This is a genomic window from Mobiluncus curtisii subsp. curtisii ATCC 35241, assembly GCF_000146285.1.
Taxonomy (GTDB): Bacteria; Actinomycetota; Actinomycetes; order Actinomycetales; family Actinomycetaceae; genus Mobiluncus; species Mobiluncus curtisii.
The window spans coordinates 1015956-1073626 of sequence record NZ_GL385912.1; the positions used below are offsets into that span (position 1 = coordinate 1015956).

49 protein-coding genes and 1 tRNA gene (2 of these 50 cut by a window edge) are annotated in these 57671 nt (G+C 59.1%); 12 read left to right on the top strand and 38 right to left on the bottom strand.

Annotated elements, in window-relative coordinates; all coding sequences use genetic code 11:
- On the top strand, positions 1–2426 hold the 3' portion of the coding sequence (locus HMPREF0574_RS04445) for an FAD-binding and (Fe-S)-binding domain-containing protein (protein WP_004007505.1). 520 nt of this gene lie to the left of the window's left edge; only the last 2426 of its 2946 coding nucleotides appear in the window; its start codon lies off the left edge, out of view; its stop codon occupies positions 2424–2426.
- 320 nt (positions 2427–2746) lie between these two features.
- Here HMPREF0574_RS04445 and HMPREF0574_RS04450 read toward each other — a convergent pair whose 3' ends face one another.
- From HMPREF0574_RS04450 to HMPREF0574_RS04465, 4 genes are all read right to left on the bottom strand, one after another.
- Positions 2747–4411, bottom strand: coding sequence for a hypothetical protein (locus tag HMPREF0574_RS04450; RefSeq protein ID WP_004007506.1), 1665 nt, complete (start codon positions 4409–4411; stop codon positions 2747–2749).
- Positions 4412–4541: 130 nt separating this feature from the next.
- A complete protein-coding gene (locus HMPREF0574_RS04455; protein ID WP_004007507.1) occupies positions 4542–6005 on the bottom strand; it encodes an AI-2E family transporter in 1464 nt (487 codons plus the stop codon).
- Positions 6006–6117: 112 nt separating this feature from the next.
- A complete protein-coding gene (locus tag HMPREF0574_RS04460; protein WP_004007508.1) occupies positions 6118–6627 on the bottom strand; it encodes a GNAT family N-acetyltransferase in 510 nt (169 codons plus the stop codon).
- Between the two features lie 124 nt (positions 6628–6751).
- Positions 6752–7648, bottom strand: coding sequence for a Bax inhibitor-1/YccA family protein (locus HMPREF0574_RS04465; protein WP_036324900.1), 897 nt, complete (start codon positions 7646–7648; stop codon positions 6752–6754).
- A gap of 215 nt (positions 7649–7863) precedes the next feature.
- On the opposite strand from HMPREF0574_RS04465, the gene HMPREF0574_RS04470 reads away from it, so the two are divergent.
- The gene (locus tag HMPREF0574_RS04470) at positions 7864–8823 is read left to right on the top strand and encodes a sensor histidine kinase (RefSeq protein ID WP_036325063.1); all 960 of its coding nucleotides are present in this window, start codon (positions 7864–7866) and stop codon (positions 8821–8823) included.
- Between the two features lie 25 nt (positions 8824–8848).
- On the top strand, positions 8849–9595 hold the full coding sequence (locus tag HMPREF0574_RS04475; RefSeq protein WP_004007511.1) for a response regulator transcription factor: 747 nt from the start codon (positions 8849–8851) through the stop codon (positions 9593–9595).
- A 23-nt stretch (positions 9596–9618) separates the two neighbouring features.
- Here HMPREF0574_RS04475 and HMPREF0574_RS04480 read toward each other — a convergent pair.
- A tRNA-Leu gene (locus HMPREF0574_RS04480) sits at positions 9619–9694 on the bottom strand.
- Positions 9695–9767: 73 nt separating this feature from the next.
- Here HMPREF0574_RS04480 and nhaA point away from each other — a divergent pair.
- Together nhaA and HMPREF0574_RS04490 are read left to right on the top strand one after the other, a co-directional pair.
- Positions 9768–11135, top strand: a complete 1368-nt coding sequence (nhaA, locus tag HMPREF0574_RS04485; RefSeq protein WP_004007512.1) for a Na+/H+ antiporter NhaA — start codon at positions 9768–9770, stop codon at positions 11133–11135.
- A 155-nt stretch (positions 11136–11290) separates the two neighbouring features.
- Entirely contained in the window at positions 11291–12511 is a 1221-nt protein-coding gene (locus HMPREF0574_RS04490) for a hypothetical protein (RefSeq protein WP_004007513.1), read from the top strand.
- Between the two features lie 270 nt (positions 12512–12781).
- Here HMPREF0574_RS04490 and HMPREF0574_RS04495 read toward each other — a convergent pair whose 3' ends face one another.
- Genes HMPREF0574_RS04495 through HMPREF0574_RS04515 form a run of 5 tightly spaced genes read right to left on the bottom strand, consistent with a single transcriptional unit; the run spans position 12782 to position 16796 of the window.
- Positions 12782–13810, bottom strand: a complete 1029-nt coding sequence (locus HMPREF0574_RS04495) for a Ppx/GppA phosphatase family protein (RefSeq protein ID WP_004007514.1) — start codon at positions 13808–13810, stop codon at positions 12782–12784.
- On the bottom strand, positions 13810–14382 hold the full coding sequence (locus HMPREF0574_RS04500; protein WP_004007515.1) for a DUF501 domain-containing protein: 573 nt from the start codon (positions 14380–14382) through the stop codon (positions 13810–13812). Before HMPREF0574_RS04500 ends, HMPREF0574_RS04495 begins: the two co-directional genes overlap by 1 nt.
- Positions 14383–14414: 32 nt before the next feature.
- A complete protein-coding gene (locus HMPREF0574_RS04505; RefSeq protein WP_004007516.1) occupies positions 14415–15074 on the bottom strand; it encodes an FtsB family cell division protein in 660 nt (219 codons plus the stop codon).
- Between the two features lie 33 nt (positions 15075–15107).
- Positions 15108–15854, bottom strand: a complete 747-nt coding sequence (locus HMPREF0574_RS04510; protein ID WP_004007517.1) for a YggS family pyridoxal phosphate-dependent enzyme — start codon at positions 15852–15854, stop codon at positions 15108–15110.
- 9 nt (positions 15855–15863) lie between these two features.
- Positions 15864–16796: an EamA family transporter gene (locus tag HMPREF0574_RS04515; protein ID WP_004007518.1), complete on the bottom strand. Its 933-nt coding sequence runs from the start codon at positions 16794–16796 to the stop codon at positions 15864–15866.
- A 255-nt stretch (positions 16797–17051) separates the two neighbouring features.
- On the opposite strand from HMPREF0574_RS04515, the gene HMPREF0574_RS04520 reads away from it, so the two are divergent.
- The 4 genes from HMPREF0574_RS04520 to HMPREF0574_RS04535 are packed head-to-tail and all read left to right on the top strand — an operon-like array spanning position 17052 to position 23141.
- A complete protein-coding gene (locus HMPREF0574_RS04520; protein WP_236585810.1) occupies positions 17052–19787 on the top strand; it encodes an ABC transporter ATP-binding protein in 2736 nt (911 codons plus the stop codon).
- Between the two features lie 5 nt (positions 19788–19792).
- Positions 19793–22366, top strand: coding sequence for an ABC transporter permease (locus HMPREF0574_RS04525; protein WP_004007520.1), 2574 nt, complete (start codon positions 19793–19795; stop codon positions 22364–22366).
- Positions 22367–22425: 59 nt separating this feature from the next.
- Positions 22426–22845 carry a phage holin family protein gene (locus tag HMPREF0574_RS04530; RefSeq protein WP_004007521.1) on the top strand — a complete coding sequence of 140 codons (420 nt, stop codon included), beginning with the start codon at positions 22426–22428 and terminating at the stop codon, positions 22843–22845.
- A complete protein-coding gene (locus tag HMPREF0574_RS04535; protein ID WP_004007522.1) occupies positions 22842–23141 on the top strand; it encodes a DUF3618 domain-containing protein in 300 nt (99 codons plus the stop codon). Before HMPREF0574_RS04530 ends, HMPREF0574_RS04535 begins: the two co-directional genes overlap by 4 nt.
- 103 nt (positions 23142–23244) lie before the next feature.
- On the opposite strand, the gene purM is transcribed toward HMPREF0574_RS04535, so the two are convergent.
- The 9 genes from purM to HMPREF0574_RS04580 all read right to left on the bottom strand — a co-directional run bounded on the left by purM (position 23245) and on the right by HMPREF0574_RS04580 (position 33226).
- Positions 23245–24531 carry a phosphoribosylformylglycinamidine cyclo-ligase gene (gene purM / locus HMPREF0574_RS04540; protein WP_004007523.1) on the bottom strand — a complete coding sequence of 429 codons (1287 nt, stop codon included), beginning with the start codon at positions 24529–24531 and terminating at the stop codon, positions 23245–23247.
- 5 nt (positions 24532–24536) lie between these two features.
- Positions 24537–26195 carry an amidophosphoribosyltransferase gene (gene purF, locus HMPREF0574_RS04545; protein WP_004007524.1) on the bottom strand — a complete coding sequence of 553 codons (1659 nt, stop codon included), beginning with the start codon at positions 26193–26195 and terminating at the stop codon, positions 24537–24539.
- The gene (locus HMPREF0574_RS04550; RefSeq protein ID WP_004007525.1) at positions 26192–26413 is read right to left on the bottom strand and encodes a DUF3073 domain-containing protein; all 222 of its coding nucleotides are present in this window, start codon (positions 26411–26413) and stop codon (positions 26192–26194) included. The genes purF and HMPREF0574_RS04550 overlap by 4 nt, the downstream gene beginning before the upstream one ends.
- A gap of 100 nt (positions 26414–26513) precedes the next feature.
- Complete coding sequence (locus HMPREF0574_RS04555; RefSeq protein ID WP_004007526.1) at positions 26514–28169, bottom strand: ABC transporter substrate-binding protein; 1656 nt, start codon at positions 28167–28169, stop codon at positions 26514–26516.
- 519 nt (positions 28170–28688) lie between these two features.
- Entirely contained in the window at positions 28689–29642 is a 954-nt protein-coding gene (locus HMPREF0574_RS04560) for a flagellin N-terminal helical domain-containing protein (RefSeq protein ID WP_013189023.1), read from the bottom strand.
- Positions 29643–29876: 234 nt separating this feature from the next.
- A complete protein-coding gene (locus HMPREF0574_RS04565; protein ID WP_236585809.1) occupies positions 29877–31088 on the bottom strand; it encodes a flagellin N-terminal helical domain-containing protein in 1212 nt (403 codons plus the stop codon).
- Between the two features lie 243 nt (positions 31089–31331).
- The gene (locus tag HMPREF0574_RS04570; RefSeq protein ID WP_004007529.1) at positions 31332–31748 is read right to left on the bottom strand and encodes a hypothetical protein; all 417 of its coding nucleotides are present in this window, start codon (positions 31746–31748) and stop codon (positions 31332–31334) included.
- On the bottom strand, positions 31745–31930 hold the full coding sequence (locus tag HMPREF0574_RS09725; protein ID WP_036324903.1) for a hypothetical protein: 186 nt from the start codon (positions 31928–31930) through the stop codon (positions 31745–31747). Before HMPREF0574_RS09725 ends, HMPREF0574_RS04570 begins: the two co-directional genes overlap by 4 nt.
- Before the next feature lie 735 nt (positions 31931–32665).
- Positions 32666–33226, bottom strand: coding sequence for a CDGSH iron-sulfur domain-containing protein (locus tag HMPREF0574_RS04580; RefSeq protein WP_305887959.1), 561 nt, complete (start codon positions 33224–33226; stop codon positions 32666–32668).
- A 728-nt stretch (positions 33227–33954) separates the two neighbouring features.
- Between HMPREF0574_RS04580 and HMPREF0574_RS04585 the strand changes: the two genes are divergently transcribed.
- Entirely contained in the window at positions 33955–34860 is a 906-nt protein-coding gene (locus HMPREF0574_RS04585; RefSeq protein ID WP_004007533.1) for a flagellin family protein, read from the top strand.
- A gap of 48 nt (positions 34861–34908) precedes the next feature.
- Here HMPREF0574_RS04585 and HMPREF0574_RS04590 read toward each other — a convergent pair whose 3' ends face one another.
- A complete protein-coding gene (locus HMPREF0574_RS04590; protein WP_004007534.1) occupies positions 34909–35352 on the bottom strand; it encodes a sterol carrier family protein in 444 nt (147 codons plus the stop codon).
- 135 nt (positions 35353–35487) lie between these two features.
- Here HMPREF0574_RS04590 and HMPREF0574_RS04595 point away from each other — a divergent pair, with 135 nt between their 5' ends.
- Positions 35488–36273 (top strand): hypothetical protein, encoded by a 786-nt coding sequence (locus HMPREF0574_RS04595; RefSeq protein WP_004007535.1) that lies wholly within the window; start codon positions 35488–35490, stop codon positions 36271–36273.
- A 202-nt stretch (positions 36274–36475) separates the two neighbouring features.
- Here the strand turns inward: HMPREF0574_RS04595 and galK are convergent, their stop codons facing one another.
- Together galK and galT are read right to left on the bottom strand one after the other, a co-directional pair.
- Complete coding sequence (galK, locus tag HMPREF0574_RS04600; RefSeq protein WP_004007536.1) at positions 36476–37876, bottom strand: galactokinase; 1401 nt, start codon at positions 37874–37876, stop codon at positions 36476–36478.
- Between the two features lie 98 nt (positions 37877–37974).
- A complete protein-coding gene (gene galT / locus HMPREF0574_RS04605) occupies positions 37975–39234 on the bottom strand; it encodes a galactose-1-phosphate uridylyltransferase (protein WP_004007537.1) in 1260 nt (419 codons plus the stop codon).
- 202 nt (positions 39235–39436) lie between these two features.
- Between galT and HMPREF0574_RS04610 the strand changes: the two genes are divergently transcribed.
- A complete protein-coding gene (locus HMPREF0574_RS04610; protein WP_004007538.1) occupies positions 39437–41548 on the top strand; it encodes a hypothetical protein in 2112 nt (703 codons plus the stop codon).
- A 167-nt stretch (positions 41549–41715) separates the two neighbouring features.
- Here the strand turns inward: HMPREF0574_RS04610 and gdhA are convergent, their stop codons facing one another.
- The 16 genes from gdhA to HMPREF0574_RS04690 all read right to left on the bottom strand — a co-directional run.
- Positions 41716–43056 (bottom strand): NADP-specific glutamate dehydrogenase, encoded by a 1341-nt coding sequence (gdhA, locus tag HMPREF0574_RS04615; protein WP_004007539.1) that lies wholly within the window; start codon positions 43054–43056, stop codon positions 41716–41718.
- 285 nt (positions 43057–43341) lie between these two features.
- Positions 43342–43944 (bottom strand): redoxin domain-containing protein, encoded by a 603-nt coding sequence (locus tag HMPREF0574_RS04620; protein ID WP_004007541.1) that lies wholly within the window; start codon positions 43942–43944, stop codon positions 43342–43344.
- 111 nt (positions 43945–44055) lie between these two features.
- Complete coding sequence (purL, locus tag HMPREF0574_RS04625) at positions 44056–46386, bottom strand: phosphoribosylformylglycinamidine synthase subunit PurL (protein WP_004007542.1); 2331 nt, start codon at positions 46384–46386, stop codon at positions 44056–44058.
- 68 nt (positions 46387–46454) lie between these two features.
- Positions 46455–47159 carry a phosphoribosylformylglycinamidine synthase subunit PurQ gene (gene purQ, locus HMPREF0574_RS04630; protein WP_004007543.1) on the bottom strand — a complete coding sequence of 235 codons (705 nt, stop codon included), beginning with the start codon at positions 47157–47159 and terminating at the stop codon, positions 46455–46457.
- The gene (gene purS / locus HMPREF0574_RS04635) at positions 47156–47416 is read right to left on the bottom strand and encodes a phosphoribosylformylglycinamidine synthase subunit PurS (RefSeq protein WP_004007544.1); all 261 of its coding nucleotides are present in this window, start codon (positions 47414–47416) and stop codon (positions 47156–47158) included. The genes purQ and purS overlap by 4 nt, the downstream gene beginning before the upstream one ends.
- A gap of 57 nt (positions 47417–47473) precedes the next feature.
- Positions 47474–48457, bottom strand: a complete 984-nt coding sequence (locus HMPREF0574_RS04640; protein ID WP_004007545.1) for a phosphoribosylaminoimidazolesuccinocarboxamide synthase — start codon at positions 48455–48457, stop codon at positions 47474–47476.
- Positions 48458–48827: 370 nt separating this feature from the next.
- Complete coding sequence (locus HMPREF0574_RS04645) at positions 48828–49316, bottom strand: hypothetical protein (RefSeq protein WP_004007546.1); 489 nt, start codon at positions 49314–49316, stop codon at positions 48828–48830.
- Positions 49313–49672 carry a response regulator gene (locus tag HMPREF0574_RS04650; RefSeq protein ID WP_004007547.1) on the bottom strand — a complete coding sequence of 120 codons (360 nt, stop codon included), beginning with the start codon at positions 49670–49672 and terminating at the stop codon, positions 49313–49315. Before HMPREF0574_RS04650 ends, HMPREF0574_RS04645 begins: the two co-directional genes overlap by 4 nt.
- A 21-nt stretch (positions 49673–49693) precedes the next feature.
- Positions 49694–50158: a chemotaxis protein CheX gene (locus tag HMPREF0574_RS04655; protein ID WP_004007548.1), complete on the bottom strand. Its 465-nt coding sequence runs from the start codon at positions 50156–50158 to the stop codon at positions 49694–49696.
- 81 nt (positions 50159–50239) lie between these two features.
- Positions 50240–50614, bottom strand: coding sequence for a response regulator (locus HMPREF0574_RS04660; protein ID WP_004007549.1), 375 nt, complete (start codon positions 50612–50614; stop codon positions 50240–50242).
- Complete coding sequence (locus HMPREF0574_RS04665) at positions 50611–51435, bottom strand: CheR family methyltransferase (RefSeq protein WP_004007550.1); 825 nt, start codon at positions 51433–51435, stop codon at positions 50611–50613. Before HMPREF0574_RS04665 ends, HMPREF0574_RS04660 begins: the two co-directional genes overlap by 4 nt.
- On the bottom strand, positions 51432–52559 hold the full coding sequence (locus HMPREF0574_RS04670) for a protein-glutamate methylesterase/protein-glutamine glutaminase (RefSeq protein ID WP_004007551.1): 1128 nt from the start codon (positions 52557–52559) through the stop codon (positions 51432–51434). The genes HMPREF0574_RS04665 and HMPREF0574_RS04670 overlap by 4 nt, the downstream gene beginning before the upstream one ends.
- Positions 52560–52799: 240 nt before the next feature.
- Complete coding sequence (locus HMPREF0574_RS04675; protein WP_004007552.1) at positions 52800–53237, bottom strand: chemotaxis protein CheW; 438 nt, start codon at positions 53235–53237, stop codon at positions 52800–52802.
- 6 nt (positions 53238–53243) lie between these two features.
- Positions 53244–55766: a chemotaxis protein CheA gene (locus tag HMPREF0574_RS04680; RefSeq protein ID WP_004007553.1), complete on the bottom strand. Its 2523-nt coding sequence runs from the start codon at positions 55764–55766 to the stop codon at positions 53244–53246.
- Positions 55767–55951: 185 nt separating this feature from the next.
- The gene (gene csrA, locus HMPREF0574_RS09865) at positions 55952–56368 is read right to left on the bottom strand and encodes a carbon storage regulator CsrA (RefSeq protein ID WP_004007554.1); all 417 of its coding nucleotides are present in this window, start codon (positions 56366–56368) and stop codon (positions 55952–55954) included.
- A 323-nt stretch (positions 56369–56691) separates the two neighbouring features.
- Positions 56692–57671, bottom strand: the 3' portion of a protein-coding gene (locus HMPREF0574_RS04690; RefSeq protein ID WP_004007556.1) for a hypothetical protein. It continues 430 nt past the right edge of the window; only the last 980 of its 1410 coding nucleotides appear in the window; its start codon lies off the right edge, out of view — the gene reads right to left on this strand; its stop codon occupies positions 56692–56694.

A 57671-nucleotide genomic window follows, 5' to 3' on the forward strand; every position in this document is an offset into this window, starting at 1 on the left:
GTTTGCAGCGCCTAGTTGACGAAAATCTGGCGCTGATTCGCACGGAATGCGGGCGTTTTCACCGGCAAGTTTCGGGGTATTCACTGGAACACCTGCTGCCGGAAAACGGGCGCGACCTGGCAAAATTCTTGGTTGGCAGTGAGGGGACTCTGGTCAGTGTGCTGCGTGCCACGCTTCGTCTGGTGCCGGTGCCGACCGCGCCGGTGATGGTGGTGCTGGGATACCCCGACATGATTGCCGCTGCCACCGATGTGCCGCTGATTAATGACTTTTCGCCCCTCGCGGTGGAGGGCATGGATTCCCGTTTGGTTTACACTTTGGCGCAAAAGCCGGGGGTTGGTGAGCTGCCTGAGCTGCCGGAGGGTAATGCTTGGCTGTTGGTAGAGATGGGCAGCGCCACCGAGGATTTGGAGACCACCCTGGCTCGTGCCAATGACCTGGCGCAAGCTGCCAACACCCGCGCCACCCTGGTGCTGCCCCCGTCCACGCAAGCCACCAAACTTTGGCGGATTCGCGCCGATGGAGCCGGGTTGGGCGGACGCACCCCGCTGAACCCGGACGGGAGCGGCAATGATCCGGCGTGGCCTGGCTGGGAGGATGCTGCGGTTCCGCCCCAGAATTTGGCGGCGTATCTGCGAGATTTCACCGATTTGATGCGGGAGATGAACGTGGACGGGATGCTCTATGGGCATCTCGGTGACGGCTGTTTGCACGTGCGGTTGAACCTGCCGTTGGGGGCAGAGGCAGGGCAGGGGCGTTCACGGGAGTTCTTGGAACGTGCCGCTGACCTGGTAGGCAAGCATCATGGTTCGCTTTCAGGCGAGCACGGAGACGGTCGGGCTCGCTCAGAGTTGCTGCCGCGGATGTATTCCCCCGCACTGATTGATTTGTTTAAGCAGGTCAAAGCCCTGTTTGATCCGCGGGGTTTGCTGAATCCTGGCGTCTTAGTCAATCCTGATCCACTGGATCAAAATCTGCGTCTGACAGCGGCTCAGGTCATTCCGGCTCTGCCCGGTCAAGGCTTTACTTTCCCGAAAGACAAGGACTTTACCGCCGCGGTGCATCGCTGCACCGGAGTCGGCAAATGCTTGGCAATGAACCAGGTTAAGAACGCTTGGATGTGCCCCAGCTATCTGGCGACTGGTCAGGAAAAGGATGCCACCCGCGGACGCGCCAGGGTGCTCCAAGAAGTCACGAACGGCACGCTCATTAAGAATTTTCGCGACCCGAACCTGTTGCGAGCTCTCGACTTGTGCTTAGCATGTAAGGCGTGTTCCACGGCTTGCCCGACCGGGATAGACATGGCGGCGTACAAATCCGAGTCGCTGTATCGGGCGTATCGCCGGTCGTTGCGACCCCGCTCGCATTACCTGTTGGGTCGATTGCCGGGGTGGCTGCGTTTGGCGCGACGGATTCCCGGCGGAGCGGGTCTGGCAAACAGTGTTTTCGGGGTAGGGTGGATTCGCCGCCTGGTGTTTCGGCTGTTCGGGCTCGATCCAAGCCGTCAGATGGCGCATTTTGCCTCCGAGTCATTCCGGACTTGGACACGGCGTCACGGCGGATACGCTGCCGAACCGGAATTCGACACGGACGGGCTGGTGAGCCCACACACGGATTCGACACCGGAGGCTACGGAACGAGTCAATGTTGCTGCCGCATCAGCGCGCGAGGGCAGCCAACCCGCTCCCGAAGCTAAACCGTGGGTCGCCGTGTGGGCAGATTCTTTCTCGGAGGGAATCGCCCCCGATGGTGCTGAAGCGGTAGTGGAGCTGCTGGAAACGGCGGGATACCAGGTGTATGTACCGCGTCCGGCTTGCTGCGGGCTGACCTATGTGACCACCGGACAGTTGGAGAAAGCCCGACACAATATGCGGCACCTCTGTCAGATTCTGGGGCCCCTGGCAGTTAACGGGATTCCAATCGTCGGCGTGGAGCCATCCTGCACCGCGACCTTGCGCGATGACCTGGAACGTTTACTCCCCGATGATCCGCGCGCGCACGCTATTGCCCGAGCCACGCGAACTTTGGCAGAGCTGCTCAGTGACCCTGAGACTGCCCCGAACCCAGATGTCTGGCAGTTACCGGATTTGCGCGGAGTCCAGGTCGTTGCCCAGCCACATTGCCACCACTACAGCGTCCTGGGCTGGGAAACCGACCGCAAGCTGCTGGCAGCCACCGGGGCAGAGGTCGTAGAACTGGCAGGATGCTGCGGCATGGCAGGCAATTTCGGCATGGAACGCGGCCACGTCGAGGTTTCAAAGCGGATTGCCGAACACGCCTTACTGCCCGCCCTGCGTGAACACCCGAACGCGATCTTCCTAGCTGACGGCTTCAGCTGCCGTACTCAGGCGGAACAGCTGGCGAGCAGCCACGGGATTCACCTAGCGCGACTGCTGCTGGGACCCAGCGCTCGCGTCGAAGCCTAACCCCACTGCGCGACGATTCCGCACCAAATCAACCAAAGAGCACCCGGAAAACACCCGGTGAATCCAGGTATGCGCGCTCCCATAAATCCAGAGATACTCGCTGGGGTGTGAATATGAGGTGGGATTTGGGCAGTAGCTGCCATTATTGGCAGCTACTGCCCAAATCCCACCCTATAATCCACGCGCGCCCCATGAAACCAGACAAGTCGCCCGGAGAAACCCGGCATAAAACTTAAAAATGTTTCGGTGTGCCCTCTACGCACACCGAAACAAATTAATAGTATTAGCCCCCACACGGGGAATATTTCCCGGAATGAGATTTAACGATTGCGTTGAATTTCAGCGTTAATCTCAGCTTGGGCTTCAGCGAGGGTCGGTCCCTCGCTAAAGCCCAGGTGCCAGAACTCCCAGCCGTCGACATCTTGACCGAGCTCCCGTGCCGCATCGCTGGGATCATGAAATTCGCGACCTTCCAGAATAATGACCCCGCGTTCTGCCAGAATCGCGGTGACTTCTGCCGGGGTGCCATTAAAGTCAATCAGGGCGACCAGCGGGGTGTCCTCCCCGGTCACTTGGGCGATGATACCCAGCCCGGTAGCGTCGCGGTACAACAGGTCGAATTCGTCTGACTGACCCGCCCCTAGTGTCTCTGGTGTCTCCCGAGTCAGGGACGTCTCCGAGACTTGCACAGTTTCGGCGGGCGACACCGGCTGTACCGGTTCGTTCTCAGCTTGGGCTTGTGCCTCTGCTGCCAAGGTTTCTTCGCTGGCAGGCGCCCGGTGTGAATGATGTACCGGCGGTAGCTCCCCGGTATCTGTGCCGGAAATAATGTCTGCAAAGGACGGCGAGTCTGGTTCTGCAGCACTGCCGTGATGGGTGGTAAACAGCGACTCTACCGGCTCGTCATCCTCTACCGTAGCCAACGGGGACACTGCCGATGCCCGTGCTGCTTCCATAATGGAGTGGCGGGAAATTGACCCGGTTTGCAGCTCTGGCTCGTCTACCGGGGTTGGACTGTCCGCGGTCTCTGCCGCCGGTTCCGAGTCGGGCACCACGGGTTGCAAAGTCGTCTCCGCCGGCTCTGCGCTGCCAGATTCGCCTTCCGGCGCGGCGGCTTCGGGAACCGAACCGGGCGCCATCGGGGTCGCCAAATCGGTGACCACTCCGGACACCTGATCCGGACCGGACTCCGCCTCAGGTGTCACAGATTCCGCATTTTGCATATCTGCATCGGTGGCAGAGGTAATCGCTGGGATGCGGGCTCCCCGGCCTGCCAAAAGATTCGTATCGTGGCTGAACAGCGAGGATGCCACCCGCTGCACGTCGAGGAAGCGGCGCCCGTTGGACATTTCGCGCACGCTGACATGATGGACTTCCAGTCCGGAGGGGGTCAACGCGTCCAAGGCGGGGCGCACATCGGGGTCAATCTCGGTGGCGACCAAAATCAGGCGCGGTCCCGCCGCCAAGTTCGGTGGCATAGCATCGCGAAATTGCGTCCACCCAGAACGGAAAGCGCTGACCCCGCCGGGATAGGCGGCAGCTAAATCATTCCACCCCAGATTCGACACTGCCCCGAGCCGTGCCAATGCCGCAATTAAACCGCTGGAATCCAGCCGATCCACCACTTCGACCAGCACGACCTGACCGGAACCGTCCAAAGCGGTCAAACGCGGGGACTGCTGGGGAAAACTGTGCTCAGTCCGACCCGCACCCCCGGACCCTTGTGGTGTCCCCGCAGGTTCCGCAAACTCTCCGGGCATCCCGGACACCGGCGTCACGGTCATATCGTTCCAGGTCACAGGGAAAAGCGGGCGCGCAATGACTTCGAGGACTTGGCGACGGATGGAATCCAGAATCTCCCCCTGGGCTTCTGGTCCTACGGGATGGCCAAACTGGGCAGGAATCAGGTGACCTTGGTCATACTCAAACAGCGACATCGCAACCTCAATCGTCGGGACTTTAGCGAGCCAGCCTGTAAGGCTCAACTTCCCCTATCATCTCACGTTTTTACTCCTGTTACATACAGGCGTGGGAAGCATTTGAAAAAGGTCGCGATTTTCCCTGCCGTGATTCCGGTGAAGCTGGCGTTGCGTCGGGGGCGACGGGAGGTCACGATTAGGACTTTTCGGAACCAGCCGGGGTTGCCGAGTCCGTCGCGGGCCCGTCAGCAACAGCGGTGTCACCAGCCTTTTCGGTCGGGTCTTTCGCCGGGGATGCCGTCGCCGCGGTGGATTGCTGCCGGGAACGTTCCTGGGTTGCCATCACTTTCGCGGTGTCCTTTTTGGAGCCACCAATATAAGACGCCGCCACCTGGGCGTGAACCGTGCCCGGAGCCCCGCCAATTCGGTCGTGACGGGTGGATAGCTCCGGCATCGAGTCGTGTCCGGTCAGGTACAAAACCACGGTGTTAAAGAATGCAATCACCGGGACCACCAGCAGCGCTCCGATGATTCCTGCCAGGAAGGTTCCTGCCGTCACGCCCAGCAGCACTGCCAGTGGATGCAAATTAACCGCGGAGGACATCAGCATCGGATGCAGCACGTTCGATTCAATCTGTTGCACTGCCAAAATCACAATCAGCATGATGACAGCCGCCATGAAACCTTTATCTAGCAGCAAAATCAGCACGGCGATAGCCCCGGTGGTCACTGCCCCCACAATCGGGATAAAAGCGCCGATGAAAATGAGCAAAGCCAGCGGAATAGTCATCGACCCCGCCCCCAGGACCGCGGCTCCGATAGAGATAAACACGGAATCCACCAAAGCCACCACTGCCTGTGCCCGGATGTAACCATTTAGCGTGGTCCAGCCGCGAATCGCCGCCTCGTGTACCGGCTCACGAGCGGGCACCGGCAACATCCGAATCAACCAAATCCAAATCTGGCGACCGTCCTTGAGGAAAAAGAACAGGCAGAACAGCGAAATCAAGATGGTGGTGACTACGCTGGCGACCGAAGAGGTCACTGACAGCGCCGAGGACGCGATTGAGGAGGAATACTTGGTGGCAAAAGCGGTGATTTGGGCAGTCAGCTCGTGAATATATTTCTCGATTTGTTCCTGATCCAGTTTCAGGGGACCGTCGCTCAACCACGCTAACGCCTTGTCGAAACCACCCCCGGCTTTCACCAGCAGGGCGGGCGCGCCGTGCGCCAGCTGCGAAGTCGCAATCCAAATCATCGCGACAACCAGCCCGACCCCCACGAGCAGGGAAATAATCGCGGATAGGGTCTTGGGAATGTGCCACTTTTGCAGGCGGAGATGCATCGGCTCCAACAGCAACGTCAACAGCAGGGCAATGGCCAGGGGAATAAAGACGATGGATACTTTCGTGATTCCATACAGAATCAGCCCCAGTGCCGCAACGATGGCCAGGAAACGCCATGCCCAGCTGGCTGCCACCCGGATTCGCCACGACACAGCATAAGCCGAGTTCGGACCGTTTTCCACCAGCGGTGGGGCGGTCGGTTCTAGCTCGTCAAAGTTAGGAACCCGATTTTGTGTGTCTCGCCGGGCAATGACCTCACGCCACCACCCGCGTCTGTATTCAGCTCCGGCGTTCAATAACGCTTTCTTTTCCATCGCACTTCCGTTTCGATTGGTTGTTGTCAAAAGTTTCATTCTGGTCGCCCCGCCTTTTGGAGCGTCGCGACTGGGTGAGCACAGACCGAATGCCGAGTGAAAGGAATAATGCTTAGCGCACCATCCGGTTGAGCGTCAGCCCGTAGTTGACCTCGCGACCGGTCATGGCTCCGTCCGAGAGGAACCCGGCACGCCGATAAAATCGGTGCGCTCGTTTTTCCCCCGGATACCCTGCCGGTAGCCACAGTTGGGCTGGCTCTTGAGGACCGACCACGTATTCCAGCAGGCGCCGTCCCAGACCTTGCCCCTGAAATTCTGGCATCAGGTAGTGCATGGACACTTCCCGTTCCCGTGCGGGCGGGGTCACGTGCTCGTTACGAACTGTCTGTACCGTCATGGCGATACCGACCACCCGACCGTGCTCAACCGCAATAGCAATGCGGCGTCCTGCCGGATCCGAAGTCAACAGATTGTGCCACTGCCCGACCAAAGTCGGCTCATCGAAACGGGAACGGTATTTTGCGTCAATAAATTCACCGTAGTTAGCCAGCCACATGCGGGCATGAGCCACCCCCATACCGGCAGCATCCTGAACTTCTGGCGGGCGAATGTTGACAGTCATTACTCTCGATTCCGTGTGATGTTTTCTCTAAGTCTAACTTCTGAGGGGAGGCAAACGGTATCCTCCCCGCGGGTTAACACGAAACTGCGCTGAACATTCAGACCGGAAACTCCGGAACACAAACCTAGTTGTTATCGGACGCAAAGTACGCAAAAATCCGCAGGAACTCAATGTAGAGCCAAATCAAGGTCACCATGAGCCCAAAAGCGGCTGTCCAAGCGGTTTCCCGAGGCGCCCCGTTATCGACCGCAGTAACGATGTAGTCAAAGTCCGTAACCAGCGAGAACGCGGCTAATCCGATGGCGATGAGGCTGACCACAATCCACAGCGGGAAGCCACCGATGGTCGGTGCGTTGGGACCGTAGAAAGACCATGCCGGGTTGATGAGGCTGACCACCATGTTGCCCAGATAGAACACAAAAATCGAAAACATACCAACTGTGATGACCCGCATCAAGGTCGGGGAGTTCCGCACCACCTTGGTCTTAAACAGCACCAGCATCACCAGGGTGGTGACCAAGGTCGCCACGATTGCTTTCACCACTACACCGTCGTAAAGCGCGGCGAACAGGCTGGAAATGCCACCTAACATGACGCCCTCGAAAGCGGCGTAACCCAAAATCAAAGCCGGGGAGGGACGGCGCTTAAACGAGTTCACCAGCCCCAACACCAAAGCTACAAGCATCGAGACAAACGCCACGCTCATGCCCAGACCAGGATTGGTCGCGGTCAACGCCCAAGACCCGGCTCCGAAAAGCAGGAGGGTCCCGAAAGTCACCACCGTCTTAATCAAAACATCGTCCATGGTGACGGGACGGCTGGCAGAAGTCGTGCCGTATTGTTCCTGTCCCTGCGGAGTGGGGAACTGCTGGGGGCGTTCCGGCACGTAGCTCACTTGGGGAGCGTCACCGGGATAGGTCTGAGTTGCCCCTCCGCCGACCTGGTAGCCGGGCATAGTCGGGTATCCCCCCGGAGTGCGCTCGGTAAATACTTTGTTGCGGGTAAACACTGGATTACTCATGTCGCTCCTTATAGTCTCAACAGTTTTATCGTAGCGGATTTCCGGGTTTCTGCGGGGCTCAGTCCTCCTGCTGCGGGGGGATTTTCCGGGACGCCGCCCGTCGCGAAGCCAGCGAAAACCAGCTATGTCACAATAGGTTGGTGACTACCCCCCCGATTCCTCGCCAGCCCGGTGGCAATGTTGACCCCGCGCGGCGCCGAACCCTGCGCGGTTTGGTGTCAAACGCGCTGCTCATAGTCACGTTCTTAGTGCTGTTCGGAGTCGGTATTTTGGTGGTAGTCCAGGTGGGATTCCTGGAACCGCAGGAAAATCTGGCTGCCCGCGGAATGCTGGCGCTGGTCATCACCCTGCTGATGGTGGTGGCAGTGATGCTGGCACGTATCGTCCAATTGGGACGCGACCGGGTGGACGAGCTGACGTTGCGCAACCGCCAGTTGGAACTGGAACGCGAGCAATCCGAACAGATTGCGGTAGCTGACGAACGAGCCCGGATTGCGCGGGAGATGCACGATATTGTGGCTCACTCACTGACGGTGTTGATTGCGATGAGTGACGGCGCCACCGCCGCGATTGACAAAAACCCGGAACTCGCCAAAGCAGCCTTGCGCAATATGAGCGAGACGGGGCGGGCAGCACTGGCAGACACCCGCCGCCTGGTGGGAGTGCTGCGCCAACCCACCGAAGTGCCCCAGAACCTTGACCCCAACGCTCCGCAAGACGCCCCCGCATCCTCCCTGGAGGAAGTCCGTTTCACCCCGTCCCCGGACTTGGCAGAAATGGAGGGGCTCATTGCCCAGTTCCGAGCGGCTGGTCTGCCCATTACTTACCGGTATTCCGGGGATGAGGTGCCGGCTGACGGTCCGCTGCAACTGACGATTTATCGAATCGTCCAAGAGTCTTTGACTAACATTTTACGTCATGCTCCCGCCTCCACCGCGGTCGAGGTTGATTTGGAAGTGCAGGGAAACGGCATTCATATCGTCGTGTTTAACGCCACTTCCTTGGCGGGGATTAACCCCGGCGGCGGAAAAGGGCTGATTGGGATGCGCGAGCGTGCCGCGGTTTATGACGGTCATGTCGAGGCCGGTCCCACCCCCGGCGGGTGGCGGGTAGAAGCCTCCTTGCACTGGCAGGCAGAAACTCCGAAGCCTGAGGGCTGGGTCATGCCCGCGTGAACGACTTTTAGGGGACAATAGAAACGTGAGTGACAACGAGAACGAACCGGGACAGACCGCGCAATCCGCGGAATCCGCACAGTCCGCGCCTAGTGAAGCCATCAAAGTGCTGCTGGTCGATGACCAATCCCTGATCCGGATGGGATTTCGGATGGTGCTGGAAGCCGCGGACGACATCACGGTGGTAGGCGAAGCGGCAGATGGCAAAACCGCACTACAGATGGTCAAAGCGACCTCGCCTGACGTGGTGCTAATGGATGTGCGGATGCCACACATGAACGGCATCGAAGCGACTTCGGAAATCATTACTGGCAACCCAAACGTGAAAGTCCTCATCCTCACCACTTTTGACCTGGATGAATACGCTTTCGCCGCACTGCGAGCCGGAGCCAGCGGATTCCTGCTGAAAGACGCCAAACCAGAGGAACTCATCGGCGCCATCCGCAATGTCGCCCACGGGGACGCCACGATTTCTCCGCGCGTGACGAAACGAATGCTGGAAATGTTCGCTCCCCAGCTGCCCGGAGAACAGGACGAGGCGGAGGAAGCGAACCTGGTCGATAAAGCCCTGCTGGACAGCCTCACAGATCGGGAGACTGAGGTCCTCACCCTCATCGCACAAGGTCTGACCAATCAGGAAATCGCCACGCAGCTGTTTATTTCGATGACTACGGTGAAGACTCACGTGGGCAATATCCTGAACAAAATCGGTGCCCGCGACCGCGTGCAAGCGGTCATTTTTGCTTACGAAAATGGTCTGGTTTCCGCCTAAATCCGCCAGATTAGCGGGAGGAATGGTACCCCCGGTCGGATTCGAACCGACACTGAACTGATTTTAAGTCAGCTGCCTCTACCATTGGGCTACGGGGGCGGTCGCATTTTTCAGCTTGGTTAATCATCCATTCATTTGGGGATTTACTCAAATCGAACCTAGACTGTGGATTATGGACAAAGAAGTGCCAAGCAATGATAAAGAATACGAAAACCTCGACAAGGGTCTGTTCGGAGAGCCGGACTTAGCCAGTCCTTCCCCGACAGACTACGATGCCGCGGTCCAGGCTGGCGAGCAACGACTCAGCCCGCAGCAGCGGTTTGCTCGGTTTGTTTCCGATGACATCGTCGGAGGGCTGATTCTGATTATCGCTGCCGTGCTCGCCTTGGTGTTTGCCAACACCCCTTTCCGCGAGGGGTATCAGGCAGTGGCACAGTTCGTGCCCGACCCTGGTTTGGCGCAAGCCGCCGCCACTGACACCCTGTCTGTGCTGCAAAAACTGCACCTGTCCATGCCTATTGAAGAGTGGGCGCGTGACGGTATCCTGGCAATTTTCTTTTTCACCGTCGGGTTGGAGCTAAAGGAAGAGTTCACCCACGGCGCCCTGCACGATCCCCGCACCGCGGCGATGCCGATTATTGCCGCCGTTTTCGGGATGGCGGGACCCGCCCTGGTCTTCGTAGTGGTCACCGCCATCACTGGCTCTGGAGCTTGGCACGGTTGGGCGATTCCGACCGCTACAGATATTGCTTTCGCGGTCGCGATTTTGCAGATTTTTGGTCGTGGCTTGCCTAACGGGGCACGGACGTTCCTGCTGACCCTGGCGGTAGCCGACGACCTGGGCGGGATTATCGTCATCGCCGTATTCTATGGTTCTAACCTGAATCTGGTTTTCCTGCTGCCGATGGCAGCGTGTGCTGCCTGGTTTGGGCTCCTGTGCCGCAAGCGGAAAGGTCACTGGTATTTCCTGCTCCCTCTGGGGGTGCTGACCTGGTACTTCATGCTGGTTTCCGGTATTCACGCCACGATTGCCGGAGTGGTGCTGGGCATGGTGGTTCCCGCCGATAAGCGCGATTGGGAAGTCCACAATATGGTGGAACAAATCGCGATGAAGGTGAACCCGGTTTCTGCCGCGTTTGCGGTGCCGTTCTTTGCTTTCTTTGCCGCGGGGGTGGACATTGTGGACACTCCTGGCGGGGCGCTGCAAATGCTGGCAAATCCCGTAGCGATAGCGGTCATGTTGGCGTTGCCTTTCGGGAAATTGTTGGGAATCTCCGGTTCCGTCTTCGTGATGGAAAAGTTCACTCCTCTGCACTTGGAAAAAGGCGTGACCATGGGTGATATGGTTCCGATTTCGCTGGTGGCAGGGATTGGTTTCACGGTGGCGCTGCTGATTTCGCACCTGTCTTTCCGCGGCGACGATTTGTTGACCCAAGCCGGTTCTATCGGTGTGGTCATGGGCACCGCGCTGTCCATCATCTTGGGTGCGGTTGCCCTGCAGCTGCGTCTGGCTTTCCGCCGGTCACACGCCCACGAGTGAGGACAGTCCACCCCGCCCTTGTGCATCAGCCCGACCCTGCGGACTTGGGAAAGAAAATAACCCAAAAGGGTATGTCCGGCGTCGGGCGCATCTGATATTTTCGAAGTGAGGAATCGGCGTTGAGTCGTTTCCTGGAAACCTAGAAAGGCACACAAATGCGGAGTTTGCGCAAGAAAAGCTTGGTAGCGGGCATAGCGGCAATCGCGTTGGTGGCATTGAGCGGCTGCGAAATGAACGTCAAACTGAAAGTCATCGACGAGCACACCATTGAGCCTTCGGTCATCGTGGCGATGAGCGAAGCCGAAAAGGACATGCTTTCCTCCATGGGCGACGGCGGGAAAGTGACCTGCCAGGATCTCGCGGATACGGAAAATGAAGGCGAGGCCACGGTCAAAGATTTGAGTACCGGCGGGGATATGAAATGCGAGATTATTCTGCCTCAGGAACAGAGTCTCAATTCAAGCAAGAACCTGAAAAAAGACGGCGATGACCTGGTTCTGACCCTACCCAAAGAGGACGTTGACGACCTGAAATCGAAACTGAACGGTGCTGGGGATACCAGCGAGATCGGTATGGATTCAATCACCATGAACCTGATTATTCAGATGCCCCACGGTATCAAAACAGCCACCGTGGACGGGCAACCCGTTGATTTCCAGGGTGACAGTGTGACGCTGGACCTGACCGACCTCGGCAGCGAAGTTAAAGTGGTTTCCTCCCCTGACATACCTGCTGGAAACAGCGTCGATACGGCTGATTCCAAGTACGATTCGGACAGTGACCACACGGCTGCCGGGATAACCAGAACGTCGGTCCCCGGGTATTTTTTGCTGGCGATTCCCTTGTTTTCAATCCTGATTGTTGCCGGAATCGTCATTCTGATTGTGGTGCTGGTCAAAAAGAGCAAAGCTAAGGCTAATCCGGTGACTCAGTTCGGCCAGCCGATGAACTACAGGCAACCGGGACAACCCATGCAACCGGGACAGCCCCAATTTGGGCAACCCATGCAACCCATGCAACCGAGACAACCTGCTCAACCGGCAAACCCCTTTGCTCAACCAGCGCAGCCGGGACAGCCCGGTCCAACGCAACCCTTCGCACAGCCGAGCGCGGGGCAACCTGCCGTGCAGACCTCGCAACCTCAGTTCGGGCAACCCAACCCCTTTGCCCAGCCAGGGCAACCTACCCAAATGGCAAACCCCTTTGCTCAACCAGCGCAGCCAGGACAGCCGGTTCAAACCCAGTTTGAACAGCAGAATCAGCCTGACCAGACCCAGCTTGGGCAACCGCAGTCTTTCGGGTCGAATATTCCAGACCAAGCTGGTCCGTCCCCTGAACCGACCGACTCCACCCAGAATCCAAATCCGCAAAACTAGCCCCCAACATATTGCCCCAGGTTGGAGATACCTGCCGGGGTTGTGAATATAAGGTGGTATTTGGGCTGTAGCTGCCATTATTGGCAGCTACAGCCCTATTTCCACCCTATAATCCACGCCCGCCCCGACACTCACCAAAAACAGCGCTCTATTTCCCCGAAAACCTGGAGTAAAACCTATCTAGAACGGCTCGGGGCGCCAGATATGGCACCCCGACGCAAAGAGCGCGGGCGAAGTCACGACACCAAATTCAAAAACCAGCCCCGGAAATCAGGGAATCTGGGACAGGATAATCCCATCGAGGATGTCATTTTCAGAGGTCAAGACTGGGAATGCGCCACGGGGTTCACCGGTAGGCACCGTTCCCGATTCCGAGCGACCCGGGAACGAACCGGGAGCCGGATGAGCCTCCAACCAAGCCAAAATCCGCTCCCACACCAGGACTCCGCCAGCAATCTGGCGCACCCGCTGCGGATGCATGGGTCCCAGCTGGGCTTTTTCCTCGTGCGGCATCCGAATCAGGCGCTGGGCGTGTTCCCGCAGCGCCCCGGAATCCAGCACGGCACCGTTGATTTTATCCGGCTCATAACGTTCCAACCCCAATTCCAGGGCGGTCAAAGTCGTGACCGAACCGGCGACCCCGACAATTTGGCAGGCGCAATCCAACGGCACCTGGGCTGCAGCCTGGGTAATCATCCCATCGACAAACTGGGCAGCTTGGCTGATTGCATCCTCGCAGGGCACACCTCGTGCATCTTCGGCGGGACGCAAGTAACGTTCGGTGACGCGCGTGGAGCCCATATTCATCGACACCGTGGCACTGACCTGGTCAAACCGACCGGTAGCGGGGTTAATCTCTCCGAACGCGAATTCGGTGGAACCTCCCCCAATGTCTACGGTCAGTGCCGGGCTGGCAACGTCGCGATGCGCCGAGAGCGTCCCGGTGAATCCCAATGTCGCCTCGAGTTGTCCCGAAATGACCTCCGGGATAACCCCCAGCCGTGCCTGTACCCCGGCGCTAAACTCCGGAAAATTATCCGCGTCCCGCGAAGCGGAAGTCGCCACCATCCGGATTCTCTGGACGTCCTCACGGCGCACATACTCGGCATATTCCGTGACCGCTGCAAAAGTCCGTTCCAGCGCGGCTGACCCCAGGTGCCCAGTCCGGTCCACTCCTTCGCCCAAGCCCACAATCCGGTTCAACCGCACCACATCGGTCATCGTCCCGGACTGGGGGTCGACCTCACTAATGAGCAAACGAATCGAGTGAGTCCCACAATCAATTGCTGCTATACGCATTACCGATTCTCCTCCCCCACAGTTTCGTCAAATTTCCAGGCACAAGTCGTGGGCGTCCAACGATGCGGGTTGCTGGCGGGCAACTGTTCCAACCGATCCAACACCCAATCCCCGATGGGATTTACTCCCCGACCTGCCGCCAATGAGTGTCCAAGCAGGGCGTGGAAACACTTGACCCGGTTCGGCATTCCCCCGGCTGACACCCCCGCGATTTCGGCGACTTCCCCGATTCCGGCGGCTTCACCCGCCTGGGTGCGCTGGCGAATATAGAGCTCATGGGCGCGCGTATAAGCCGCCGCTATCTGCGGGTTTGTCTCCAGCAGGGCTTCTGCCTCGCGCATGACCCCGTTTGCCTCCAAGTGTGAGGCGGCTGCGACTGCTGCCGGGCAAGTCAGGTAATAAAACGTGGGGAAAGGCTCGCCACCGGGCAGGCGCGGGGCGCTCGCAATGACCGCGGGGTGACCGGCGGCGTCACCGCCGCATCGGGCGGCAACCCCTATAACTCCCCGCGGGACACGCCCCAATTGAGCTGCGATGATACGCAAATCTTGCGGGCTAGCAGGTGTAATCACAAGGGGCTCCTTTGTCAGTTTACGGTTAGCGCTCAGTTGCGGGTCGGGGCGTTCTTGGGGTTAGAGGTTTTTTCGGGGGTGGCTTTGTCAGCAGGCGTCGCGGACGGTCCGGCAGTTTTCGCGGGTTTTCCAGGGGCGGGAGCCGCCCCGGCGACTTCCAGCCCGGTGACGATTTGGCGGAACCACGGCAAATCATTCGTGTCTTTATCGGTCCAGCCGCTAGTCAGCTGCGGTTTTTCCGCACCGGGAGGATCAACTACGACATAGGTAACTTCGCCGGGTTTCACATATCCCAACCGTTCACGGGCTTGCCGGGAAATATATTCGGGGTCCCGATAGCGTTTGATTTCCGCTTCCAGCTCGGCGTTTTGGGCTTTGACTTGGGCGATTTGGGCGGCGAGCGCTCGCGCCTGTTGCTGCTGATCCATCCAGGAGCGCAGCGGGGAAAACACCACCAGGAATACTGCCAGCGCTACTGCTGCCAGGGTGAGGATACGTGCCAGACGGGTCGAGCCGGGAGCGTCCTCGACGCGGGGACGCGACGGGGCTTTTACCGCGGGCGAGGTCGGGGCGGCGTTTTGGCGTGAGTTCTTCCCAGCTCTCCGCGGGGCAGCGCCTGACTGCGCCGAGCTGCGCGGGGTCGGCTGTGCCGCATCGGAGAGTTGACGCGGTTTCAAACTGGGACGCTTCACGTGGACATTATCCCAAAAATCTGCAGGGTTCCGTCACGAGACAGGCTTTTGCGCGTAATCTCGCGGACCGAACAGGGCTGACCCGACCCGCACGCACGTGGAGCCCGCCGCAATCGCCAGCTCGAAATCCCCGCTCATGCCCATCGACAGTTCCCGGCAATCCGCCCCACCAGGCAGCCCTAGCACCGCCTCTCGCAACCCTGCCAGCTGGGAAAACATCTCGAATACACCGCGTTCTCCCACCCGGTCTATGTGCGCTGCCACCGTCATCAAGCCGATGAGGTGCAGTCGCGGCTGATCAATCACCAATCGCGCCAGTTCCAGAGTTTCCTCCGGGGCGACCCCGTGTTTCGCGTCCTCACCGGAAGTGTTGACCTCAATCATGACTTCCAGTGTGCGTCCTGCCTGGTCAAGCAGACGGTTCAGGGTTTGCGCCAGTTTCGCCGAGTCTAGGGACTGCAGCTCCGCGCCATAAGCGACGATGAGTTTGGCTTTGTTGCGTTGCAGGTTGCCAATCTGAACCCAACGGGGGCTGACCTCGTTCCTGTCAGCGCACAAGTCCAGGTTCGCCCCCAGTTCCGCGGCTTTCGTTGCTAGTTCCTGGGGTTTATTTTCCCCAAATTCACTCACTCCCGCGGCGAGAGCTTCACGCAGGTCCGCGACCGGGTGAGTTTTGCTGACCGGCAGGATGCGAATCGACTCGCTGTCGCGCCCCGCGGTCGCGGCAGCTGCGGCGACTCGTTGCGAGAGGTCGTGCAAACGTTGTGAGAATCCGCTCATAAGCCTAGTTTAGTCCGCTGACGCGACAGGGACGGGGCTGACGGAATCGGCAGGGACTACAGAATCAGCAGGGGTGGCGGGATCGGCGGGATCGCGCCGATAGGTCATCGCCACCGCTATCGACACCAAAATCAAACCCCCAACTTCTGGCCAACTCGGGATTTGCCGCAGCATAATCACCCCCACCAGCAGGGAAGTTACCGGCAGCAGCGCGGAGAGCAGCGCGAAAATAGAGGCAGACACGTCACGCAGCACGACCATTTCCAGGAAGTAGGGCACGAGGGAGGAACACAGACTCACCAGCAATGCCAGACCGAATACAGACCACGAACTAAACGCAATGTGAATGTCTGGCCACGCCAGGGGCAGCTGCAGGCACGAACCAAACGCCAGGGCTACTGACAGGGAATCAATCCCGCGCCCCAAAACCGCTACTTTGCGCCCCAAAGCCATGTATGACACCCACATCCCCCCGTTGACCAGCGCCCAAATCAAGCCCACCCGTTCGGTCGGATTGCTCATGTCCAAGCCCAGTCCACTAATCATGATCACTCCGGAAAAAGCCAGCAGGACGGAGAGCTTGCCCATCCAGCCGGAGATGCCGATAGCTGCAAAAATGACCGGTCCCAGGAATTCCACGGAAACGGTGGTGCCCAAGGGAAGCCTGGATACGGCCTCGTAAAAAGTCATGTTCATACAAACCAGCGCGGTCCCGAACAGGCAGGACCACAGGTAACCACGGGGGGTGAGCGCTCGTGCGCCCCACGGTCGACGCCATGCTAACATCAGCACGGCTGCAAACACGGTGCGCAGCCATGCCACAGTCAAGGGCTCCATCAGGGCAAACAGCGTTACCGCAAAACCAGCCCCGACATATTGGATGAAACCATCGGTAAAGAAAATCAAGGGCGCAGGAACGGGTTTTCGGGATTTTCCAGGCATTTAGACATTCTAGACCGCACTTGGAAAGCCGTAAAGATACTCTGTTCCTGCCATTTTTCATCGCCGCGTGGGATGTTTTACCAGTTCACACCATTTTGTAAAATTGTGTCCAGATCGCGAGGTCCTTTTGCCCTCCGTTGCTCGCTGAGCGGGTCGCGAGCGAGTCTACCCTTTGTAACGAGTTGCACTTCTCTCGGGCGCGGAAACCAGCACCTTGGCGGCAAATGTGAAAGAATGCAGAGAAAGGAGGCGAACTTGGCCAATCAAATCCCTGCGGCATCACCGAGGTTTTCCACCACGCTTTCTCCGGTCTCGGATTCTCTCATCAGCGTTCGCGGTCTGACTAAAATTTATGGTCATGCCGATACAGAGCGCGCCGTCACGGCTTTAGACCAGGTGGATGTGGATTTCCCCCGCGCCCAGTTCACTGCCATTATGGGTCCTTCCGGTTCCGGCAAATCCTCCTTGCTGCATATTTTGGCAGGGTTGGATTCGTTTCAATCTGGCACGGTGACGGTCGCCGGTCGTGACTTGTCGGGGCTGAATGCCGCGGAACTGACCCGGTTTCGCCGTGACACGATGGGGTTTATCTTTCAGGCGTTTAACCTGGTGCCCACGCTGACCGTCGCGGAAAATATCGAGCTGTCAGCGTTGGTGCGCCGCCAGTCTCCGGATCGGCGCCGGATGAAAGCCCTGGTCAAAGAGCTTGATTTGGAGTCTCGGCTGGATGCGTTTCCCGCCGAGCTGAGCGGGGGGCAACAGCAAAAGGTCGCTTGTGCTCGCGCTTTGCTGGTCACTCCCGAGGTCGTTTTCGCTGATGAGCCGACCGGGAACCTCGATTCGGAGTCTTCGGCACAGGTCCTTTCGTTCCTGCGGGCAGCGGCGCGCGACTGGCAACAGTCAGTCATCATGGTCACCCATGAACCCGATGCCGCTAAATATGCTGACCGGGTGCTGTTCCTGTTTGACGGTCAGATTGTTGCCCAGCTGACGAACCCGACTCGCGAGGCGATTCTCGCCGCCGAGCAAAACCTCGGCGAAGTGCGGAAAGCCCGGAAACGCGCGGGACAGCCCAGCGCACCCCAGACTTTGCGGGACGTCGATCCGGCAGCGTTAGAAAAAGACCTGACCGCCGTCATGAGTTTGCCAAAGATTGAGGACGAAACAGACTCTGAACAGCCAGAACTTCCTGCCGATACCGCCACAGGCTTGCCAAAATTGGCTCCCGTTACAGCACCAACCCCGCCGGCGGTGCCGGACTCGCCCAGCACCATCCCGGCAGCGCACACCGTCCCGACACCGGCTCCAGAACCGACTTCGGCGTCGGCGCCAGAACCGACATTCGCACCTGTGGCACCCCCCGCGAGTCGCCAACGCGACACCGCCCTCACTTTTGCCAACTTGGGCATTGCCGAGACCAATCCCAAACCGAACGAACTGGCAGATTCCCTGGCTCGGGGTGATTTCAAGTGGCCCAGCATGTCCGTAGCGCACCCTGCCGCCCAGGAGGACACCAACGATTTGCTGGGGAAACCACTGGCATCCGGGTTTGCTAATCCCGATACCACCAGGGACTCCGCATCAGGTTCCCCCGCTAATGCCAAAGAACTCAGCGACTTTGACTCCGTGATTTCCGGGGCTGCCGAGTTGGCAGCCAGCGGTTCCACCACCCCGGCTGCTGACAGTTACGAAACAGCACGTCCCGAGCGTCCGAACATCCCGGATACAGACTCAGGCTCTGGCGATACCGGGTTTAATTCGTTTGATTTTATGGACAAGCCCGCGCGTACAGCGAGCGGTGAAGCTGACGTGGAGGTGTCTGTCCGGCGGCGCCGTCCGATATTGGGCAGTTTTGGTGCGAGGCAGCCCGCACCCACACTAACGCCCGCACCAACGCCCAGCCTTCCCCCAGATGCGGTGGCTCCCACTCTGCCCACCGCACCCACTGCGCCCGCTGCTCCAGTCACCCCGCCGCTGGCACCTCCGGTCGAACCTCCGGTTACGCCACCAGTTGCACCGCCGGTCGCGCCCCTCGCGGCAAGCGACCCGAACGTGTGGGTGGACAATCCTCCCACACTTGTGCCCAGTTCGGCTTCGTCCCGGATTCTTTCCGAGGCGTTTGTCCCCGAAGCTGTCCCGGCACCCCCTGCCGAGCCTGAGCTGGAGCGCCCCGAGTTGCCTGACAGTTTCTCGGCACGATACCCCGCAACACCCCCGGCAGAAGCCCCGACCGCGGCACCATCCGCGCCGCAGCCACAGACTTTCCCGCCCCCCCGACGGGTCTCCCAGCTGGAAAGCACCCTCAGCGCCCCGGACGCGTTCGCGCGCCAACCCGAGCTGCAGCCTGAACCGCGCCCCGCACCGCAACCGACCCCGGCTCCCCAGCCAGCACCCCAGCCGGAACGCTCAAAACCCGCCGCGTCCCGCACTTATGACGGACCGCGCCGCTCGCGCCGACCTGCGGTCGACCCGCACTTGGCAGAAGCCGAAGGCAAGAACGAACTGCTCGCCATGATTGAACAGGCGGAAAAACTCTTGGCAGCTTCGGGCGCAGCCATCAACGCTGCCACCGAGACACTGCAGGAACCCGACGCCCCGCGCGACTCCCGCGCTTCGGCAGCGACTCGTGCCCCTCGTAGTGCCACGCCCTCGGCAACCCCGGCAGCTCCGGCGACACCAGCAACCCCAGCGAACTCGGCGACCCCGCACGGCGGGAACCCAAGCTTGCCCAGTCGCGGAAAGACCCCCGATCAAGAACTGCTCATCGCCCGCGCTGACGCCATGCTAGCCCAGGCAGAAGCCCGGTCGGCGGCTCTGCAGGATGATTTACGCAACCTGGGACGCACCCCCGCCCCAACAAGCCCGGCGATGCCAGGGAGCCCAGTCCCCCCGGAGGCGGCTACAACCACTGCCCCCGGCACGGACACTCCCGAGACTTTCCCTCCCGACTGGCGCCCCCAATCCTTGCGATACCCTCCTAAGGGTCGGTAGACGCCATGTGGAAACTCATTTGGCGCGAAATCACCCGCCGCGGCTCCCGCTTCGTTCCCACCGTGTTCGCCGTCGTGCTGGGCGTGACGTTCCTGACCGCCACTTTGGGGATAACTGACCTGATGACAGACGCGGCGCAGTCCTCCGCGACCGCGACGCTCGACGGGGATCTCTATGCAGTGGCGCCTCCGGTAAAGGATGCTCCTGCGGGTGACCTGAACTCGCGAGGCAGCATCAGCGATGAACTCGTGCAGATTATCGAAGACGTCGACGGGGTCGCCCATGCGGTGCCTCAGTTCGAGGGCCAGGCGGTCCTGTTAAATCAAGACAAACAGCCCGTCTCGGTAGGGCTCAGCCCGACCTTGGTGCGCGGCGCTTTCCCCTATCCGCCCGGCCCGGAAGTTGCGGCGGGACGCCTGCCGCACGGACCGAAAGAAGTCATGCTGGAACTGCACATGGCACGTCGCGCCGGACTGCAAACTGGCAAAACTGCCACCCTGATTTGGGCAGGGACGACCCATCGCCTGAAAGTCGTAGGGCTCGCCCAGTTTAAAGCCCCGCTCGGCACCACCACTTTGGCTTTCGTGGACGGCAAAGACGCAAAGACTTGGTTCTCTCCCGAGGGCAAGGTCAAGCTCATCGGCATTCACGTAGCCCCCGCCGCGGACACCAGCAATGTCAAGCAGCGGGTCCAAGACGCTGTCGGTCCCGATGCTGTCATTTTGACGGGAGCCGCGCTGCGCGCTCAACAGTCCGCGGCGATGGCGCGCACGATTGGTTTGGTGAATCTGCTGGCACAAGCGTTTGTGGCGCTGGCGCTGCTGGCGGGCGCTTTCCTGATTACAAACACTTTCGGGATTCTGGTCACTTCCCGCTATCGGATGCTCGGGATGCTGCGCACCCTGGGCTATAGTCCCCGTGCGCTGCGGATGTTGGTGGCTGGCGAAGCCCTGCTGATTGGGCTGGTCGGCTCCATTTTGGGCGCGGGAGTGGGGCTGGCGCTGGTGCTGGGAGTCCGGCAGATTCTCGTGGCACAAGGGTGGGTGTTCACCCCCGGTATGCCGTTGGGGCTGGTCCGGGCGCTGGTGATTGTGGCACTGGGAGTGCTGATTACCGTGGCGGCTGGTTTGCTTCCGGCTTGGCGCGCCGGGCGGATGACCCCGCTGGATGCTCTGTCTGCGAGCGCACCCGCCCCGGAGGGTCGGCTGCGCGGTGCCACACTTTTGGGACTGACAATCCTGGTTGTGGCGGTCGGTCTCGGCGCGGGGGCGCTGGTGGAGTCGTCTCGGTCAGGAGTGGGGATGCGCGCGATAGCGCTGGCTGTGGCAGCTTCGGTGTTGGGGCTGTTCGGGGTGCTGTGGCTGACCCCCGTCCTGTTGCGCCCGTTCCTGTGGGTGTTTGCCACGCTATTTCGTCGTTTTAACCGGCTACCGGCGCAGTTCGCCCTGCGCAACCTGCGCCGCTACCCGCGTCGCACCTCTTTGGGGGCAGCCGCCCTGGTTATCGGCATTGCTATCGCCACTACCGGGGGAATTCTGGCGGATTCTGCCCGCCAATCCCTGCAATCAGGGGTGGTCCAGGAAGTCCAATCCGACCTGGTCGTAGCTTCGCTGCAGCCCTCCACTAATGTGTCACCGGTGGTCGGAGCACTGCGGAAAGTGGACGGGGTGCGTTCCGCTGATGCCGGTATCTTTAGCGCCCCGATGCTGGTACGGCTCGACCGAGATTCCACTCGGTCCTTAGTTACTGCCGGCATCACTGCGGATGACGCCAAAAACCTCATCTCACTGCAGGTCAAAGCAGGTGACGTCGAGGGTCTGGCGAACGGTCAAGCTCTGGTGAATGCCCGTGACGCGGCTCGAGAGGGTTGGAAAGTCGGGAACGCGATTACGGTGACGGGTCCTCGCGGGATTTATTCCACCAAGGTCGCCGGGATAGTGCGTTCCACCCTGCTGGACGCGGCGATTTTCCTCGATCCGGAGTATCTGCGCCAGGCTGCTGGTCCTGAAACTCTGGCATACCGCTACATTTTTGTGAACCTGGACAGCCCGCGCGACACCCCGTCTGCGGCTGAAATCCGACAGGTTCAGGGTCGCATCCAGCAAGCTCTCAATCCGTTCTGTGTCTATCGGGTCTTTACCCCGGTGGAGCTGTCCCACGCGCTGTCCCAAACCACCACGCAAGTGCTGTGGTTGATGTATGCGCTGCTCGGGCTATCAATCATCATCGCGATTTTGGGGATTGTGAACACTTTGGCGCTGGCGATGATAGAACGCCGGCAAAGTTTTGCCCTGCTGCGAGTGCTGGGGTTGACCCCGCGGGAGGTACGGGCCTCGCTGCGGTGGGAGGCATTTTTCTTGGCGCTGCTGGGCGCGGGGCTGGGATGGATTTCCGGCGTAGTCATCGGGTTGCTGTGGCGTTGGCTGCTGCGCGACTTGGGGATGGGCGCGTGGGGTATCCCGGCGCTAGGTCAGCTTGGTTTCGTGGCGCTGGCTGTCGCGTTGGCAGTTTTGGCAGCTTCACTACCCGCTCGCAAGACTTTACGGGCCCCGGCTCTCATGGCGACTTTGGCTTCCTGAACGCAAATTTTGGGGAAATAGTAAACTAGGTTTGAAGTGATGTCGACGAGGAGGCCGGGATGGCTATAGAAGAACCAAAATTATCGCTGGGGGCACTGTTTGCGCGATTTTCCACCCAGATTTCTGACCTGTTCAGGGCTGAGGTCGCGTTGATGAAGGCTCAGGCAAAAGCCGCCGGGTCCCGGTTCGGTCTGGCGGCAGGGATGCTGGCAGGTGCGGGCATATTTGGGTTATTTATGCTGGGGTATTTGCTGAAAGCAATGTTCTTTGGGTTTACGATGTTGACCGGTTCGCTGCTGTGGGGGGCGTTGATTAACGCGGCGGTGTTGCTGGTATTGACGCTGATTTTGGTTCTGGCTGGGCTATCCGCAGCGAAACGCGCCAAGGCTACTATCCCGGAACCTCAAAAGCACGTCAAGCGGGACGTAGAGACGTTGAAGGCTGCTCTCAAGCGCCCGGATTTAGGAGCGGAAAAATGAGCGAAAACATCGCGGAGAAAAAAGAATTTACCGGTAGCCCTGAGGAAATTGAGCGTCAGATTGAAACTACCCGCTCCGAAATGGGTCAGACCGTAGACCAGTTGGTCGATCGGCTTCATCCCGCTAATCAGGTCAGGGAAGCCCAAGCGAAAGCTCAGGATTTTGCGCAGCGAGCCAAAGCCACCTTTACTGACGCCCTGGATGGCGACGCAGCATCACAAAAGAAGCTGGGCGTCGTGGCAGGTGTTGTGGCGGGCGTGCTGCTCTTGGCTAAACTGCGCCACCGCCAGAGGTAACTGCTTTTTGTCTGTAAGTGGTGGTATTTAGGCAGTAGCTGTCAATAATGGCAGCTACTGCCCATATTCCACCTTATATTCACGCCACGCCTGGTTACCGAGGCTAATACCGGTATTCACCGCGCAATGCCACGGTGCCACCAGAAACCCCTTTGGTCCCCGAAATCAGGCGCTCACCTGCGGGAATACCGTCGCTGACGGTTCCCATGACAAAGGCTTCCATACCGGCGCGCTGCGCTGCTTGCACAGTGGCGGGCACAAAATCAGGATGTACCAGCGCCACCATCCCCACGCCGAGGTTCCAGGTGTCCTCGGCACTGGTCACGTCCACTCCACCCAAATCCATCAGGTAGCGGAAAATTCCCGGCACCTGCCACGTCGAACGATCCACCACGGCGTGCAGCCCGGCAGGAATGACCCGGCACAGATTCGCAGCCAAACCACCCCCGGTCACGTGGGCGAACGCATGTACCCGGTTTCCGTCCAGTTCCCCAACGAAATCTCCGGCTTGGCGGGCAGCCAGCCAGCCAGAATTTTCCAGGTACAAACACAACCGGGAATACAACCGGGTCGGTTCCAGACAGGCGTGCCCCAGGGAATAATCAGCGCCATCAGCAAACGGCGAACCATGGGGCGCCACCACCCCGTAAGACTGGGGAATCGAGGACTCCCAAGCCACGCCCGCGTCTGCCACAATTCGGCGCACCAGGGAATACCCATTGGAATGCAGACCACTGGCGCCAAACCCCACTACCATGTCACCGGCGCAAACACGCTGGGGTCCCAACAGTCGGGGCGCGTCCACCACACCGGTGGCAGCCCCGGCGACATCGAAATCCGCCACGCCCAGCACTCCCGGATGCTCGGCAGTCTCGCCTGCCACCAGCGCGCAATCTACCGCCTGGCAAGCGCGGGCGATGCCCTCGACCACACCCGCAATCATCTGGGGGACCACCCGACCACAGGCGATGTAATCGGTCATGAACAGGGGTCGTACCCCTGCCGGGGTGAGGTCATCGACGACCATTCCCACCAGGTCTTGACCGATAGTGTCATAAATCCGCATCGCTTTCGCCAGCTCAATCTTGGTGCCGACCCCGTCGGTAGACGTCGCCAACAGGGGGCGACGCATGGTGGTCATCCCCGCTGCCGAGGCATCATAGAGTCCCGCGAACCCGCCGGTACCGCCCAAAACTTCCGACCCCTGGGTGGCTTGCACTGCGGTCTTCATCAGTTCCACCGCGCGGTCGCCGGCCTGGGTGTCCACGCCGGCGCGGGCATAAGCGTTTACCGGGTTGGTCAGATTGGCAGTGCCATTTTCACGCGGATTATTGCCTGTCGTCCCTCCGGTAATCGCATCGGTAGCGCCAGAGTTAACCTCGAAATTCATGCCGGTCAGTCCTTTCCCCCACAGTAGCTCAATCCCCGCGGGAGCGCCCCCGCGGTTTCCAGGTCCGCCAAATGTGTGGGGTATCGCCCGGAGAAGCACGCTGTACACAGCTCATTGTCGGGCTGATCCGTGGCGGCAACCATGGACTCATAAGACAGGTAGCCCAGGGTATCTGCCCCGATGGAACGGCAAATTTCGGAAATATCCATACCGGTGGCGATGAGCTCGGCGCGAGTGGCGAAATCAATCCCGTAATAGCAGGGCCACATGACCGGCGGGCTGGAAATGCGCACGTGTACCTCAGCGGCTCCCGCAGCGCGCAACATCTGGATGACGGCCCGCTGTGTGTTGCCCCGGACGATGGAATCGTCCACCACGATTAGGCGCTTGCCTTCAATGACGGAGCGCAGGGGGTTGAGTTTCAGACGGATGCCCATCTGGCGCATGGCTTGGGTTGGCTGGATGAAAGTTCGCCCCACGTAGGCGTTTTTCACCAGACCTTGCCCAAAGGGAATGCCAGATTCCTCGGCGTAGCCGATGGCAGCCGGCGTTCCGGAATCCGGTGTCGCCATGACCAGGTCCGCCTCAACCGGATGTTCCCGAGCCAGGGCAGCTCCCATCGACCGGCGCGCGGCAGCGATGGAACGCTGCGCAATCGTGGTGTCTGGACGCGCCAGATACACGTATTCAAACACGCACCCCGCGGGTCGCGCCGGGGCAAAGTTCTCAGAATGCACCCCGTTTTCATTGATAGCAATCAGCTCGCCGGGCGCGATTTCGCGCACGAAAGTCGCGCCAACGATGTCCAGCGCGGCAGTTTCGGAGGCGACTACCCAACCGTTAGCGAGCCGTCCCAGCACCAGGGGTCGTATCCCCTGCGGATCGCGCGCCGCGTACAGCGTGGTTTCGTCCATAAACGCCAGGGAATACGCGCCGTCCAGCTTCGGCAGGATTTCCCGCATGACGCTCAGCAACGGCGGTTCGCCGCCTATCGACACGGCGCGGGCAGACACGGCGTCAATAATCTTCATCAACAGCATGGTGTCTGACGAGGAATCCTGCAGACCGTGTGCTTTTTGCTCTTTCACGTCGGCGACGGTTTGGGCAGCTGCGTCCTCGGGTTTACGGCAGGCAGCAGGGCTGCCGGCAGGGTTCACCAGGTCGGGGCGGGCGGTTGGGGTCTCTGTTGCGGGGGTTCCGTCGGCAGGTTTCCCATCTGTGGGCAGCAGTTCTTCCAGCAGGCTGCGCGTGTTCACCAGGTTCCCGTTGTGTGCCATCGCGAGGGTCCCGAAAGCGGTGGGTCCCAGCGTGGGCTGGGCATTGTGCCAAGAGGACATCCCGGCAGTCGAATAGCGAACGTGCCCTAAGGCGAGGTGACCTTGCAGGGAAGCCAAGTCCCGGTCTTTGAACACCTGAGAGACTAATCCCATGTCCTTGTAAACCAAGATTTTGGATCCGTCTGAAGCGGCGATACCGGCGGATTCTTGACCGCGATGCTGCAGGGCATAGATGCCGAAGTAGGTCAGACGCGCGACTTCTTCGCCCGGCGCCCAGACACCAAAAACACCGCACTCATCGTGCGGTTTATCGTCAGAGTCGTGTCGAGGGGAATCGGCGGGGGAGGTCATTGCCGCATTACCGAAGATGGGCGACCCCGGCTTCACGCGGCGTCCCCGCCGTCATCCGGGTCATCTTCAGCGTAGTCAGCCCACTTATCGTAATCAGGCTCAGCATATTTGGCGTAGGGGTCATCGTCCCACGTATCCTCACCGGACTTACCTGATAGTTCCCGCTGCAACGCCTCGAGATCCATCTCTGGAGTCTCATATTTCAGTCGGCGTGCGACCTTTTGCTGCTTAGCTTTCTGGCGGCCACGGCCCATTGCCCGAGTCCCTCCTTGAAGTCACGATTGGTCAGCTTTTAGTTTATCCCCTGACCTAAGATTATGCCACTTGTTTAGCTCGTTTCGAGAGCGCCTCAGCTTAGTTCGCGCTGACTTTCCAATACTGCACGCTCCCCCGCCAATTCGGCACTACATCCGCAATCTTTGCGGACCACCCAATCAGGGATTTCGCGTGCCACAGCGGCAATACCGGCAAGTCACGCAGCAGTATTTCCTCGGCACGCTGGTATTCACGGTTCGCTGCCGCGTCATCGCTCACCCCGCGTGCCTGATTCAAAACTGCGTCGAAATCCGGGGCGGAATACCCGATATTGTTGGCATACCCGTCGGTGGCGAAGCACGGCTGCAGGTAGGAATGCATCCCCGGATAGGGCGACTGCCAATCCACCAGGAAAGCTGCATCTATATCGTGGCGGGTCACTGCCAAATCGATGGCTCGCTGATCGAGGTAGGACTCGCCCGCGGTGCGAATCCCCAACGTCTCGCCGATAGAGCTCAAAGCGGCATCAATCCAGGTATTCAATCCGTTATCGGGACGAGCGATAGTAAAGGTGTCCCCGTCGGTCCAGGGTGAAATTTGGTTGGCGCGCTCCCACAAGCTCCGGGCAGTGTCTGGCTGATAGGTCAGCACTTCGTTGCCCGGCAGCTTCGTGGTGTGACCCGCAATTGTGGGGGTCACGAAATCGGTGGCAACTTCCCTGGTGCCGTTAAAGAACCGTTTCACGATGTCGTCGCGGTTGATGGCTTGGGATATGGCAGCGCGACGCAGCCTGCCTTCCTCGGTGCCCAGTGTGAAGTGCCCGTTAGAGGGGATTGCCAGGAACTTCACGTGCGCCGAGGACACGGCGAGGGTACGTTTCCCGAGCTGTTCGGTGAAGCTGTCTTTCGCCCGGTCTGGCAGGGTTTCATCAATGTCTAAAGCGCCACGGGTCAGGTCTTCGTAGGCTTGATCCGGCTCATGGTAGAACTTGAAAGTCAGTCCGGCATTCTGGGCTTGGCGGGGTCCGTGATAGCGGGTGTTGGGCACCAGGGTTAGCTGAATGCCGTGTTCCCAAGCGCCCTCCCGCGCCAGCATGTATGGTCCGTAGCCATAAGGATTTTCACCAAAGCCCGAGGTTACGTTACCCGCCGAGTCAAATGCGGAATCGGGCAGTGGCACAAATGCCGGGTCGGTCAACCGCATCGGAAAATCGCAGGTCGGCTGGGTCAGATAGACCTTAAAGTGGGTGTCGCTCAGGCGCTGCAGGCCGGTCAAGTTTTGGTTTGCGGTGTCAGAAAAGCCTTCGATGGGCGCAAACAGCCCCGCTTTCAGACGCCGGTTGGAGGCTTTGGCGGCATCGTTCCAGGCCTGGATGAAGTTGTCAGATTTCAGCTTGGTGCCGTCGGAGAATACTTCGCCGGAGCGGATTTGAATGTCGTATTCGGTACAGTCCGGGTTGGGCACCACCGCGGTAGCCAGTTCGTTTGCAATGGTTCCGTCCGGGTTCAGGTAGGACAGTCCGGAAAACAGCAGGGGGGTAAAGGTAGCTCCGGAGGAATACGAGGAATCTGCGGGAATCAGGGATCGCTCCGGTTCGATGGCTGCCACGTTGATTAAGGTGTCGGTGGGTGTCCCTGGTTTCAACAGGGTGTTGGTCGAGGTCGCGGGGCTGGAACACGCTGCCAGTCCGGTGGCGGCAATGACCACCAGTGCCGCCAGTGCGCCACTCGCGGTCAGTGTTTGCTTGATTTGCACCGGGCCTCCCTGAGCGGTTTTCGTTACGGACGTTTTTATCTTACCGATTTGCCCGGTCGGCGAGGGTTTGCAGGGGTGCGATAGACCGCGAACCGGGCAGGTGTGGCACGAACGACCGATTTCACTGCGCCCAGAGCCAAATCCCCCCGGAGTAAATCGCGTCTACCTGCGGTTTTATGCAACCGGAGGGCGCCAATAACCCAGATTCCGGGTTGAAATCGGTCACTCGCGCAACTGCCCCGAAATTCCGGGGATAACCGGGAATGAAACCTATTTAAACGCTCGGTGTTCCATATATGGCACATCGAGCCGAATTAATAGGATTAACGAGCCCCATTCCAGAAAGGTCGCGCGGCGGTACGAAGGGGCAGGCTGCGGGACTGGAGGATGGCGGGGCAAGGCATGGCAACCCGTAGGGATAGGCGTGGGTTAGCGGGGGATTAAATGGGGGGACCCCCGCGAGAGCGGGGGTCCCGATAAGCTAGAGCCGGGTTACAGCCAGCCGGTCTGTCAGTCCGCTTAGCGGAGCAGGGACAGCACGGTCTGGGGAACCTGGTTGGCTTGCGCCAGCATGGAAGTACCAGCTTGCTGCAGAATCTGACCACGAGTGAACTGCATCATCTCAGAAGCCATATCCGTGTCACGGATACGAGCCTCAGAAGCAGACAGGTTCTCTACAGCCACATTCAGGTTGTTGATGGTGTGCTCGAAACGGTTCTGGACCGAGCCGAAGTCAGAACGCAGCTTGGACACGGCGTGAATGGCAGTATCAATCTTGCCAATCTCTGCCATATAACCCTTGTGGTCTTTGATGGCGATATCAGCCTCTGTGCCCTTAACCGAGTACTTGGTATCGAGAGACTTCAAGGTAGTGGTAACCAAGTCCTCCAACTGAACAGAAATGTCGTCAACCTGAGCATCACCGTTAGCACCGACCTGGAAGGCCAATACACCTTTAGACTTACCCCACCATTCGGCTTGATCTTTACCTGCTGTTTCTGCAATCGCAAAGTCTGAACCAGTTACCACTGTGTCCTTATCAACCTTGGCACCATTCCACAGCAGCTTGCGACCATCAAAGTTCGTGGAAGCTCCCACACGAACCAGCTCCATCTTAAGCTGACCCATTTCCTGCTCGATGAAAGCACGAGCCTTAGAATCGTTAGTATCGTTAGCACCTTTCACAGCCAGCTCACGCATACGCTGCAGCATGTCATGAACCTCATTCAGGGCACCCTCAGCGGTCTGGACCACGGAGATACCATCCTGAGCGTTCTTAACAGCCTGCTTGTTACCACGGACCTGGGAGCGCAAGCCCTCAGAAATCGCCAAACCGGACGAGTCATCGGCAGCCCGGTTAATCCGGAAACCAGACGACAACTTTTCCAGGGATTTGCCCAGATTGGACTGGGTCAAGGACAAGTTACGGTAGCTGTTCATAGCCATGATGTTCTGATTAATAGACAAAGCCATTTTTAAAATCCTCCTGATTAGACCAGTCGGCAATTTACCGTCCTGGTAGCCTTGCGTCAGACTTCCTGTCCGACAAACCATTCAATCGGATAGCAGACAAGAAACTTTAGGAAAAATGTTTCCGAGATTTAATTTTACGGCATTTTCCAGCCCACGCCAGGAAAATTCCTCACCCACCGGCACCTGCATCGACCGGGAAGGGGCAAACCGGGTCGGAAACACCCGGATTTCGGGCTACGCCACGCTCAGCAGCCGCAGGACCCCGCGGGGAGCCGACAGTGCCTGAGATAACACCGCGCGGGAAGACTGGTTCAAAATCAGCCCCCGCATGTAGTTCATTGACTCCGCTGCCATGTCTACATCCTGCATCCGGCTTTGGGCAGCGCAGAGGTTCTCTACCGTGACATTCAAGTGATTAATCGTGTGGGCAAAGCGATTTTGCACTGCGCCGAGCGCGGCACGCGCCCCGGAGATGACTTGAATCTGATCATCAATGTTTTCGAGGGAACGCTGGAATGCGGCATGGTCAGCGTCCTGGGGAATGTGACCAATCTGATTTTTGGCAATATCAGTCACATCCACAAAGGTAATCGCGATGACCTCCACATCGGAGGCATTCGCCCCCACCTGGAAACGCAACGCATCGGCTGGCTCCACATATTTCCCGCCCAGAATCCGACGTCCCATCGCTTCGGTGGCCTGACCAATCCGCCCGATTTCCACGCGGATAGCGTCCATCTCGGCACCAATCTGGACCCTGGCACGCAGTGAATACGTATCGTTGGCGCCTTTCACTGCCAGCTGACGCATCCGCTGGAGCATATCGTGGACAGCATCCAACACGCCGTCTGCCGTCTGAGTCAGGGAAATTCCGTCTTGAGCGTTCTTAATCGCCTGGCGGTTACCCAACACTTGCGTCCTCAACCCCTGCACCAACGCCAGACCGGAAGAATCATCGGCAGCCGAGTTAATGCGTTTACCCGAGGACAGGCGCTGCAGGGACTGGTGCAAGAGCTGCACCGCGCTGGCGTTATGCCGGTAAGCATTCAAAGCCATAATGTTGGTGGTGATGCTGCGCGGAGCGCCTCCACGTGCCTCACGGGACCGCGGCGCACCCCCCAACGGGGTCAACACCGCGTAGCGTGAAAAAGCCCCGGATTTTACAGCAGCGAGACGGGTCCCCGGCACGTCAGAACGCGCCGCCCCGGAATCGGGAACAGCATCGGCGGCAGGGTCCCCCGCATCCTCGGCAGCATCCCCCGACCCAGAAGTCTTGCGCAGCGACCGGGACGTCTCAGCACAGCGCGTGGTGCCAAACGAGGGCATCTCGGTGTCATCATCCGAGAAAGGCTCGGTACAGTCATCGGAGCCGGGTGCAGAAAAACCCGCCGCGGACATGCCTGCTGACATAGCGACGGAGTATCCATCCACAGTTAACGTGGTCATCGCTCCCACCATCCTTGGGGTCAGTTCAGAGGAGTCAGGCACAGGGTGTCAACCCATCACCGAGGAACATTCCTTGCCCTCGCGCGGGACAGATTTCGGCTTGCCCGAAATTGCACCATAAATTTAGTGTAAAGCGCGGCGGGCGAAATGTGAACAGTCCCATTTCAATTGTGCAAATGACAGGACAAATGCCGTCCGCCCGGGGAATGCACCCAAAAGGCCTATTGAACAGGAGAACACGCCTTAGGCATGGGCAAGTTGGGACACGCGCTGAGGGCTGACCCCCATCAAAGTGGCTATGTCGCGCACGCCGAGGTTGGCCTTTTTCAGTTTTGCGACCGCGGAACGCGAAGCGGCGGCAACTTTCGCCTCGGCATCGCGGGCTTGCGCGGCAGCCTCTTTATATTTTTCAACTTCGCTAATGTATTCAGCCATGTCGACAACGATGTGGACATCGAAAGTGTCTTCCGGGCGGCCGGTCATCAGGGCTGAAGCGTCCTTGACCATGTCCACCAGCTGATCCAGGCGCTTCGCCTGTGTGCCGTATTCCTTGCCATCGCAAGTGAAGTCGGCCACCCACCAGCCGTTTTCACGGATAGCATGGGCGGTGACGTTGGTCATCTTCTGGGTTTTCGAGGTTTTTGGGGTTTTTGCGGTCATCGGCTTGCCCTCCTGATAATGCCCTTAGCAAGGTGTTCCTGGATTTCGCGGTGGCGCGGGATTGGCTCGGACCATTGCCCTATGCGGACTTTGGTGTGGTTGCCGCCTTCTTCGAGTTCCAGCGATTCGCCTTTGCGGCTTGCGATATCGGCAAGGCGTTTCAGCAAGTCGCGGCGTTTCATGGATTAATACTAGGGTACTTGAACGATTAATTCAAGGGTTATTTACTCATAGCATCTGATTGCCACCTGAGGCCAATATACACAAGGGAAAAGGACAAATCACCCCCGCCGAGACCAAGCAGCCCCAACGTAAGAAATCTGCAAGTGCCGCGACTAAGTGCGCAAATTCGTCGAAAAACCGGTGCCATATCGCTAGCAAAGTCGCGCGCTACCCATGCCGGCAAACAAGGGACACCCCGCACTACAGACGGGTTCGCAGCGCCGTCCAACAAGCGCGTTAGTAAAACGGAAACAATGGACTTGAGCATTTGCTCCGAAAGAATAGATACAAAGATATCATCCATACCTCTTGCCGTGTGGGGGGATGGAAAAGTTTGCTGGGGCATGCGCTCGAACCCAGAACAATCGCAGTGAACACAGTGAAATCTGGGTGCATCGGACATGAGATAGATTGCAAAGAGAAATACTCCCCAAGGAAGCACAGAAACATCAGTTGAGTTAATCATGTGTTTCTGTTGTGTGCGGGAACCTAAAAACCAGCACCAACCCGAGAACGCAACCAAGGGGAGAACGACGCAGGGCGAGTGTAATCCAAAGCTTGCTCCAGCCGGCGAACCAGGGACGTTCACCAGCCGTGATGTCGGGCTCTGTCTGTTCGCCGCGGTCGACCTATCAGCAGGCCCGACAACAAGCAGTACGTTTCAGACCCGCCAACCCACGATTCACCCGCTCGCGTCAGCCATTGATATGCCCGTCATCGAAGCCGAAATTCACGTGGCTAGCATCACAAAACGGGGTGTTCTTGGTGTCCGCACACCGGCAGAGCACATAGCGATTTTGCACCGGGTAGGTTTCACCGTTCGCGTCCGTCAGCGGAATCCCGCCCTGAACATAGATTCCGGCAGAACACTCATTTTGAGGGTCTTGGGCGACGACCACCAACGGCTCCAAATCCGGTTCCTGCACGGCACCCTGTGGATCCAGGCGCGTCAAACGGCCCGCCGGGCATTCGTCAATGACCTTGGTGGCCGCCGCCACCTCGGCCGGAGTTTGCGCCGTGGCGACCTGCGTCCACGCATCCCCGGCGGGTCCGTGACAAAACCGGGCGTAAGCGCAGCGCCCATCGTCGCCCATCCGCAACTGGGGGCCTTCCGCAATGTCGATACGTTCGGTATAAGGCTGGTGATTGGCCGTTTCCGTACCCGCAAAGTCCACCTGATGATGCGAACCGTCACAAAACGGCTTGTCATGCGACAATCCGCAGCGGCACAGGGCGTAAGTTTCGCTCTGGGGCAGGGCGCGACCCGGATCCTAGGTGTAGCCCGACCCATCGGGATGAATCCGCGCTTCTCGCAGCGGTACCCCGCCGGTCACCAGGTAGGGCCCGCCCGCGCTGACTTTGATTCCCATTCCCTTTGCTGACTGAGACATCGCAAACTCCTCGCTAAAACTTGACCATGAAAAGGTCAATAAAGTTTATAGAATCTGTACAGAACTGTACTCGCAATAACCGCCTCGCGCGCGAGATACGGGATTTTCCCGGGGTGCCCCACGACGGGAACGGTTCGGCCGTTTTCGGGGGTCACAAGGCCGGGGCACGAGCTGTTTGCCGGCATGGCTCTCGGGGGACGATTTTTGCCGGCACAAGGCCGGGGGTCACGAGGTCCGACCCCACGCGTTTTCGCGCACCCCCCGCGGGCGGCAACAAGGCGAACCGCGAACGAAACGGAACCGGGGCCAAACAGCGTGCCCCCGCCCGAAAAAAGACTGAATTAAACCCGAGCTCCCCCGGAATTTGCCGCAATTGCGTCCCTTACCAGGCGGTAATCTTTAGTCATATAAAACCGCATCGGTCGAGGTCAAGGCGACACGCCGAAATGAATTGTCCTGACAATTACCTGAAATAGGAATTTCCTGCAGAAATGCCCCGTATTATTTCTAAAGTGGCAGCACAGACTGCCGAATATGTCAGGTGTAAGTCGACGAGGCTGACACAGCTGAATAAATCGATAATGGAGACATAGATGCAGTTGAATGGTTTGGGCAATTACCAGGCGAATGCCTTAGGCGCGCCGTGGAACAATGCCACGACCTCCAAAGAGCTCGCCACCGCGAACCACGGACCCTCCGGACTGAGCGCCGGTTTGAACGCCCTGCGCGGAGCGTCCCGGACCGCCCCGGTCGCGCCCGCAACCACCCCGGCAGGGAGCCGTCATGCCACGGTGGACGGTTTCGGCGACGAAGTTCGCGTCTCTCCCACTTCCAGCACTCGCGCGGAAGTCTCGATTGAAAACTACAAATCCCAAACTGCCCAAGCTGCCGTCACCACTGCCAACGTGGTCAACGATTCCCTGGGAAAGACCGACCAAGTCCTGACCGGCATGAAAGCCATCGTCTCTGAGCTGTCCAATCAATCCCTGACCCGCACCCGGCGCGCCGAACTGACCGAAGCCTTCGGGCTGCTGACAAAGCGACTGGATAGCCTGGTCGACCACGAATCTTTCGCGGGGCACAAGACCCTGGACGGTCGATTCCGCGCCACTTTCACCGTCGGCGATTCCGCCCGCGTCACCGTCGATGCCACCCTGCCCAACGGCAAAAGCTTTAACACCGAAGGCTTGGGACTCCAAGGCTTCGCAGACCTGTTGGCAACATCGCACCGCAACGCCACCCCGGCAGTCGTGCAGAGCCTCAACATTGCCCAAGGTGCCGTCGCCCAGGTCCGCACCGGTTTGAGCGAAGCGACCGCCTCGACGGTAAACGCGATGTCTGCCAGCTCCAAACTGTTGAGCGCCGCTATCGGAGGCACCCCTGCCCTAGCTCAAGGTCTGGTCGCAAACACGATGTCGCAGCTGTCACAATCCGGCTCTGCCGCCTTTACCGCCCAAGCAAACACGGCGATTTCTTCCGCCCTGCGGTTGCTGTCCTAACGGACGCACCCCTCGGCACCCGCCGAGTCTCCCGTCTCCCGCAGCGATTCAGATTTGCAGCGGTAACAACGCCCCCAAATCCGCACGATTCCCCGAAGCTGCCACGAGTCCTCGTGAAACGGCTGTCGACCAGGTCAGACCCCCGACTGCCAACGCCAACCACACTTCCGGAGACATCTCAATCACCGCCGGCGGCGTTCCGCGCCGATGCGTCGTCCCCGGCAAAATCTGGACCGCTCCAAAAGGCGGCACCCGCACCTCCACTGCCTGACCCGGCGCTGCGGCTTCCAACCGCTGCAAGGTGAAACGCACCGCGGTCGCCACCGTGTCACGCGGGATTTCCCTGGTAAAATCCAGCAAATGTCCTGTCAATTCAGTGAGCGAGACGGGCGCCGGAGAATCCCCCACCCCACCGCCATGAGCTGCGCATACAGCGGAAACACAAGCAGAAACGGCAGCGCGACCGGCTGCGGAAGAAATCTTTTTTGCCACGGCAATAAACTCCCTATCCCCAGGTTGCTTTCAGGATGCTATCATTGATTAAACAGCTTGGTGACCGGGAGAGTCACCATCCATACACTTTAGTCCCAGGATTACCGGAACGATGAGACGCTAAGGAAGGCCATCATGGTAGTGCAACTGACCACCAACACCAACGTCAGCCTGCAGGCAATGCAACCGGCAGCTGCGATTGCCCCCGCTCGGAGCACCGATGCTCTGCAACGCGCAGCAGCGCCCAGCCACGCGGATTCCTTAGATTTGCGGGCAAACCCCCTGGCAGCGAAAGTCGGTCAGACTCACCAGACCCTCGCCGCTGCCCAACGCGGAGTGGAAGTCTTACGTGTCGCCAACGAACACCTAGATGCCGCCGCGAAACACCTGGAATGGATACACAGCGTCGTCGAAGCGGGCAAATCCGACCCTTCCGCCCGTTTGGCTCTGGCTGACGGACTCTCCCGCCTGGATCAAACCCTGCACGCGGCGCGCTATCAAGACCAAGCTGTCCTGGACGGCACCGACTTTTCCATCGCTCCCGGCGCACACGGCGCAGGCGTCACCGTGGCAATCGGTTCTGCGGATTTGCCGGATTTGGCGTCCCTGTTAGCTACCGGGGGACGTGGCATCGCCGCCATTAATTTGGATGACAAAGCCACCTCGATAAAATCCGTGGACCACGCCGATTTGCTGCTGTCTCACGCCAAGATTCAAATCGCGGCACAGACTTTCGCGCTGGGTGGGCTGTTCAACTCCCTGACCGGCAATCTCGACGAACTGGGCGGTCCGGCTCTGACCCCCGACCAGGCTGGCGCTGCCGCACAGGATACCCAGTCCACTATTGCCGCTGCCCCCTCAGCTGCGATTGCAGCGCATCGGGTCAGCACGACTGCCGCACAAAACCTGCTGCTGAGCTAACAAAACACTGCAGACATCCGGGACCGGTCTCTGATGAGGTCGGTCCCATGCTATTTGGCGTTTTGGCGCCTCGCACGGCACATTCCGCCACTGACCCCCGGCTGGTGCCATTCCGCGCCCGCGATGAACCGGGCTGGGGGCACACCAAGCTGGTGACGAACTGACCTCGTGACGAACCGACCTGGTGAGGACCGGCAGCAAACTAAACCTGACCGGCAGCAGCGGAAGGTTCCCCGACCAAGAACGCGGGGCGTTCCCAACCAGCTTGGAGGAACGCGGCAGTCACGTCTCGCGCGACCCGATCCACGTCATCCAGGCGAACCAGCGCGATAGCACAGCCGCCGAACCCACCGCCCGTCATGCGCGCCCCCAACGCCCCGGCATCCCGCGCCGCCTGAACTGCCAAATCCAACTCCGGGCAGCTAACCTCATAATCGACACGCAGCGACTCGTGAGATTCGTTCATCAGCTGACCCAACTTGTGCCAATCCACCGTGGGACGCATCAGCTCGTAAGCAAAGTTGCGGGTCCGCACGATTTCCGTGAGCACGTGACGCGCCCGACGGAACACTTCTGCCGCCGATTCACCCTCGCCCAGCCGCTCGGAAAGCCGGGACAAAATCGCTGCAATATCTGGGTTTTGCAGCGGACGGTCAAAGTCAGAGGGCTGCAGCACCCCTGCCAGCTCGCCCAGGAACTCCACCCCCATCGCTGCCGCCGCAATCTCGCAGGTCTGACGGCGCGCCGCGTATTGACCATCTGCCAAGTCATGACGCGCCCGCGTATCAATGACTAACAGTTCCATCCCCGCTGGTGCCAGCGCAAACGGGAAATCGATAGTCTCAAACGTCCGGCAGTCCAACAGGAACACCTTATCCGGGTGGCTCAGCAGCGCTGCCGCCTGATCCAGCCCACCCGTAGGCGCTCCGACATAAAAGTTTTCTGCCCGTCGACCCGCGTCAACCAGCTGGTGACGACCGGGAATCGACCCCGCCAAGCCAAACCCGCACAGCGCATCCACCCCGACCGCCACGGCACATTCCAGCGCCGCCGACGAGGACAGCCCCGACCCCAGCGGCACGCAGGAATCCACCGCAATATCAAAGCCGGTCGCCGCCCCCGGCTGCTCCAACACGTCCTCCAGGCTCAAAATCGTGCCCCCCACGTAAGCCGCCGGTCCGCGCACCAATCGCGAACCGTCCTCGGGAATCGCATCGGTCAGACCACGGGAAAACTCGTCCAAATCCAGTTCCAGAGCCGCACTGCCGGGGGCGAACTGGGCGGAAATCAGGCGCAACCGGCGATCCGAGCGCGGACGCATCGCGGCGTAAGTCGCGTGCGGCAGGGCCAGTGGCAGCGCGACCCCGCCGTTGTAATCCGTGTGTTCCCCGATGACATTGACCCGTCCGGGGGCGCGAAACACGCCCGCCGGCGCCGTCCCAAACGTGCGCTGGAACAGCTCGGTGACGCGGGCAGCCCCCTGTTGGGTCGGGTAGGGGTTCATGAATAGTGGCTGCGCCGAGTCTGAGCCAGCCGGGGGATTGACCGGGGTGACAGGGGCGGCAGGGGTTTGGGCTGGATTAGCGGGGGTGGAATCGCTCATGTTTTGCCTCGTTTCGTGGTGTAGATTATCGGATTTGGTTCAGAAGGGCGGTTGACTTGGTTTACCCATTTAGGGGGTAGGCGGTGGGGCGGTGGCGCCTAGCGGAAAGTCGTGGGATAGTCCAGACCCGCAAAAGCGTCCAGTTCCACACACTCGCGCGCCGCCTGGCGGGCGCGAGTAGCGATTTTTTCCGGAGTCGTGTCGGAAATCCAGGCACCCATGCCAGATTCGGAACCCGCCAGGTATTTCAACTTGCCCGGTGCGCGCAAGAAAGAGAAAAACTCGCAGTGCAAACCCAGCTGGTCGCGGCCGTCCGCGGGCGACACCGGCGCTTGGTGCCACGCCGAAATATAGTTGACGGGCAAATATGCCCCCGGCTGCGCATCCTCGCCACGCGCCGGTTCCCGATGAAAATGGTTCGCCACAATCATCATCTTTAGGTAAATATCTGCCAACGCTTCGCGCTGCGCCGCGTCCAAAGCCGCGAAATCCGGCACGATACGCCGCGGCACCAGGTGAAACTCGATAGGCCACCGTGCCGCAACCGGGACATAGAGCACCCAATGCGCATTTTCTGCCACCACACGCGTGCCTGCCTGGAGTTCCGCGTCCCGCACGGAGGCGATGAGGTTCACCTCCGGGTCACCGATTTTCTGCCCCAACGCCCGTGCCTGGCGCAGCATCGCCGCGGTTTTCGGCGTCAGGTAAGGGTAAGCATAAATCTGACCGTGAGGATGCGACAAGGTGACTCCGATGTCCTCGCCGTGATTTTCAAACACGAAAACCTGTTTTATTTGGGGCAACGCCGACAGCGCGGCGGTGCGATCCGCCCAGGCTGCAATGACGGTTTGCATCCGCTGCGGTCCCATCGAAACCAGGTTCGTGTGCAAGTCCGGGCCGAAACACACGACTTCGCAACGCCCGTTCGCGGGGCGTTCACAAAACAGGTCCTGACCATCCGGGTGAGTCTCGGCGTTACTTACACCGGGGACTTCCAGCAGGGACGGGAAACGGTTTTCAAAAACCACCACGTCATAATCAGTGTCTGGAATCTCCCCGTCCTGATAGGTCGCGCCGGGACGCGCCGGACCCAGCGGATTAGCATCCGCGGGCGGCAGGAAAGTGCGGTTCATACGATGCGCCGCCATCGGAATCCAATCCCCCGTCAACGGGTCCCGACGCATAATCGGACCCAACGTACCTCTTGCATCCCCCGATTCAAACCGAGGAGGCAACGGGCGCGGATCGTCGCAACGACGAGTCGCCCGCCCCGAAACATAAGGCTCAGAATCATCAAAATAGAACAAATCGCGACCATCAGCCAGTTTTATCGCAGTTTTACGTACCAGGTGTTCCATCACGTACCCCTTTCCGGGGTTAATTCTAAGCAAAACCTGCGCCCAAAGTGGAGGTATGTGCCAACTGTGCGCAACTCTGACAATCCGGGAAAGCACCCCGTGTCGATGCGACGGGCGCGCCGCGGAGATGCCCCCACACAGAGGGGCGAAACGGCGGGGCAAGCCGGAGAACCGCGGGGCGGGGGTCGACTAAACTGGTTGCATGGATAACATCTATGCTCACGGAATCGCGCGCGTAGCCAGCGCGACTTTTACCATCCAGCTGGGAGACCCCCACGCTAATGCCCGCCAAATCGTCGAACTGGCACGGGCTGCCGCTGCCCAACACGCCGCCCTGGTGGTGTTTCCCCAAGACTGCCTGACCGGCGTGACCCTCGGAGATTGGGGTGCCAACACCGCGGTCGCCAACGCCACCGTGTCAGCACTGCATTGGATTGCGACCCAGACCGCGGACCTGTCCATCGTGACCATAGTCGGGGCGCGACTCGGCGGGGTGTCACGCGCCGTGTCCATCTGGGGCGGAGACGTCCACGACGACATGGAACAGAGCTGGGGATTTTCTGCCACGAACCTGCCGGGGCTGCATATTGTGCCCGTAGTCGGCTCGTTGAATCGACTGGCTACCTACGACGCCCCCACTCCGACGAGCTTTTATACCCGCAACTCTTTCGGCGCTGCCATGTCCGGGAATTCCCTGCCCACCGCCACTGTCATCGCCCACCTGGCGGCACCAGCGCACACGGTCGGCTCCATCCGACACCTGCACCGCGCGGCCCGAACCCTGTCTCGGGACCTGCACCTGGCAGTCGTACAAACCATCGGTTCCCACGGCGAATCATCCACCGACGGGACCTACAGCGCCAGCGGATACATTGCCGCTGATGGTCAGGTCCTGGCTGCCGAAACGCACCTGAGCCAAGCCGGTTTGACCCTGGCAGACATCGTGCTGCCGGAACTGGCGCGGGCGGTGCGCTACACCGGTCCGAGCTATACCGAGCTGACCGGATACGGAAGCTTCGAGGTAGCCCTGGATTTGGGCACCGAGATTACCCTGCTGCAGCCCCCCGCGCAGCGTCCCCTGGTGCCCGTGTCTGACCGGCGCTACCGGGCTGACCTGCGGGAAGCCTTTGATATACAGCGCGATGCCCTGGTGCGACGCTTGCAGGCACTGGGGAATGCGAACATTATTTTGGGGATTTCCGGCGGTCTGGACTCCACGCTGGCGCTGTTGGTCGCTACTGCCGCCCGCGACAGCGCTTTAGCGCATGAGTCGGAGCGGCAAACGGCGGAGCCGAACCGCAAAAGCAACGATTTGCTTTCGCCGGCGGAGCACCTTGAAAACACCCGCGACAGCGCTGGTTGCAAGCCGGAAATTCTCACCTTTACCCTGCCCGGCTTTGCCACTTCGGCACACACCAAGAGCAACGCTCAAAAACTTGCTGCCGCAGTGGGGGTGAACTGCGAACTTATCGACATCCGCCCGGCTGCCACCGAGATGCTAAAGACGATGGGGCATCCTGCCGGACACGGCGAACCCATCTATGACGTTACTTTTGAAAACGTACAGGCGGGGCTACGCAGCGACTACCTGTTCCGCCTGGCTAACCAGCGACACGGATTCGTGCTGGGAACCGGGGATTTGTCCGAAAGTGCGCTGGGGTGGACGACTTACGGGGTCGGGGATCACATGAGCCACTATTCCGTGAACTGTGGGGTACCCAAGTCGATGATGCCTGATTTGATTCGCGAAGCCGCCACGGTGCTGATTGAACGCAATCTCATCGCCAACCCCGCAGCATTGCGTGACACAGTGGAATCCATCATCGCCACCGATGTCACCCCGGAGCTGATTCCTGACCATGACAGCGATGGTCAGACGCAACACCAGACGACCGAGGGGTCAATCGGACCGTACCTGTTGCATGATTTCTTCCTGTACCACACCCTGCGCGGGGCTGGACCGGACCTGGTCGGGTTCCTGGCGCTGGCGGCGTTTACCAAACCCGAGGAATGCGCCGACCCGGATGCTGCACACGACGCGGGTACGGATGATACCTGCCCGGATTCCGTCGGCAGCTCTCCGTGCTGTTACCAGGGCAGCGGGCAAAACGAGGATCGATACTTTACCCGCGAGGAAGTGCTGAAATGGCTGGAAGTGTTTTATCGCCGTTTCCTGACCCAGCAGTACAAACGCTCTACCTCGGTCGATGGACCGGTCATCTGGGAGGGCATGACGCTGTCGCCCCGCGCCGGGTTCAATTTCCCCTCGGATTTATCCCCCGCAGCCACTTTGGCGCAACTGCAAAACCTGTAATTTGCACCAGCACCCCGGAAATACATGCACGAACGACCGATTTCAAACCAGAGTCAGGGCTTTCACCCTTTATCAATTTCCTAAACTACCAGGTTATAGCGATTTGGATATTGAAAGTTTGACTCCAGCCAAAGTGAAATCGGTCGTTCGTGTCAGGTAGGCAAAAATCAGATGACGCCGTGAGCCAGCATGGCATCAGCGACCCGGCGGAAACCGGTAATGTTCGCGCCATAAACGTAGTCGCCAGGCTTGCCGTATTCCTCAGCAGTCGCCAAGCAGTCGTTGTGAATCTCGCGCATCATGGCTTCCAAACGTTCCTCGGCATATTCAAATGACCAGCGGGAACGCGAAGCGTTCTGTTCCATCTCAAAGGCGGAAGTCCCCACCCCACCGGCGTTAGCAGCCTTGCCCGGCGCGTAGGAAACGTCGGGAGCGGACTGGAACACTTCAATAGCCTGCGGGGTGGAAGGCATATTTGCGCCCTCTGCCACATACTTGCAGCCGTTCTTAACCAGGGTTCGCGCGTCATTTTCGTCAATCTCGTTCTGAGTAGCGGCAGGCAGTGCTACGTCCACCGGGACAGCCCAGACTCGACCGGAATCGTGGAACTCCGCGCTGGGACGCTGCGCCGCATAGTCAGAAACCCGACCGCGGCGATGTTCCTTAATCTCTTTGAGCAAGTCCAGGTCGATGCCTTCCTTGTCATACACCCAGCCGTCAGAGTCCGAACAGGTCACCGGCTTGGCACCGAGCTGCTGGGCTTTCTCGATGGCGTAAATCGCCACGTTACCCGAACCGGAGACAGCGCAGGTCAAACCTTCCAGAGACTCTCCGCGATCTTCTGCCATGAACCGGGCGAACATGACCTGTCCGTAACCGGTCGCTTCGGTACGAACCAGCGAACCGCCCCAGCCCAGACCTTTCCCGGTCAACACGCCAGCTTCGTGCACGCCGGTCAGGCGCTTGTACTGACCGAACAGGTAGCCAATCTCGCGACCACCCACACCGATGTCACCAGCGGGAACGTCGGTCTTGTCGCCAATGTGACGGTACAGCTCGGTCATGAAGGACTGGCAGAACAGCATGACCTCGTTATCCGACTTGCCGTGCGGGTCAAAGTCAGAGCCGCCCTTGCCGCCACCGATGCCCTGGTTCGTCAAGGCGTTCTTAAAGATTTGCTCGAACCCCAGGAACTTGATGATGTTGCGGTTCACCGACTTGTGGAAACGCAAGCCGCCCTTGTAGGGACCCAGCGCGCTGTTGAACTCCACGCGGTAGCCCCGGTTGACCTGGACATCACCATTATCATCGACCCAGGGAACGCGGAAAATAATCTGGCGTTCCGGCTCGGTCAAACGCTCCAGCAGCCCGTAGTCGGCGTATTCCGGATGCCGTTCGATAATCGGATCCAGCGAGATGAGCACCTCAGTCAAAGCTTGGAGAAACTCCGGTTCGCCGGGGTTACGGTGAGCAGTTTCTTGTAATACTTTTTCTAGTTTAGGATGCACGAGTTTACGCTCCTTTGTTTAATTGATTTTGTCGCGCCAAATATACCACCTGTCTCATTTCGCAAAAGAATCGTTCCGCATCTTGGACGTGTCTCGTAGCGTTTGGGGAGGGTCGCGGCGCCCCCTGGTGCACACCCCGAATCCCCACCAACACGGACAAAACTCGGCAACCACCCACACCGCCCTGGTGCGCCCGATCCAAACGCACACAACGCACACAACGCCCATCTAAAAAAGCGACCGGGAAACCCATGGGGTTCCCCGGTCGTGAAGATGAAAACCAAATCAGATTGACAGCGACACCATGTTCGTAGCCGCTTTGAACACATCGAGAGTCGGTTCGCCCGGATGCCACCCGCACGAAGTCAAACCGCCGGATTGCAAAGCGTTGAGCTGGCGCACCAGCTCCTCGGCGTTACGCCCGACCGAGCCATCGTCAACCGAGACAAAACGCACCCGGTTATCGGGGTCGACCAAGAACGACGCACGATCACACACACCATCGCGGTTCAACACCCCGACCGCTTTCAAGAAGTCATGAGTCAGGTCGCTCGCCAAGGGGAACGGGACGTTTTTCAGCAGCTCGTCCCTGGAGCGCCAAGCCAGGTGGACGTACTCGGAATCAGTGTTCACCGCCACCACGTCACAGTGGCGTTCCTGCAAATCCTCATACACTCCGGCGATTCCGGCTAACTCGGTGGGGCACACAAAAGTGAAGTCCTTGGGCCACATGATAAACAGTCGCCACTGCCCCTCCGGCACGTCAGCGGAGCGCACCCTGGTAAAGTAGTCTTCTTCCTTGTTAACGGGCAGCTCAGAGAGCACCCCGCCGACTACTGCCTGAAAGTCGTACTCCGGGAACTCGTCGCCAATTGTCAAAATCGCCATAGCTTATATCTCCTCTGGACTGATAGTCAGCGCTAACTACTGACGTGGTAATTCTATGCGAAAGCCGCAAAATATGCAGGTTTATGCGGTTTCGCTACCTCTACGCGAGGGTTATTCGAACAAATCGGGCAAGACCTGGGTGCTGGCGTGAACCAAGTCTTTCACCGCGAAGCTCACTTCACCCTGCGAGAAAGTAATCGACAGGTCATGCCCGCCACTTTCGCCAATCCGCCACACACCGATGCCCGCCGCTGCTGCGTTGCGACACACCTCGTCAACCTGGCTCGTGCGAACACAAACCACGGCTCGTGCCTGCGTCTCACTGAACAGCAGCGCCGTCGCGCCCAGCCCCGTTTCGGCCTCAAGCTGACGCAAGTCCAGGCGCGCCCCGATTTCAAAACGGCACGCCATATCTACCACGGCCTGTGCCAAACCGCCGTTAGACAGGTCATGCGCTCCGAGGTGAGCCTCGCTGGTCGCGCCAGCAATCAGCACTTCACCCAGCGCCTGTTCCGCGGCAAAATCCACCACCGGCGGTTGCCCGCCGAAGTGCCCGTGGAATCGCGCCCACGCCGACCCGTCCAGCTCCGCGGCAGTTTTGGCGCCGAGCAGCAAAAGCTGTTGCCCTTGCCCCACAAAACCGGCAGGCGCCACCCGCGTCACCGAATCCATCAGCCCCAGCATACCCACCACCGGGGTCGGGTTGATAGAAGAATCCGGCTGACCCATCGTGTCCCCGGACGAGTTATACAGCGAAACGTTACCGCCGGTCACGGGCACTTTCAGCGTGGCGCAGCCGTCTGCCAAACCCGTCATCGCCGTCACCAGCTGCCACATGGCGTCCGAATCCTCCGGGTTGCCGAAGTTCAGGCAGTCGGTAATCGCCATCGGGCGCGCCCCGACCACGCACACATTGCGGTAAGCCTCCGCCAGCGCCTGCTGCGCCCCAGCATAAGGATTCAACTTGGTGTACCACCCGTTCGCATCCGTAGCCAGCGCCACCCCGCGCCCAGTCTCTTCGACCACGCGAACGACCCCGGCATCATCCGGCTGAGACAGAGCGGTGTTGCCGCGCACGAACCGGTCGTATTGGTCCGTCACCCAATTCTTTGCTGCCTCGTTCGGGCTGGTCACACACACGTCAAGGATTTCTTGGCGCAGTTTCTCCGGGTCGGTGTCCCCCGGCATCGCCAACTCGTCGCGCGCCATCGCTTCCAACACCGTGTTCGCGTTCAGCGCGTCTTGCCAAGACGGTTTCGCATAAGGGCGGTCGTAGACGGGAGAATCAATGGCAACCGTTTTCGGGTCCACGTCCACAATGCGCTGACCGTGGTGATCCACCGTCAAACGCCCGTCCCCGGTGACCTCGCCAATCACAGCATATTCCACATCCCACCTGCGGACAATGTCCACAAACTCGCTGAGGTGCGACTCTGAAACAATCGCCATCATGCGCTCTTGAGACTCGCTCATGAGGATTTCCCCAGCGGTCAAGGTCGGGTCACGCAACAGGACTTTCTCTAGGTCCACGTGCATACCCGAGTCTCCGTTTGCTGCCAGCTCGGACGTGGCGCAGGAAATCCCCGCCGCTCCGAGGTCTTGAATCGCCTCTACCACGCCGGCTTTAAACAGCTGTAAACAGCATTCAATCAAGACTTTTTCCATGAACGGGTCGCCGACCTGGACGCTGGGACGCTTTGCGGGCATCCCGTCCTCGAACGACTCGGACGCGAGGATGGATGCCCCGCCGATACCGTCACCGCCGGTGCGTGCCCCGAACAGCACCACGTGGTTACCCACCCCGGTCGCGTTCGCCAAGTGAATGTCCTCATGCCGCAGCACCCCCAAGCACAAGGCGTTGACCAGCGGGTTTCCTTGATAGCTGGGGTCAAACTCAGTCTCGCCGCCGATATTGGGCAGCCCCAGGCAATTTCCGTAGCCACCCACGCCAGCAACCACGCCATGCACCACGCGAGCCGTATCGGGGTGGTCCACCGCGCCGAAACGCAGCTGGTCCATGACCGCAACCGGGCGCGCCCCCATCGCCATGATGTCGCGCACGATGCCACCTACCCCGGTGGCAGCGCCCTGATATGGTTCGACAAAAGACGGATGGTTGTGCGACTCGACTTTAAACGTCACCGCGTAGCCGTCCCCGATGTCGACCACCCCGGCGTTTTGCCCCATGCCCACCAGCAGGTTTTTCTTCATTTCCGGAGTGGTTTTCGCGCCGAATTGTTCCTTCAAATGCTTCTTTGAGGATTTATACGAGCAGTGCTCGGACCACATGACGGAATACATCGCCAGCTCCGCCGCGGTAGGGCGGCGTCCCAGAATCTCTTTGATGTGAGCATATTCATCATCTTTCAGCCCCAACGCCCGGTAATCTTGCGGCTCATCGGGGGTCTGTGCAGCATTTTCAACGGTGTCATAAGTCGTCATGAGTGGTTCCTTCAGTAGTTTTGGGTGGGCGGTACGGTCAGTCGCGGTTCTTCGACCTGGGCTTTCGTTTAGACCAGCACCGTGTTAATCGCGGAAGTAAAGAACTTAAGACCGTCAGTTCCGGCGCGGTTGCGCGAGCCGGGAGTGGGACCGAAACCCGGCTCCACAGCGTGCTCTGGGTGGGGCATCAAGCCGACCACGTTCCCTTTTGCATTGGTAATCCCGGCAATGTCGTTTAGCGAACCGTTGGGGTTACCCAGCGGACCGGCATAGCGGAACACGACCTGACCTTCGCCCTCGAGGCGTTCCACGGTGTGCGGGTCAGCCCGGAAATTGCCCTCCCCGTTTTTCAGCGGAATGAGGATTTCTTCGCCCTCGCTAAATTCGCTGGTCCATGCTGTGTGATTGTTTTCGACCCGCAACACCTGGTCGCGGCAAATGAACTTTTTATGCTCGTTACGCATCAGGGCTCCATCCAGCAAATGCGCCTCAGTCAACACCTGGAACCCGTTACAAATCCCCAGTACTGGCATACCCCGACCAGCGGCCTCGACGATAGACTCCATCACCGGAGCGAAACGGGCAATCGCGCCACAGCGCAAATAGTCCCCGTACGAAAACCCGCCTGCCAAGACGATGGCGTCAACCTCGTGCAAGTCTGCATCCTGGTGCCACAGCTGCACCGGCGTGGCGCCTGCCAACCGCACCGCCCGGCGCGCGTCTTGGTCATCGAGGGTCCCCGGAAACGTCACGACCCCAACTTTTGCACTCATGCTTGGTCCTCCGTGACGGCTTTGACAGCCACAACGTCCTCGATAATCGGGTTGGACAGCAGGGTCTGTGCCGCCTGACGTGCCGCCTCAAGGTCCGCTTCGGTGACATCACCAGCGGTGTCCAAGGTGAAGCGTTTGCCCTGACGCACGTCCACAAAGTTTTCGATTCCCAGGCGAGCTAACGAGCCTTTAATGGCTTTGCCCTGCGGGTCGAGAATCTCTGGTTTCACCATAACCTCAACAACGATTTTTCCCATTTTTGTTCCTTTTCCGTGGATAGGGGCTTTCCGGGGTTCCGGCAAGCGTTTCAAAGTTTAGATGAGAGGTTGACCGGTCAGAATCCGGTACGCCTCGAGGTAGCGTTCGGTGGTGCGCTGGACCACCTCGGGTGGCAAAGCTGGCGGTTTGGCACTGCCGTGACGATCCCAACCCGACTGGGGGCTTGTCAACCAGTCTCGCACGTACTGCTTATCGAAACTGGGGGTGACCTGCCCCTCCACCCAAGCGTCGGCGGGCCAGAAGCGCGAGGAATCCGGGGTGATGACTTCGTCTCCCAGCACAAAAGAGGCAGATCCGTCGCTGACGGTGTCGCCGTGAACGTAATGTCCCGGCAACGCGCCGAATTCAAACTTGGTGTCAGCCAGGATGATCCCGCGTTCCGCCGCGATCTCGGCAGCTTTGCGATACACCAGCAACGTCAAATCCATGAGGTTTTTTGCCACCGCCCGTCCGTGCAGTTGGGCGATGCGGGCAGCGGACACATTTTCATCATGTTCGCCCAGTTCAGCCTTAATTGCGGGGGTGAAAATCGGCTCGGACAGTTTCGAGGCTTCCCGCAGCCCCGGCGGCAGGGCAATGCCGCACACCCCACCAGATTGCTTGTATTCCACTAATCCTGAACCGGTCAGATATCCACGAGCCACGCACTCGACCGGATACATCTCCAGTCGCCGGGTAATCATCGCTCGTCCCGCTACTTCTGCCGGCACGTCAACGCCCAAATAGTGCGTGTCCACCAAGCCGTTTAGCTGGTTAAACCACCAGCGAGACAGTTGGGTCAACACCGCTCCCTTGCCGGGAATGGGGGTATCGAGGATAAAGTCATAAGCTGAAATCCGGTCGGTCGCCACTAACATCAAACGATCCGCGGTAGCGATTCCGGCAGCGTCTTCGGGAATAAAGATTTCCCGGACTTTGCCTGCTGCCGCCTTTTTCCACCCTGGAATGTCTGGAATCTCAGTCACCGGGTGCTCGAGAACGTCGCTGGGAACATAATCTGGAGCTACAAGTTCAGCCATGCGTTCATTCTTTCACACAAGCGCCAACGCCCTCAAACCACCCTGCAAGGGTTCGGATAGCTCGATTCTGCCGCGAGCGCAGACAGCGAGTCGGTAAACGCCGGCAAAATCCGGGGATAACTGGTCGGAAGTACCGGAGGATACGTGCTGGGGTGTGAATATAAGGTGGGATTTGGGCAGTAGCTGCCATTATTGGCAGCTACTGCCCTATATTCACCCTATAATCCACGCACACCCTGAACCCGGAATAAAACTTATTAATGTCTTGGCGCAACTAGGGCATTGCAGGTTAAAACGTTTTTCCCCCGGCACGCAGCCGGGGGAAAAACGTAAAAAGAATCAGCTGGGCTAAACCCCCAGCGGGAAATCGCTAGTTAAAGCACATGACGCCGAAGCGACCCTTGCCGTAACCTTCGATGTCGAGGACAGAATCGCGACGCTCCACATACGAGGTAACCATCTTGTACTCGTTACCGGGCAGTTCCTCGCCGGGAGTGTACATCAAACCGATGGTGACGTGAGGGGCATCGTCCTTGTTCAACAGACCCGAGAAAATGTTGAGGATTTCGTAGACATTCTCAATGTAGCTGTCCGACAAGGTGCCGTTGTTGATTTCGTCTTGTGCCCCCGCAGCGGGAATCAGCTGCAGGGCAGCACCGGCATAGGCACACAAATCCAGGTCCATAATGCAGGCGGCACAGACGTTATTCATCGCATCGTTAAAGAACGCCACGCAGCAGCCGAATTCCTCATCCGGCTTGAGAATTTCGTAGTCCGGCGAAACCTCAACGCTGCGTCCTAACAGCATTTCAAACAGGTCGCGAATCTCTTTCGCGGTAGGCAAAGGGGTGGCACTCATCGGTTGAACGCTCCTAAAATTGACTTGAAGGTGGCGGCATCAAAAGGCTTTTGAATCAGGAAGTTCGCACCCGCCTGTTGTGCGATTTCCCGCATCTGAGGGGAACCCTCGGAAGTCACAAACCCGACCGGAATCTTTGACCCCGTCGCCCGCAGCTGCTGCAGCATCTCAATACCCAGCATATTTGGCATATTCCAGTCAGACAGCACCAAGTCAGGGGATTCTGACAGCGCCAACTGCAAAGCCTGAGCGCCGTCCTCGGCCTCCATGACTTCCCAGTCGAATCCCGCCTGGCGCAGGGTACGCACCACGATTTGTCGCATCACTCGCGAATCGTCGGCAACAATAATACGCATCGATTACCTCCGTGTTCACCCTTAAGCCGCGTCTCGCGGGGTATTAAGGTCACTTATCGAGACTACCAGGAATTTGCCTTTCCAGTTGAGGTTTACGCTAACTAAAGGTGAATCCTGGTCAGTCGGTTTTTCTTTTTCAACTTTGGGAAGAACCAGGTTTCCGGAATCTTCCACGATTGATTTCATATTTCCGCCAATCACATTGACGATTTCTCCAAAAGCGTCCCGCTGGTCCTCTTCGGTCACTTCATCAGTTTCGCCCAGGAGGTACATGGCTCTGGTCAGGTCCTTGGCTGTGGAGTCTTCCATCGCTAGCATGACACGCAGCTGCTTATCCCCTTGAGATTCTATCCAAGCATAAATCGGATCCTGAAAAGGCTCGATTTCTTCGGTCCATTCCCTCACAGTGCCTTCGCGTTTATCAATCAGGGCATAGAAAACGTCGTTCGCAATGTTCAACACCGCCTCGCGAATTTCCTGGTCCATTTTGCTCTCCTCGTGTTCCTTACTGACGACAGACTCCGGGCATTTGGTTTCACCGACCGTCCCGCAGGGTCTGACAGTTCCTCAAGTCCCCAACCCCAACAGCATGAGCTTTTCGTTGACGGCTTCGGGAGTGAAAGGCTTGATGAGATACTCGTGCGCCCCCGCCGCCAAGGCACGCACAATCTGCGAGTGCTCCGACTCGGTGGTCACCATCATCAACGTGATATTGCGCAGTTCCTTTTCTGCGCGGATATTGACCACCAGTTCCAGCCCGTTCATCACCGGCATATTCCAGTCGATTGTCGCCAAATCGACACGTCCCGTGGCAGGGTCATGCAAGATTTTCATAGCCTGTTCCCCATCGTTGGCCTCCAGGACTTCAAATCCTTCCCGGCGCAGGATACCGCCGATGATTTTACGCATAGCACGGGAGTCGTCAACGATTAATGCTTTCATTTCCCGGCCCCTTTCAACTTATAGACCGCGCCACTCGTCAAGGTCACACGCTCCCATACCGGATCCATCCCCATGGTGGTTTCCGCCGCCCCCAAGAACAGGTAGCCGCCGGGCACCATCGAGTGCGCCACGCGACGCAAGACCTCACGCTTCGTGTTGATATCAAAATAAATCAAAACGTTACGGATGAACACAATATGGAAAGGACCACCCTTGGGCGGGGTCGACAACAGATTGTGTTCCTGGAAATTAATCCGCGACCGCAGCGACGGGCTAATGACCCAGTTGGCGCCCTCACGAGCAAAGTAACGCACCAGCATCGGCGCCGGCAGACCGCGGTTTACCTCCAGTTGAGTGTAGAAACCCTGTTTCGCTTTAGCTAACACTGCCCGAGAAATATCCGTGGCGACAATGGAAAAATTCGGCGCCTGTGGCATTTCCAGCAAACTCATCGCAATGGAATATGGCTCCTGACCGGTGGAACAAGCCGCGGACCAAATCGAGAGGTTACGGTGACCAGCCTCAGCCAAGCCGGGAATCACGGATTCGGTCAAGCCCTTAAACGGGGTGACATCACGGAAAAACGAGGTTTCGTTGGTGGTCAGTGCTTCCGCAATATCTTGCAGGTCCCCAGCCCGGTGGGTCGCGATAACCTGTTGAATCCACTTGTCCACCGCAGTTTCGCCAGTAAATCCGGCTTCCCGTGCCAAAGGAACCAGCCTGGATTCCACCAGGTATTCCTTTCCGGCGGGAAGTTGGATAGCACTGCGTTGCTTTACCAATCCCGCCACATAATCAAATGTTTGGCGGGTCAGGCTCATCGTCTGGCCTCCGGAGCATAAGCCTGGACGTGGCGCTGAATCTGGGTGGCAATCTCATCTAGTGGTCGGATTTCGTCTGCAAAGCCCGCGTTAGCTACCGCCCCCGGCATCCCCCAAACCACAGAAGTCTGTTCGTCCTGCACCAGGGTGCGTCCTCCTGCTTCCAAAACCTTGCCACAGCCGTTCTTGCCGTCCTGACCCATGCCGGTCAGCACGACTGCCAACATATCTCCACCATAGAGATTCACCGCGGAGTCAAACATGACGTCCACGGAAGGACGGCAAAAGTTTACCGGCGGGGTCTGGGTCAATTTCACGCGTGGAGCCCCGGCATTGCCGGCAAAAGTCATATGGAAGTTACCCGGCGCCAGATAAATGTGACCCGGCGCCAACATCATGCCTTCCGAAGCCTCCTGCACCGTCGCGGAGGTCAACTTGTCCAAACGCGCCGCCAACTGGGTGGTAAACACCGGGGGCATGTGCTGGGTGATGACCATCGGAATCGGCATGGGACGGCTCAATCCGGAAATCACCTTGGTCAAAGCTTCGGGACCGCCGGTGGAAGAACCGAGAATGACGATACGAATCGGCTTGTCCGGCATACCCGTACGGTCGTGGAGTTTGAGCGGACCGGCAAACATGGTCGGCACGGAAGAAATATTGGCGCGCGCCTCGGGGGACAAATTGGCAGAGACCGCCCCAATCGCGCGAACTTTGCTGGGCAGCAAGCCCAAAATGATAGGAACCAGCTGTTCCCGCACACTTTGAATGGACTGCTGGACGGAACCCTGGTTAGCCGGTTTCGTCACGTAGTCCGTAGCGCCGGCAGAGAGAGCTTCCAAAGTCGCGGTCGCGCCACGCTGGGTCAGGGTGGAGAACATGATGATGGGGTCTTTACAGCCCATCTTGCGCAGCTCGCGCACCGCCTCAATACCGTCCATTTCGGGCATTTCTATGTCCATCGTGATGGCATCAGGCTTTAGCTGTTTCCACTTCATCAGCGCCAGTTTGCCGTTCGGGGCAGTACCTACGACCTCCAGACTGGGGTCAGCGTTGAGCGCATCCGTAACAATCTTGCGCACCACGACAGAATCGTCCACCACGAGGACTTTAATGCCAGCCATTCTCTCTCCTCAGCTGCGTATTCTTCCCTGTTAAGGTTAACTGGTTTTACAGTTCTTCGCCCAACAACGGACGGCCATCTTTGCGACGTTCCCGACTCGAAACGCGCGCGGGTACGTACAGATTACCGGAAAAGCCGCACCCGAAAAAATATCGCCGCCACCCGTCCTTGTGCAGACAAATCGGAGGGAGCCACCGCAGTGACCCCCTCCGATTGAGCAATCTCAGATTACGGCACGAATTTACGACCCCCGGGCTTCCGCGCCGATAGCGACCACGCGCTCGACATCGAGGACCAGCAGCAGGTCGTCGCTCAGCTTGTACGCACCCAGGATGAGTTCGCGCATATCCTGACCCAGTGTGTCTGGCGGAGCCTCGAAATCAGACTCGTCGACTTCGCGAACATCACCAATTGAATCCACCATCAGCGACAGCGTCTCACCGTCCAGCACCACCACAACCATCATGGCTTCGCGGGGATCCTCGCGCGGCGGCAGGTGCAGCTGATTGCGCAGGTCAATCAGGGTGGCAATCTGTCCGCGCAGGTTCACCAGACCGGTGATGGCAGTCGGCGAGAGCGGCACGTTGGTGATGTCCTCACCGTGCAGAATCTCGGTGACCTGGTTGACTTCAATGCCGTAAAGGGCTCCGTCCAAGCGGAAAGTTACGTACTGCGTCATCGTTCATCACGCTCCGACCATATCCAGACGAGAGTTCATCTCGAGTTCCGCGTTGAAATCTTCGATTTCGTCGAAGAACGTCGGGTCGGCAGCGCGAACCGCCTGTTCGACGTCCAGCAGCTCGGTGACCCGGTCCTTCAACACCGCAGAACCCAGCAAGCCGTGATCTTCGATGTTGGAGTGCTTGCGCTTGTCATCCGCAACGATGTCCAGAATCTCGCGAACCACCATAGCCACAGAACGCTCGCCCCGGCGATACACCACGACCTGCAAGTCCTTCGGCTCTTCGTAGTCCATGACCCCGAGCAGGCGATCCAGACGGACGATAGGCAGAATCTGACCCCGGTATTGGATAACCTCGCGACCACCCACGCGCTCCACTGCCTCGACGCTGATGTGCTCCAAACGGGTAACGGCAGCCAGCGGAATCGCCACGCGGCGACCATCGCCAATCCCGACCACCAAAGCCTGACCGGTCATCTCGGAGCTGCGAGCCTGCGCGGCTTCCGCATCCATCTGCGCCTTTTGCGCCGCCTGAGTAGTCGCGCCAGTCAGGGACTTGCGCGCCACCGCGCCAATATCCAGAATCAACGCGACGCGACCATCGCCCAGCAGGGTCGCGCCCGCGTACAGACCGATGGACTTGAGCTTCGAAGACAGCGGCTTGACCACGATTTCTTCGTTGTTGATGACCTTGTCGACCACCAAGCCGAACCGCTGATCATCGTTTTGCAGCACGGCAATCACGCCGTTGGCTTCGGAACCGCGGTCGCTGGCTTCCTCGGGGTGCAGCACGTGGCTCAAGCGAATCAGCGGGAGCAACATGCCACGCAGGCGGTACACCGGCGAGGCGTTGACATACTCCATGGAAGTTTCCTTGCGGGACGAATCCAGCACGACCAACTCGAGCAGGGACACCTGCGGGATGGCGTAAAGCTCACCGTGGGACTCAACCGTCAAAGAAGGCTGAATCGCCAAAGTCAGCGGGATGCGCATCCGCCACGTCGAGCCCTTGCCCAACTCGGATTCCACATCGACCGTACCGCCAATAGCCTCGACGGAAGTCTTGACCACGTCGGTGCCGACCCCACGACCGGAGATGTTCGAAACTTTCTTTGCAGTCGAGAATCCCGGCAGGAACAGCAGGTTAAAGATTTCCTTGTCGCTCATTTCGCCGAGCTGCTGCTGGGTGACCAGACCCTTGTCCAGAGCCTTGTTTGCCACCACAACCGGATCGATACCCGCACCGTCGTCGATAATGTCAACTACAACCTGACCACCGGCGTGGTAAGCCTTCAGGGTGACGGTACCCTTCGGGTCTTTACCAGCAGCCTTGCGCGCCTCGGGCGATTCCACCCCGTGGTCGACCGCGTTACGCACCATGTGCGTCAGCGGGTCCTTGATGGCTTCCAGCAGGGACCGATCCAGTTCGGTGTCCCCGCCAATCATGACCAGCTGCACGTTCTTTTCAGTCTGCTTCGCCAAGTCACGCACCACGCGCGGCATCTTGGACCAGAGGTGCTCAATGGGCTGCATCCGGGTCTTCATAATGCCCTCTTGCAGCTCGGTGGCAACGATAGACAAACGCTGGGATGACTGCACCAGGTTCATGTCGGTCATCGAATCGGTCAGGCGCACGATTTGGTTACGCACCAACACCAACTCGGACACTTCGCGCATCAACACGTCCAGCAGGTCGACATCCACGCGGATGGAAGAGTCCGCGGCGGAACGGGACGAACCGTGTTCTGCCGGTTTCGCATCGTCCTTCTTGGCGGCGCGCAGCGAGGACTTCGGAGCTGCCGGTGCCGGGGGCTCCGGCTTTGCAGCCGGGGCAGCCTGAGCTGCCGGGGCAGCGGTCTCGGCAGGCGCCGGGGCAGCAGCTTCAGCAGCGCCATCACCCAAGTTTACGTTGCCGTTTTCGTCAGCAACGTTTGTCAAGAACGGGACTTCCACCGGCGCATCCGCAGCCGGGGCAGCTGGCGCGGACGCCAAGTCCTCGCCCAAGTTTACGTTGCCGTTCTCATCAGCAACATTAGTCAAGAATGGGACTTCCACCGGCGCATCCGCAGCCGGGGCAGCAGCCTCAGCCGGAGCCGGTTCGCCTGCCATACCATCGGCAGCCGGTAGCGGCGCACTCGACGTCTTGCCTTGAATAGCTTCAATCTGAGCGATAACGGATTCAATATCCACGTCGCCCTCTTGACCGGTTTCTTCCACCGAACCCATAATGTTGCGGATGCGGTCTACCATCAGCAGCAGCACGTCAGCGGTCTCTTGATCCATCTCACGTACGCCGTCGCGCAGCTCGGAAAGCAAGTTCTCACCGCGGTGGGCTAACTTTTCAAGCCGGTTGAACGCCAGGAATCCTGACGTGCCTTTAATCGTGTGAATAGTCCGGAAAATTGAAGACAGGAGTTCTTTTGAACCAGGTTCGGATTCCAAAGACACCATGTCTTGCTCGAGTTGATCGAGGTTCTCATAGGACTCGACCAGGAATTCGCGGACAATTTCATCCATTTCGCCCATAAAGCGACCTCCCAAATAAGTGGCGCCTGCGGCACCGTCTACGCACCAGTTTCGCGCATTTAAATGAGTTATTTAGCAAATTCAGCAAATTTTCAGCGATATTTCTCTATTTCTAGAGCGCTTTTGGACGATTTGCCCAGCTTTGGGGGGAATTTTCTCACGACCGGACAAACAACCCACAACGATTATTTCGTCACCGGCGGGTGCGGTTTCGGAATCGGTTTGGCAGCGGGGGACTTTTGCTGTGATGCGACCGACGCCGGGGTGACTCGAGCCGAGGTGACTGTGGAGACTTGTGACGAAGCCGAAGCGGCGCCTGTGAGTGCCGCCGAACTCCGCATCAGTCGGCGCAAATCCAGAGGCTGCCCAGACTTGGGCTTAATAGATTGCAAGGACTGCAAGGCTGCAGCGGCTTCGGTACCCGACATCGCTGCCTGGTTTTCTTCAGAAACAGCCTGGACCAGTTCTGCCCGGTTGACCGGAACGGAACGGGGGGCATCCACACCCAAACGCACCGAATCACGGTGGACTTCCACCACGGTAACTACGATGCCGTCACCGATGACAATCTTTTCGCCTACACGCCTTGATAAAACCAACACGGAACTACTCTACATGAGACAACCCCGTAAGCTCACTCTTTTACCCGCGAAAGGGCTCCCGGGAAAACCGCCGCAACGCCCTGGTGAGGAAGTCCCTATACCCAGCCTGCCTTGCACGAATCACCGATTTCACGGGGCGATGTGCCGACCTGCCAAAACCAAAATCGCCCTAACCTGCAAGTTTGAAAAAACTCAGGGCAGCGAGCCCGCGACTTACCCGCTGAAATCGGTCGTTCGTGCAACCCGCTCCAAAAATCCAGGGAACCTCACGCCCAAACAGAGCCAAAATTCGAGGTAAAGACACCGGTTTATTGGCGTGGAAATCAGTGTGCGCCGGCGAAAATGTCTTCCAGCAGCATCTTCCAGGCTTCTCCGCGCGCGGGAACCCCGTCCAACATGCCGATGGGAATGCCTACTTCAAACAGGGCGCCGGGATGGTCAGATTCCCAAATGCGCTGAACCGCCAGGGCATCGGGACGTATCGCGTCAGGCAGACCGCGAATCCAACTCTCGATTTTATCCGCAGGATTGCGCGCGTCGACTACCGCCCAGGTTTGATCTACGTAAATAACCGAGATGAGCTTCGCCATGGTGCGTCGATGCGCTTCAATGAGCGAATCTGCCAAAGCCAACACACAGGTCTGTCCCGGATGTTCCTCCATCAAGGACTTCAGCTCTTCACCAGAGCGCGCCCGCAACGCTTCGCCAGGAAGGGTCGTCTTTGGTCCGCCCAGTACGCAATAGGCATCTTGTCCCAGCCGACCTGCCAAACGTTGCGCGGTTTCTACAATCGACAGGGAAATCGGGGAGGAACCCACCACCACAATCGTGGAACCAGGCTTTTCCAGCAGCGGCACCGGTTCGGGCAGCGCTGCGACCACATCATTCAACGCCATTTCGCTGGTGTCGACAGTGCCGTTAGCGACGGCTTCCGCCAACTTTTCTCCACCGGGGACCCCGGCGAACAACTCCGCGGGGAATCCCAGTTCACTCAGCGCTGCTGCTGGCAGTTTCGGACCGGGAGCAACACGCGGAGTGGAGGTGATGATACGTCCCGCCGTAGCGCCCGGCGCTGCCGCCCCCTGGAGGCGCGCATCAAAAGCCCCGCTGGCAGGTCGTGTCAGGGACCCGATTGCACCGGTTACGGCGGAAGCTTCACCCGCCACAGCCGGGATGCCCGATTCTGGCTTTGTATCGTTGATGAGAGCTGCCGCATCCCCAATTCCCATTTGTGCCATTTGGGCTTCCAGCTGGGCTTGGGCAGCTTCGGTGTTGGAGCTGAGCTGGGAACGAGCTTCGTCAA

What these genes read in the sequence shown, in the direction of transcription:
- HMPREF0574_RS04455 (WP_004007507.1), bottom strand. Translation starts at nt 6,005, where the DNA reads ATGGAAAAGAAAGCGTTATTGAACGCCGGAGCTGAATACAGACGCGGG.
- HMPREF0574_RS04460 (WP_004007508.1), bottom strand. Translation starts at nt 6,627, where the DNA reads ATGACTGTCAACATTCGCCCGCCAGAAGTTCAGGATGCTGCCGGTATG.
- HMPREF0574_RS04465 (WP_036324900.1), bottom strand. Translation starts at nt 7,648, where the DNA reads ATGAGTAATCCAGTGTTTACCCGCAACAAAGTATTTACCGAGCGCACT.
- nhaA (WP_004007512.1), top strand. Translation starts at nt 9,768, where the DNA reads ATGGACAAAGAAGTGCCAAGCAATGATAAAGAATACGAAAACCTCGAC.
- HMPREF0574_RS04490 (WP_004007513.1), top strand. Translation starts at nt 11,291, where the DNA reads ATGCGGAGTTTGCGCAAGAAAAGCTTGGTAGCGGGCATAGCGGCAATC.
- HMPREF0574_RS04495 (WP_004007514.1), bottom strand. Translation starts at nt 13,810, where the DNA reads ATGCGTATAGCAGCAATTGATTGTGGGACTCACTCGATTCGTTTGCTC.
- HMPREF0574_RS04510 (WP_004007517.1), bottom strand. Translation starts at nt 15,854, where the DNA reads ATGAGCGGATTCTCACAACGTTTGCACGACCTCTCGCAACGAGTCGCC.
- HMPREF0574_RS04515 (WP_004007518.1), bottom strand. Translation starts at nt 16,796, where the DNA reads ATGCCTGGAAAATCCCGAAAACCCGTTCCTGCGCCCTTGATTTTCTTT.
- HMPREF0574_RS04525 (WP_004007520.1), top strand. Translation starts at nt 19,793, where the DNA reads ATGTGGAAACTCATTTGGCGCGAAATCACCCGCCGCGGCTCCCGCTTC.
- HMPREF0574_RS04530 (WP_004007521.1), top strand. Translation starts at nt 22,426, where the DNA reads ATGGCTATAGAAGAACCAAAATTATCGCTGGGGGCACTGTTTGCGCGA.
- HMPREF0574_RS04535 (WP_004007522.1), top strand. Translation starts at nt 22,842, where the DNA reads ATGAGCGAAAACATCGCGGAGAAAAAAGAATTTACCGGTAGCCCTGAG.
- purM (WP_004007523.1), bottom strand. Translation starts at nt 24,531, where the DNA reads ATGAATTTCGAGGTTAACTCTGGCGCTACCGATGCGATTACCGGAGGG.
- HMPREF0574_RS04550 (WP_004007525.1), bottom strand. Translation starts at nt 26,413, where the DNA reads ATGGGCCGTGGCCGCCAGAAAGCTAAGCAGCAAAAGGTCGCACGCCGA.
- HMPREF0574_RS04560 (WP_013189023.1), bottom strand. Translation starts at nt 29,642, where the DNA reads ATGGCTTTGTCTATTAATCAGAACATCATGGCTATGAACAGCTACCGT.
- HMPREF0574_RS04565 (WP_236585809.1), bottom strand. Translation starts at nt 31,088, where the DNA reads ATGACCACGTTAACTGTGGATGGATACTCCGTCGCTATGTCAGCAGGC.
- HMPREF0574_RS04570 (WP_004007529.1), bottom strand. Translation starts at nt 31,748, where the DNA reads ATGACCGCAAAAACCCCAAAAACCTCGAAAACCCAGAAGATGACCAAC.
- HMPREF0574_RS09725 (WP_036324903.1), bottom strand. Translation starts at nt 31,930, where the DNA reads ATGAAACGCCGCGACTTGCTGAAACGCCTTGCCGATATCGCAAGCCGC.
- HMPREF0574_RS04585 (WP_004007533.1), top strand. Translation starts at nt 33,955, where the DNA reads ATGCAGTTGAATGGTTTGGGCAATTACCAGGCGAATGCCTTAGGCGCG.
- HMPREF0574_RS04595 (WP_004007535.1), top strand. Translation starts at nt 35,488, where the DNA reads ATGGTAGTGCAACTGACCACCAACACCAACGTCAGCCTGCAGGCAATG.
- galK (WP_004007536.1), bottom strand. Translation starts at nt 37,876, where the DNA reads ATGAGCGATTCCACCCCCGCTAATCCAGCCCAAACCCCTGCCGCCCCT.
- galT (WP_004007537.1), bottom strand. Translation starts at nt 39,234, where the DNA reads ATGGAACACCTGGTACGTAAAACTGCGATAAAACTGGCTGATGGTCGC.
- HMPREF0574_RS04610 (WP_004007538.1), top strand. Translation starts at nt 39,437, where the DNA reads ATGGATAACATCTATGCTCACGGAATCGCGCGCGTAGCCAGCGCGACT.
- HMPREF0574_RS04620 (WP_004007541.1), bottom strand. Translation starts at nt 43,944, where the DNA reads ATGGCGATTTTGACAATTGGCGACGAGTTCCCGGAGTACGACTTTCAG.
- purL (WP_004007542.1), bottom strand. Translation starts at nt 46,386, where the DNA reads ATGACGACTTATGACACCGTTGAAAATGCTGCACAGACCCCCGATGAG.
- purQ (WP_004007543.1), bottom strand. Translation starts at nt 47,159, where the DNA reads ATGAGTGCAAAAGTTGGGGTCGTGACGTTTCCGGGGACCCTCGATGAC.
- purS (WP_004007544.1), bottom strand. Translation starts at nt 47,416, where the DNA reads ATGGGAAAAATCGTTGTTGAGGTTATGGTGAAACCAGAGATTCTCGAC.
- HMPREF0574_RS04640 (WP_004007545.1), bottom strand. Translation starts at nt 48,457, where the DNA reads ATGGCTGAACTTGTAGCTCCAGATTATGTTCCCAGCGACGTTCTCGAG.
- HMPREF0574_RS04645 (WP_004007546.1), bottom strand. Translation starts at nt 49,316, where the DNA reads ATGAGTGCCACCCCTTTGCCTACCGCGAAAGAGATTCGCGACCTGTTT.
- HMPREF0574_RS04650 (WP_004007547.1), bottom strand. Translation starts at nt 49,672, where the DNA reads ATGCGTATTATTGTTGCCGACGATTCGCGAGTGATGCGACAAATCGTG.
- HMPREF0574_RS04655 (WP_004007548.1), bottom strand. Translation starts at nt 50,158, where the DNA reads ATGGACCAGGAAATTCGCGAGGCGGTGTTGAACATTGCGAACGACGTT.
- HMPREF0574_RS04660 (WP_004007549.1), bottom strand. Translation starts at nt 50,614, where the DNA reads ATGAAAGCATTAATCGTTGACGACTCCCGTGCTATGCGTAAAATCATC.
- HMPREF0574_RS04665 (WP_004007550.1), bottom strand. Translation starts at nt 51,435, where the DNA reads ATGAGCCTGACCCGCCAAACATTTGATTATGTGGCGGGATTGGTAAAG.
- HMPREF0574_RS04670 (WP_004007551.1), bottom strand. Translation starts at nt 52,559, where the DNA reads ATGGCTGGCATTAAAGTCCTCGTGGTGGACGATTCTGTCGTGGTGCGC.
- HMPREF0574_RS04675 (WP_004007552.1), bottom strand. Translation starts at nt 53,237, where the DNA reads ATGACGCAGTACGTAACTTTCCGCTTGGACGGAGCCCTTTACGGCATT.
- HMPREF0574_RS04680 (WP_004007553.1), bottom strand. Translation starts at nt 55,766, where the DNA reads ATGGGCGAAATGGATGAAATTGTCCGCGAATTCCTGGTCGAGTCCTAT.